Origin of the sequence: Enterococcus sp. S22(2020) (assembly GCF_020295385.1) — a bacterium.
GTDB classification, from domain to species: Bacteria; Bacillota; Bacilli; order Lactobacillales; family Enterococcaceae; genus Enterococcus_L; species Enterococcus_L dunnyi.
In genome coordinates this window covers 115,343-173,013 of sequence record NZ_JACFUD010000006.1, presented here as the reverse complement: position 1 = coordinate 173,013, position 57,671 = coordinate 115,343, and the positions used below count along the sequence as shown (strand labels likewise).

The 57,671-nt window shown below is 37.6% G+C and carries 58 protein-coding genes (2 of these 58 running past the window's edge); 40 read left to right on the top strand and 18 right to left on the bottom strand.

Annotated elements, in window-relative coordinates; genetic code table 11:
• The 3 genes from H3T55_RS16770 to H3T55_RS13475 form a co-directional block, all read left to right on the top strand.
• Window positions 1-31, top strand: the end of a protein-coding gene (locus tag H3T55_RS16770; protein ID WP_412523580.1) for a lactose/cellobiose PTS transporter subunit IIB. It extends 422 nt beyond the left edge of the window; 31 of the gene's 453 nt are visible here — the last part of the coding sequence; its start codon lies off the left edge, out of view; the stop codon is at window positions 29-31.
• Between the two features lie 86 nt (window positions 32-117).
• Entirely contained in the window at window positions 118-1,677 is a 1,560-nt protein-coding gene (locus tag H3T55_RS13480; RefSeq protein WP_225534959.1) for an arabinogalactan endo-beta-1,4-galactanase, read from the top strand.
• 140 nt (window positions 1,678-1,817) lie between these two features.
• Window positions 1,818-3,233, top strand: coding sequence for a glycoside hydrolase family 1 protein (locus tag H3T55_RS13475; RefSeq protein WP_225534834.1), 1,416 nt, complete (start codon window positions 1,818-1,820; stop codon window positions 3,231-3,233).
• A gap of 120 nt (window positions 3,234-3,353) precedes the next feature.
• On the opposite strand, the gene H3T55_RS13470 is transcribed toward H3T55_RS13475, so the two are convergent.
• On the bottom strand, window positions 3,354-4,076 hold the full coding sequence (locus H3T55_RS13470; RefSeq protein WP_225534835.1) for a GntR family transcriptional regulator: 723 nt from the start codon (window positions 4,074-4,076) through the stop codon (window positions 3,354-3,356).
• 242 nt (window positions 4,077-4,318) lie between these two features.
• On the opposite strand from H3T55_RS13470, the gene H3T55_RS13465 reads away from it, so the two are divergent.
• Entirely contained in the window at window positions 4,319-5,836 is a 1,518-nt protein-coding gene (locus tag H3T55_RS13465) for a zinc ABC transporter substrate-binding protein AdcA (protein WP_225534836.1), read from the top strand.
• Between the two features lie 153 nt (window positions 5,837-5,989).
• Here H3T55_RS13465 and celB read toward each other — a convergent pair whose 3' ends face one another.
• The 3 genes from celB to H3T55_RS13450 all read right to left on the bottom strand — a co-directional run bounded on the left by celB (window position 5,990) and on the right by H3T55_RS13450 (window position 8,853).
• Window positions 5,990-7,252, bottom strand: a complete 1,263-nt coding sequence (gene celB, locus H3T55_RS13460; RefSeq protein WP_087642175.1) for a PTS cellobiose transporter subunit IIC — start codon at window positions 7,250-7,252, stop codon at window positions 5,990-5,992.
• 176 nt (window positions 7,253-7,428) lie between these two features.
• A complete protein-coding gene (locus tag H3T55_RS13455) occupies window positions 7,429-8,247 on the bottom strand; it encodes a TPM domain-containing protein (RefSeq protein ID WP_225534837.1) in 819 nt (272 codons plus the stop codon).
• Between the two features lie 6 nt (window positions 8,248-8,253).
• Window positions 8,254-8,853 carry a LemA family protein gene (locus H3T55_RS13450; protein WP_087642177.1) on the bottom strand — a complete coding sequence of 200 codons (600 nt, stop codon included), beginning with the start codon at window positions 8,851-8,853 and terminating at the stop codon, window positions 8,254-8,256.
• A 332-nt stretch (window positions 8,854-9,185) separates the two neighbouring features.
• Between H3T55_RS13450 and H3T55_RS13445 the strand changes: the two genes are divergently transcribed.
• The 8 genes from H3T55_RS13445 (at window position 9,186) to H3T55_RS13410 (ending at window position 16,812) form a co-directional block, all read left to right on the top strand.
• Window positions 9,186-10,073, top strand: coding sequence for an SDR family oxidoreductase (locus H3T55_RS13445; protein ID WP_225534838.1), 888 nt, complete (start codon window positions 9,186-9,188; stop codon window positions 10,071-10,073).
• A 17-nt stretch (window positions 10,074-10,090) separates the two neighbouring features.
• Window positions 10,091-10,522, top strand: coding sequence for a DUF2188 domain-containing protein (locus tag H3T55_RS13440; protein ID WP_225534839.1), 432 nt, complete (start codon window positions 10,091-10,093; stop codon window positions 10,520-10,522).
• Window positions 10,523-10,570: 48 nt separating this feature from the next.
• On the top strand, window positions 10,571-11,014 hold the full coding sequence (locus H3T55_RS13435) for a hypothetical protein (RefSeq protein ID WP_225534840.1): 444 nt from the start codon (window positions 10,571-10,573) through the stop codon (window positions 11,012-11,014).
• 293 nt (window positions 11,015-11,307) lie between these two features.
• A complete protein-coding gene (locus H3T55_RS13430; protein WP_225534841.1) occupies window positions 11,308-13,359 on the top strand; it encodes a BglG family transcription antiterminator in 2,052 nt (683 codons plus the stop codon).
• Window positions 13,356-13,637 carry a PTS sugar transporter subunit IIB gene (locus H3T55_RS13425; protein ID WP_225534842.1) on the top strand — a complete coding sequence of 94 codons (282 nt, stop codon included), beginning with the start codon at window positions 13,356-13,358 and terminating at the stop codon, window positions 13,635-13,637. Before H3T55_RS13430 ends, H3T55_RS13425 begins: the two co-directional genes overlap by 4 nt.
• Before the next feature lie 54 nt (window positions 13,638-13,691).
• The gene (locus H3T55_RS13420; RefSeq protein WP_225534843.1) at window positions 13,692-15,059 is read left to right on the top strand and encodes a PTS ascorbate transporter subunit IIC; all 1,368 of its coding nucleotides are present in this window, start codon (window positions 13,692-13,694) and stop codon (window positions 15,057-15,059) included.
• A complete protein-coding gene (locus tag H3T55_RS13415; RefSeq protein ID WP_225534844.1) occupies window positions 15,059-15,889 on the top strand; it encodes a transketolase in 831 nt (276 codons plus the stop codon). Before H3T55_RS13420 ends, H3T55_RS13415 begins: the two co-directional genes overlap by 1 nt.
• Window positions 15,889-16,812 (top strand): transketolase family protein, encoded by a 924-nt coding sequence (locus H3T55_RS13410; RefSeq protein ID WP_225534845.1) that lies wholly within the window; start codon window positions 15,889-15,891, stop codon window positions 16,810-16,812. Before H3T55_RS13415 ends, H3T55_RS13410 begins: the two co-directional genes overlap by 1 nt.
• A gap of 99 nt (window positions 16,813-16,911) precedes the next feature.
• Here H3T55_RS13410 and H3T55_RS13405 read toward each other — a convergent pair whose 3' ends face one another.
• Complete coding sequence (locus tag H3T55_RS13405; protein ID WP_225534846.1) at window positions 16,912-17,115, bottom strand: helix-turn-helix transcriptional regulator; 204 nt, start codon at window positions 17,113-17,115, stop codon at window positions 16,912-16,914.
• Between the two features lie 3 nt (window positions 17,116-17,118).
• Entirely contained in the window at window positions 17,119-17,520 is a 402-nt protein-coding gene (locus tag H3T55_RS13400; RefSeq protein WP_225534847.1) for a hypothetical protein, read from the bottom strand.
• 155 nt (window positions 17,521-17,675) lie between these two features.
• On the opposite strand from H3T55_RS13400, the gene H3T55_RS13395 reads away from it, so the two are divergent.
• Entirely contained in the window at window positions 17,676-18,203 is a 528-nt protein-coding gene (locus H3T55_RS13395) for a DNA-3-methyladenine glycosylase I (RefSeq protein WP_225534848.1), read from the top strand.
• Window positions 18,204-18,329: 126 nt separating this feature from the next.
• Here the strand turns inward: H3T55_RS13395 and H3T55_RS13390 are convergent, their stop codons facing one another.
• Window positions 18,330-19,061 (bottom strand): MerR family transcriptional regulator, encoded by a 732-nt coding sequence (locus tag H3T55_RS13390; RefSeq protein WP_225534849.1) that lies wholly within the window; start codon window positions 19,059-19,061, stop codon window positions 18,330-18,332.
• A 442-nt stretch (window positions 19,062-19,503) separates the two neighbouring features.
• Between H3T55_RS13390 and H3T55_RS13385 the strand changes: the two genes are divergently transcribed.
• Entirely contained in the window at window positions 19,504-21,729 is a 2,226-nt protein-coding gene (locus H3T55_RS13385; RefSeq protein WP_225534850.1) for an ATP-binding cassette domain-containing protein, read from the top strand.
• A 42-nt stretch (window positions 21,730-21,771) separates the two neighbouring features.
• Here H3T55_RS13385 and H3T55_RS13380 read toward each other — a convergent pair whose 3' ends face one another.
• The 3 genes from H3T55_RS13380 to H3T55_RS13370 all read right to left on the bottom strand — a co-directional run bounded on the left by H3T55_RS13380 (window position 21,772) and on the right by H3T55_RS13370 (window position 25,699).
• Window positions 21,772-23,202 carry a 6-phospho-beta-glucosidase gene (locus tag H3T55_RS13380; protein WP_225534851.1) on the bottom strand — a complete coding sequence of 477 codons (1,431 nt, stop codon included), beginning with the start codon at window positions 23,200-23,202 and terminating at the stop codon, window positions 21,772-21,774.
• A gap of 119 nt (window positions 23,203-23,321) precedes the next feature.
• A complete protein-coding gene (locus H3T55_RS13375; protein ID WP_225534852.1) occupies window positions 23,322-24,653 on the bottom strand; it encodes a PTS sugar transporter subunit IIC in 1,332 nt (443 codons plus the stop codon).
• 275 nt (window positions 24,654-24,928) lie between these two features.
• Window positions 24,929-25,699, bottom strand: coding sequence for a MurR/RpiR family transcriptional regulator (locus tag H3T55_RS13370; RefSeq protein ID WP_225534853.1), 771 nt, complete (start codon window positions 25,697-25,699; stop codon window positions 24,929-24,931).
• Between the two features lie 201 nt (window positions 25,700-25,900).
• On the opposite strand from H3T55_RS13370, the gene H3T55_RS13365 reads away from it, so the two are divergent.
• Window positions 25,901-26,968 carry an acyltransferase family protein gene (locus tag H3T55_RS13365; protein WP_225534854.1) on the top strand — a complete coding sequence of 356 codons (1,068 nt, stop codon included), beginning with the start codon at window positions 25,901-25,903 and terminating at the stop codon, window positions 26,966-26,968.
• A 30-nt stretch (window positions 26,969-26,998) separates the two neighbouring features.
• Here the strand turns inward: H3T55_RS13365 and H3T55_RS13360 are convergent, their stop codons facing one another.
• A complete protein-coding gene (locus tag H3T55_RS13360; protein WP_225534855.1) occupies window positions 26,999-28,498 on the bottom strand; it encodes an amino acid permease in 1,500 nt (499 codons plus the stop codon).
• 102 nt (window positions 28,499-28,600) lie between these two features.
• Between H3T55_RS13360 and H3T55_RS13355 the strand changes: the two genes are divergently transcribed.
• Genes H3T55_RS13355 through H3T55_RS13335 form a run of 5 tightly spaced genes read left to right on the top strand, consistent with a single transcriptional unit; the run spans window position 28,601 to window position 31,883 of the window.
• Complete coding sequence (locus tag H3T55_RS13355) at window positions 28,601-29,029, top strand: GAF domain-containing protein (RefSeq protein WP_225534856.1); 429 nt, start codon at window positions 28,601-28,603, stop codon at window positions 29,027-29,029.
• Window positions 29,030-29,038: 9 nt separating this feature from the next.
• The gene (locus tag H3T55_RS13350; protein WP_225534857.1) at window positions 29,039-30,058 is read left to right on the top strand and encodes a sensor histidine kinase; all 1,020 of its coding nucleotides are present in this window, start codon (window positions 29,039-29,041) and stop codon (window positions 30,056-30,058) included.
• The gene (locus H3T55_RS13345; protein WP_225534858.1) at window positions 30,055-30,702 is read left to right on the top strand and encodes a response regulator transcription factor; all 648 of its coding nucleotides are present in this window, start codon (window positions 30,055-30,057) and stop codon (window positions 30,700-30,702) included. The genes H3T55_RS13350 and H3T55_RS13345 overlap by 4 nt, the downstream gene beginning before the upstream one ends.
• A gap of 9 nt (window positions 30,703-30,711) precedes the next feature.
• Window positions 30,712-31,449 carry a sirohydrochlorin chelatase gene (locus H3T55_RS13340; protein WP_225534860.1) on the top strand — a complete coding sequence of 246 codons (738 nt, stop codon included), beginning with the start codon at window positions 30,712-30,714 and terminating at the stop codon, window positions 31,447-31,449.
• Entirely contained in the window at window positions 31,437-31,883 is a 447-nt protein-coding gene (locus H3T55_RS13335) for a bifunctional precorrin-2 dehydrogenase/sirohydrochlorin ferrochelatase (protein ID WP_087642197.1), read from the top strand. The genes H3T55_RS13340 and H3T55_RS13335 overlap by 13 nt, the downstream gene beginning before the upstream one ends.
• A 46-nt stretch (window positions 31,884-31,929) precedes the next feature.
• Here H3T55_RS13335 and H3T55_RS13330 read toward each other — a convergent pair whose 3' ends face one another.
• The gene (locus tag H3T55_RS13330; RefSeq protein WP_225534861.1) at window positions 31,930-32,349 is read right to left on the bottom strand and encodes a hypothetical protein; all 420 of its coding nucleotides are present in this window, start codon (window positions 32,347-32,349) and stop codon (window positions 31,930-31,932) included.
• Window positions 32,350-32,524: 175 nt separating this feature from the next.
• On the opposite strand from H3T55_RS13330, the gene nirB reads away from it, so the two are divergent.
• From nirB to H3T55_RS13295, 7 genes are all read left to right on the top strand, one after another.
• Window positions 32,525-34,927 carry a nitrite reductase large subunit NirB gene (gene nirB / locus H3T55_RS13325; RefSeq protein ID WP_225534960.1) on the top strand — a complete coding sequence of 801 codons (2,403 nt, stop codon included), beginning with the start codon at window positions 32,525-32,527 and terminating at the stop codon, window positions 34,925-34,927.
• Window position 34,928: 1 nt separating this feature from the next.
• Window positions 34,929-35,234, top strand: coding sequence for a nitrite reductase small subunit NirD (gene nirD, locus H3T55_RS13320; RefSeq protein ID WP_225534862.1), 306 nt, complete (start codon window positions 34,929-34,931; stop codon window positions 35,232-35,234).
• 2 nt (window positions 35,235-35,236) lie between these two features.
• The gene (gene cobA / locus H3T55_RS13315; RefSeq protein ID WP_225534864.1) at window positions 35,237-36,220 is read left to right on the top strand and encodes a uroporphyrinogen-III C-methyltransferase; all 984 of its coding nucleotides are present in this window, start codon (window positions 35,237-35,239) and stop codon (window positions 36,218-36,220) included.
• A gap of 182 nt (window positions 36,221-36,402) precedes the next feature.
• Window positions 36,403-37,188 carry a formate/nitrite transporter family protein gene (locus tag H3T55_RS13310; RefSeq protein WP_225534865.1) on the top strand — a complete coding sequence of 262 codons (786 nt, stop codon included), beginning with the start codon at window positions 36,403-36,405 and terminating at the stop codon, window positions 37,186-37,188.
• Window positions 37,189-37,236: 48 nt separating this feature from the next.
• Window positions 37,237-38,145 carry a hydroxymethylbilane synthase gene (gene hemC, locus H3T55_RS13305; RefSeq protein ID WP_225534866.1) on the top strand — a complete coding sequence of 303 codons (909 nt, stop codon included), beginning with the start codon at window positions 37,237-37,239 and terminating at the stop codon, window positions 38,143-38,145.
• On the top strand, window positions 38,142-38,822 hold the full coding sequence (locus H3T55_RS13300) for a uroporphyrinogen-III synthase (RefSeq protein ID WP_225534867.1): 681 nt from the start codon (window positions 38,142-38,144) through the stop codon (window positions 38,820-38,822). The genes hemC and H3T55_RS13300 overlap by 4 nt, the downstream gene beginning before the upstream one ends.
• A 101-nt stretch (window positions 38,823-38,923) precedes the next feature.
• Window positions 38,924-39,457 carry a dihydrofolate reductase family protein gene (locus tag H3T55_RS13295; RefSeq protein WP_225534868.1) on the top strand — a complete coding sequence of 178 codons (534 nt, stop codon included), beginning with the start codon at window positions 38,924-38,926 and terminating at the stop codon, window positions 39,455-39,457.
• A 71-nt stretch (window positions 39,458-39,528) separates the two neighbouring features.
• On the opposite strand, the gene H3T55_RS13290 is transcribed toward H3T55_RS13295, so the two are convergent.
• Window positions 39,529-40,143, bottom strand: coding sequence for a type II CAAX prenyl endopeptidase Rce1 family protein (locus tag H3T55_RS13290; protein WP_225534869.1), 615 nt, complete (start codon window positions 40,141-40,143; stop codon window positions 39,529-39,531).
• A gap of 332 nt (window positions 40,144-40,475) precedes the next feature.
• Here H3T55_RS13290 and H3T55_RS13285 point away from each other — a divergent pair, with 332 nt between their 5' ends.
• Complete coding sequence (locus tag H3T55_RS13285) at window positions 40,476-40,922, top strand: CopY/TcrY family copper transport repressor (protein WP_225534870.1); 447 nt, start codon at window positions 40,476-40,478, stop codon at window positions 40,920-40,922.
• A gap of 36 nt (window positions 40,923-40,958) precedes the next feature.
• A complete protein-coding gene (locus tag H3T55_RS13280; protein ID WP_225534871.1) occupies window positions 40,959-41,159 on the top strand; it encodes a heavy-metal-associated domain-containing protein in 201 nt (66 codons plus the stop codon).
• A 123-nt stretch (window positions 41,160-41,282) separates the two neighbouring features.
• Here the strand turns inward: H3T55_RS13280 and H3T55_RS13275 are convergent, their stop codons facing one another.
• The 3 genes from H3T55_RS13275 to H3T55_RS13265 form a co-directional block, all read right to left on the bottom strand.
• Window positions 41,283-41,789, bottom strand: a complete 507-nt coding sequence (locus tag H3T55_RS13275) for a GNAT family N-acetyltransferase (protein ID WP_225534872.1) — start codon at window positions 41,787-41,789, stop codon at window positions 41,283-41,285.
• 509 nt (window positions 41,790-42,298) lie between these two features.
• Window positions 42,299-43,681 carry a PH domain-containing protein gene (locus H3T55_RS13270; protein WP_225534873.1) on the bottom strand — a complete coding sequence of 461 codons (1,383 nt, stop codon included), beginning with the start codon at window positions 43,679-43,681 and terminating at the stop codon, window positions 42,299-42,301.
• Window positions 43,682-43,694: 13 nt separating this feature from the next.
• Entirely contained in the window at window positions 43,695-44,069 is a 375-nt protein-coding gene (locus H3T55_RS13265) for a GntR family transcriptional regulator (protein ID WP_225534874.1), read from the bottom strand.
• A gap of 145 nt (window positions 44,070-44,214) precedes the next feature.
• On the opposite strand from H3T55_RS13265, the gene H3T55_RS13260 reads away from it, so the two are divergent.
• From H3T55_RS13260 to H3T55_RS13250, 3 genes are all read left to right on the top strand, one after another.
• Window positions 44,215-45,543, top strand: coding sequence for an aminopeptidase C (locus H3T55_RS13260; RefSeq protein ID WP_225534875.1), 1,329 nt, complete (start codon window positions 44,215-44,217; stop codon window positions 45,541-45,543).
• 631 nt (window positions 45,544-46,174) lie between these two features.
• Window positions 46,175-46,504, top strand: a complete 330-nt coding sequence (locus H3T55_RS13255; RefSeq protein ID WP_087642213.1) for a DMT family transporter — start codon at window positions 46,175-46,177, stop codon at window positions 46,502-46,504.
• Window position 46,505: 1 nt separating this feature from the next.
• The gene (locus tag H3T55_RS13250; RefSeq protein WP_087642214.1) at window positions 46,506-46,820 is read left to right on the top strand and encodes a DMT family transporter; all 315 of its coding nucleotides are present in this window, start codon (window positions 46,506-46,508) and stop codon (window positions 46,818-46,820) included.
• 70 nt (window positions 46,821-46,890) lie between these two features.
• On the opposite strand, the gene H3T55_RS13245 is transcribed toward H3T55_RS13250, so the two are convergent.
• On the bottom strand, window positions 46,891-47,460 hold the full coding sequence (locus H3T55_RS13245) for a recombinase family protein (protein WP_087642215.1): 570 nt from the start codon (window positions 47,458-47,460) through the stop codon (window positions 46,891-46,893).
• 300 nt (window positions 47,461-47,760) lie between these two features.
• Here H3T55_RS13245 and H3T55_RS13240 point away from each other — a divergent pair, with 300 nt between their 5' ends.
• The 7 genes from H3T55_RS13240 to H3T55_RS13210 all read left to right on the top strand — a co-directional run bounded on the left by H3T55_RS13240 (window position 47,761) and on the right by H3T55_RS13210 (window position 54,569).
• A complete protein-coding gene (locus H3T55_RS13240) occupies window positions 47,761-47,901 on the top strand; it encodes a hypothetical protein (protein WP_225550200.1) in 141 nt (46 codons plus the stop codon).
• Between the two features lie 142 nt (window positions 47,902-48,043).
• Window positions 48,044-48,787 (top strand): signal peptidase I, encoded by a 744-nt coding sequence (locus H3T55_RS13235; RefSeq protein WP_087642217.1) that lies wholly within the window; start codon window positions 48,044-48,046, stop codon window positions 48,785-48,787.
• A 96-nt stretch (window positions 48,788-48,883) separates the two neighbouring features.
• A complete protein-coding gene (locus H3T55_RS13230) occupies window positions 48,884-49,930 on the top strand; it encodes a BsaA family SipW-dependent biofilm matrix protein (protein WP_225534876.1) in 1,047 nt (348 codons plus the stop codon).
• Window positions 49,931-49,968: 38 nt separating this feature from the next.
• The gene (locus H3T55_RS13225) at window positions 49,969-50,727 is read left to right on the top strand and encodes a hypothetical protein (RefSeq protein WP_225534877.1); all 759 of its coding nucleotides are present in this window, start codon (window positions 49,969-49,971) and stop codon (window positions 50,725-50,727) included.
• Window positions 50,728-50,756: 29 nt separating this feature from the next.
• Window positions 50,757-51,614, top strand: coding sequence for a BsaA family SipW-dependent biofilm matrix protein (locus H3T55_RS13220; protein WP_225534878.1), 858 nt, complete (start codon window positions 50,757-50,759; stop codon window positions 51,612-51,614).
• A 17-nt stretch (window positions 51,615-51,631) separates the two neighbouring features.
• A complete protein-coding gene (locus H3T55_RS13215) occupies window positions 51,632-52,291 on the top strand; it encodes a hypothetical protein (protein WP_225534879.1) in 660 nt (219 codons plus the stop codon).
• A 31-nt stretch (window positions 52,292-52,322) separates the two neighbouring features.
• A complete protein-coding gene (locus H3T55_RS13210) occupies window positions 52,323-54,569 on the top strand; it encodes a vWA domain-containing protein (protein ID WP_225534880.1) in 2,247 nt (748 codons plus the stop codon).
• Window positions 54,570-54,591: 22 nt separating this feature from the next.
• Here H3T55_RS13210 and H3T55_RS13205 read toward each other — a convergent pair whose 3' ends face one another.
• Entirely contained in the window at window positions 54,592-55,464 is an 873-nt protein-coding gene (locus H3T55_RS13205) for a helix-turn-helix domain-containing protein (protein ID WP_225534881.1), read from the bottom strand.
• A gap of 231 nt (window positions 55,465-55,695) precedes the next feature.
• Between H3T55_RS13205 and H3T55_RS13200 the strand changes: the two genes are divergently transcribed.
• Window positions 55,696-57,671: the 5' portion of a SpaA isopeptide-forming pilin-related protein gene (locus tag H3T55_RS13200; protein ID WP_225534882.1), read on the top strand. 475 nt of this gene lie beyond the right edge of the window; 1,976 of the gene's 2,451 nt are visible here — the first part of the coding sequence; the start codon lies at window positions 55,696-55,698; its stop codon lies beyond the right edge, outside the window.

The following is a 57,671-nucleotide window of genomic DNA, read 5'->3' as shown; positions in this document are numbered from 1 at the left end:
TTTTGTCTTAGGGCAATTTAACAATAATTGAAAATGGAGGTTCAAGAAATGAAGAAGAAAATGGTCTCGTGGCTTTTTTCGGTGTTCCTGTTGGTTCTGACATTTACGTTTGGTTCGATGGTTGTTAGGGCGGAGTTTATTAGTGGTGCAGATATTTCGATCTTAGCTGACATGGAGAAGTCAGGTGGGAAATATTATGAAAATGGCACACAAAAAGATGCGTTGCAAATTTTAAAAAATAATGGTGTCAATTATGTCCGACTACGTTTATGGAATAACCCATATGATAGTGCAGGTAATTCTTATGGCGCCGGAACGAATGATCTCGCAACAACGATTTCCTTAGCGAAAAGAGCAAAGGCACTCAATCTTAAAGTTTTATTGGATTTTCACTACAGCGATTTTTGGGTAGATCCAGGAAAACAAAATGTACCTAAAGCATGGGCTTCTTACTCTTTTGATCAAATGAATACCGCAGTTTATGATTATACCAAAACGGTCTTGACCCAAATGAAATCAGCAGGTGCTTTTCCGGATATGGTTCAAATAGGGAATGAGCTCAATAGCGGCATGCTGTGGCCTTATGGAAAAAGCTGGGGACAAGGTGGTGGCGAGTTCGATCGATTGGCAACATTTTTAAATTCTGGTATTAAAGCGGTCAAAGATACTCAAACGTCTTATACACCGATCATGCTGCATGTTGCTGATGGTGGTGATACGAGTTTGTTCCAGTGGTGGTTTGATGAAATTACTGCTCGAAAGGTCAATTATGATTTGATCGGGATTTCTTATTATCCCTATTGGCATGGGTCGATGGCAAATCTACAACATACGATGGATACGATCAGTCAGCGGTATGCTAAAGATGTCGTTGTCGTAGAAACAGCTTATGGTCACACAACAAATAATGCAGATAATAAAACAAATGCGTTTACTTCAGTAGAAGCTGCAACAGCAGGATATGAAGCAAGTTCAAATGGACAATATCGCTATTTGACAGACTTGATCACAGCAATCAAAGAAGTACCGAATAATAAGGGAACGGGATTCTTTTATTGGGAACCGCTTTGGTATAATGGTGCTGTTTCCTGGGCGACGCAAGCGGGGATGAACTACCTAGGGGTCACAGATGAAACAGGGAATGAATGGGACAATCAGGCAATGTTTGATTTCAATGGCAATGCATTACCTAGTTTGAAAGCTTTTAGTGTAGGAAACTCAGCTGCTTCAGTAAATTATATTGATAATCCAAGCTTTGAATTAAATGGTTATACCAATACACCTGCTAATTGGACGAACTGGTACGGAACAGGCGCTGCAGTTGGAACGATAAAAACAGAAGATACTGATTTTGCAGGCAAGTACAAACTAAGCTTTTGGTCCAGTAATGCCTATGAAGCATCTACCTATCAAAAACGAACTGGGCTGCAAAATGGCACTTATACGCTATCAGCATATGTGATGTCAGGTGGAAGTTTCACAACAAGTCAAATGTATATCAAAAACTATGGTGGGACAGAACTCACAGTGCCGACCGCAGGTAAAAGCACTTGGACTCGAATAGAGATAGGCAATATCAAAGTGATAAACGGTACGGCTGAGATTGGTTTTTATACAAAAGCATCAGCAAATGCTTGGGTGAATATTGATCGCGTTATTTTAACGAAAAATCCTTAGCAAATCAAAGAGTCAGGACGAATGTATGGTTCTGGCTCTTTTTTTGTAGCTGAATACAAATGCATTCTTTTTATTTAAAAGTATAGACATTAAAGCGTTTTCCTATTATAATAATACATGAAAGAATAATTGATTATTAAATGAAAGCAGGTAATTTCATAGTGAAAACATTTAAAGAAGATTTTTGGTGGGGCGCAGCAACATCAGGCCCGCAAAGTGAAGGAAGATTTAATAAAAAACATGCCAACATGTTTGATCATTGGTATGAGATCGAACCACAAGATTTTTATGATCAAGTGGGTCCGGATGTAACCTCAAATTTCTATAATAGTTTTAAAGAAGATATCGCAATGATGAAAAAAATTGGATTGAATAGTGTGAGAACATCGATCCAATGGACCCGTTTGATCGATGATTTTGAGACAGGAACAGTCGATGAAGACGGTGTTCGTTTCTACAATGAAGTGATCGATGCGTTTCTTGAAGCAGGAATTCGTCCAGTGATGAATCTGCATCACTTTGATTTACCTGTGGAGCTTTATCACAAATACGGTGGTTGGGAATCAAAACATGTGGTTGATCTGTATGTAAAATTTGCGGAAAAATGTTTTGAATTATTCGGTGATCGAGTGAAGGACTGGTTCACACATAATGAGCCGATCGTTGTAGTGGAAGGTGAATATTTACATCAATTCCATTATCCTAAAATCGTTGATGGCAAAAAAGCCGTACAAGTTGCCTATAATTTGAATTTAGCTTCTGCAAAAGCAGTTCAAGCTTTCAGAAGGTTAGGCCTACAAAATGAAGGTGGAAGAATCGGGATCATTCTTAATTTGACACCGACTTATCCAAGATCAGAAAATGCTGAAGATTTAGCCGCTGCTAATATTGCAGAGTTATTTAACAATCGGATGTTTTTAGATACAGCTGTTCTCGGAGAATTTCCTAAAGAATTGGTGGAACTACTGCAAAAGGATGGCGTTCTTTGGGAAAGTACACCAGAAGAGTTAGCACTCATCAAAGAAAATACGATCGATGTGCTAGGGGTTAATTTCTATCATCCAAATCGTGTCAAAGCACCAGACGTTGCACCAAATAGTGTGGGTGCCTGGTTGCCAAATCGTTATTTTGACGAATACAATATGCCTGGACGTCGTATGAATATCGACCGCGGCTGGGAAATTTATCCTAAAGCATTATATGATATCGCGATCAATATTCGTGATAACTACAATAATATTCCTTGGTTTGTCTCTGAAAATGGGATGGGGATTTCAGGCGAAGAACGTTTCATGGATGAATCAGGCGTTGTCCAAGATGATTATCGGATCGATTTTATCCGTGAGCATTTAGAGTGGGTGCATCAAGGGATCGAAGAAGGATCAAATTGTTTTGGCTATCACTTATGGACACCGATCGACTGCTGGTCATGGGCAAATGCCTATAAAAATCGTTATGGTTTTATTTCAACAAATATCCATACACAAATCAAAACCATCAAAAAATCAGGTCATTGGTTTAAACAAGTTGCTGAAACAAACAGCTTAAGCGATTAAAGAATAAAAGAGAGCGAAACAAGACTAAAAATCAGTTTTGTTTCGCTCTTTAAATCTGAATAAACGGCGAGAAAAAAGCAGCTCCTTCGGAAATAAGCCACTTTTTGTCTTGTCCTCTTTTTAATTATAATCTACATTTAAAATAGAATACCCGCGCTGATCATACCGATTCCGGCTGCACGAGAACTCGATCGGTCGTCCATTTTTTAGATAAACGACTTGCTGTACTTCAAGAACAGGATCATCTATTTTACAATTCAAATAATTTTGGTCATACTCATCAGATTTACTGGCCTGAATATTTCGATAAGCACCGGCAAAGTTTAAGGATAATTCCTCCTTAACGTACGTGTAGATCGATTTTTTCAATATATCTGTTGTTAAGCCCGGCACTAGATCACAGGGCATATAAGTATGCTCTAGAATGAATGGTTCATTTTCAAGAATACGTAAACGGATGATCTTATAAACAGGTTGTTCCTCTGAAATTGCCAGACGTTCTTGGACTTCCTGAGTTGGAAACTCGACTTCAAATAAGATCACCTGGCTTTTAAGATTCTTGTGGCGCTCATCCATTTGTTTGCTAAGACCGCCATATTCGTTCGCTGGAGAAGTGTCTTTGTCCCAAAATGAGCGATTCAATACTTTCGTTCCAGAACCTCTTTGAGAGTATAGCAGACCTTCCATTACTAAAATGCCGATGGCTTTTTTGACAGTCATACGACTGACATCAAATTCCTTTACTAGATCTGTTTGATTTGGTAAAAGAGTGTCTGCTTTATAGACATTATTTTTGATTCTTTCACGGATCGTATCTGCAATTTCTTCGTATTTTGGCTTCATTATTTCACTACCTCCTACTCTGTATTGTACCTGATTATGAATGTATAGACAATTGTAATAAAATGAAACTAAATCGATTTGTTTGAATGATGTGCAAAAAAAATTATATAAATCCTTGACAATAAAAACATGAATTGCTATAGTATCGAATGTCTAAATCGTAATTATTACGTTTTGATTTGCGCAAATCGAAATAAGACAAAGAAGCGAAAGCATTCATTCTAGAATCAAGGGGAAAATAAATGAAAAAAAATCTAAAAACAATCATTTGGAGCGTCCTTTTTTTAGTAGGGATTTTAACAGCATGCACGACTCCTAGCGTTCAGGATAAAACTGATAGCAAAGATAAGGAGCTTACGATCGTAACCTCTTTTTATCCTATGTATGAATTTACAAGAAATATCGTTGGCGATGCTGGAGACGTTTCGCTGATGATTCCAGCAGGAACAGAGACACATGATTATGAACCTTCCGCCAAAGAAATTGCTAAGCTACAAGATGCCGATGCGTTTATTTATCATAGTGAGTACATGGAAACCTGGGTTCCAAAAACAGAGAAATCTTTAAAAAATGTCAATAGTATCAAAGCTACTGAAGGAATGCTCTTACTTCCAGGGACAGAAGATCATGATCATGGATCACAAGAAAGCCATGACGGACATTCTCACGATTACGATCCTCATATTTGGCTGAGCCCATATCGCGCAATCCAGGCAGTAGAAAAAATCAGAGATGGTTTGATTGAACAGTTTCCAGAACAAACGACTGTTTTTAATAAGAATGCTGCTGCTTACATTTCAGAACTAACAACCCTTCATCAAGACTTTGAAGAAAAGTTATCAGCAGCGAAACAGAAAAATTTTATTACTCAACATACAGCTTTTTCATATTTGGCATTGGATTATGGATTAAAACAATTACCGATTGCAGGGATTTCGCCAGACCAAGAACCACAGCCTTCAAGGCTGGCAGAATTAAAAAAAATAGTCGATGAAACAGGTATCCAATATATTTATTTTGAAGAAAATGCTAATGACCGTGTCGCAAAAACATTGGCGAGTGAAGCAAATGTAGACCTTCTCGTACTCAATCCGCTTGAGGGGTTGACGCAAAAAGATATGGATATGGGCAAAACCTATATCAGTGTAATGAAGGAAAATTTAAGTGCATTAACAAAGTCAACTGACACAACGCCTAAAAAGGAACTGACTGCTTCTGCTACAGAGAAAACTGTCTATAATGGCTATTTTGAAGATGAACAAGTGAAAGACCGTGAACTGTCAGACTATGCTGGGAACTGGCAATCTGTTTATCCTTATTTAGAAGAAGGAACCTTTGATCAAGTTTTTGATTATAAAGCAAAATTGACTCAAAAAATGTCTGCCTCAGAATACAAAGAGTATTATCGCCGTGGCTACCAAACAGATGTAGATCAAATCGACATTACTGAAAATACAATGACGTTTATGGTAGGCAAGAAAGAATATAAAGCGAATTATACTTATGCTGGAAAGCAAATTTTGACCTATGAAGCAGGGAATCGTGGGGTACGCTTTCTATTTGAAACCGCTGACGATACACCTTACAAATATGTCCAATTTTCTGACCATGGAATAGCACCTAACAAAGCGGCACATTTCCATATCTATTTTGGCAATGACAGTCAAGAAAATCTGCTGAAGCAAATGGACAATTGGCCGACCTACTATCCTGAGACGATGACAGGATTTGAAATAGCACAAGAAATGCTAGCTCATTGAGCTTAACTATAAAATAGAAAAGTGAGAGCGAGACAAAACTAAAAATCAGTTTTGTTTCGCTCTCTAAATAGGAATGAACGCCGAGACAAAAAGCAACTGCTTCGATCACATCAGCCAACGCATACAGCTTCACTTTGTGACCATAAGAATAAATTAACTTAGTTTCTCTTTATCTAAAATACGTAAGAATGGATACCAGATGAAGCCAACGATCAGCATGTCTACAAGCTGCAGTAAACCGCCTAAAATAGAGTTTGTAGCTAACATACCGCTAAAGAAGATCGGTACAGTCCAAGGGACAGAAACCCCCGTTGGCGGTGGTACGATACCTGCTGCCATGATCAGATAATTAAAGACTGTGACGATCAAAGGCGCGATGACCCATGGAATTAGAATCGTTGCATTCAATACGATCGGTAAACCAAAAATAGCAGGTTCGTTTACGTTAAAAATACCAGGTGCTAAACTTAAACGGCCGATATCACGATATTGTTTTTTCTTCATGATAAATGCCATGATCAACACAACGGCTAAGGTCATACCAGAACCGCCAAGCCCTACAGTAAAAGTTTCCATAAAAGGTTTGGTAATGATATGAGGCAGATCTTGCCCTGCTTTATATGCTTCTAAGTTATCCAGCATCAATGTATTCCAAATTGGGTCCATCACAGAGTTGACGATGATTTGACCATGTAAACCAAAGAACCATAAAAATTGTACAAAGAACAATGCAATCAGTGTTGCTGGCAAGCTGCTGCCTAGACCAACAAGTGGTTTTTGGATGATTTCATACACGACATCATGAAGATTCGTATTAAATAGACCAGTCACAGCGGCATTTAAGAATAAGAAAACAGAAAGAGTCAAAATAGCTGGAATCAATGCGGCAAAAGATTTTGCAACTGCTGGCGGAACCCCATCAGGCATTTTTATTTGCCAGCCTTTTTTTGTGATCCGGCAATAGATTTCAGCAGCTAAAAATGCTGCAATCATCCCAATAAACATACCTTTAGCGCCTAAACGGTCTAAAGATAAAACACCAGAAACTTCTACACCTTCAGCTGTTGTCATCATAAAAGGCGTCAATAATAGGAAGCTTGCGAAGGAAACAGCACCTCCGAAAATACCTTCAACGTCATAAGATTTTGATAAATAATAGCCAATACCGAATGTGACAAACACGGACATAATACTCATTGTGGCATTTTGTCCATTACCGAATAATGAAGATAATGTGCCTTTCGTTGCATCGCTGAAAAACGGTAAATTATTGATCACAACGATGATCGAACCAAACATTGTTAAAGGGAAAGACAGCATAAACGCATCTCTAAGTACAGACAGGTAACGGTTTTGCCCAAGCTTGTTAGCCAAAGGCATAATTTTTTCAGCAAGAGAATCCATAAAACCATTCACGAAAATCACGATCCTTTATCATAAATTTGTAATCGATTACAAAAATAATATACCATCTTTAATTATAAATGTCTATACTTTTATATTTTTAAATCTGGTTTTATTTTTAGAGTGAAAAAAATAGAGCAAACATTCAAATGTCTGCTCTATCTTTTATTCATTTTATACTCAACAGTCTAAATACTAGCACCGCCGCCGCCGGATGAACCACCACCGCCAGAGAAACCTCCTCGCCCGAAGCCGCCACCGCCTCTTGACGAACCTCCACCAAAGCCGCCGCCATAACCGCCACCGCCCCAATACCAAGGACCGCCGCGTCTACCGCGACCACCACGTCCGCCGGAACCAAAGATTGCTATCAAGATGATGATCACTACGATCCCAAAAGAGAAAAAGTCGGGAATACCAGAATCAGCCGCAGTTACTTGATCCAGCTCGTCTTCTGACAAAGCATTTTCGTCTGCTGGATAATCATAATGCTTATCGATCAAAGTCGTAACAGCATTGAATGTATATTGTAATCCTTTGTTGATCGCAGCTGGATCGTTCGATTTTAAATCATCTTTTGCCTGTTGCAGAATATTTCCCGCAAGGCTATCTGTTATCACATCTTCTAACCCATATCCCACCTCGATGCGGACATTTCGTTCGCCATCATTAACAGCGTAAAGAATCAAAATCCCATTGTTTTCTTTTTGATTACCGATTTTCCATTTTTGGAAAAGATCAGGCGCATAGCTATCGATGCTATCACCATCCGTTGAATCGATAACGGCTAAAACAACTTGGGGAGCCTCAGCTTTGTCCCTGTACACTGCTCCTTTTCGATCAACTAAGTTTTTTGTTGTTTCATCAAGAATACCCGGCTGATCTAAATAGAAATGACTAGGTGCTGCTGGCAGCTCTTCTGCAAAAGCCGGCAATTGAAAGCCGGCAAAAATGGTGACAAGGAAAAGAATAACACTGATGAAAAGGCCTCGTCTATTTGTAGTCATTTAGTTTCACTTCCCGCTGGATGTGCTGGTTGAATCATCAAAATTGACAGAAGGGACACTACTAGCTGTCGGATCTGCTTTAAAGTAATCTTTTTTACCTAAGCCCATCATATTTGCAAAGATATTTTTAGGGAATGAAACGACTTGTTCATTGTATTCCTTGACAACATCATTGTAACGTTTACGCTCAACTGAGATTCTATTCTCAGTTCCTTCAAGTTGTGTCATCAATGTTTGGACATTATCATTTGATTTTAATTCCGGATAACTTTCGTTGATGACATTGATCAATGTACCAACCGATTGATCTAACTCCTGACTGGCTTTGATTTTATCTGAGTCATTGTTTGCTGAGCCGTATGCTTCACGTGCTTTAGCGATATCGCCAAAGACTTTTTGCTCTTGCTGCATGCTGCCCTTAACACTATTGACTAAGTTAGGGACTAGGTCGGCCCGACGCTGCATTACATTTTCTACTTGACTCCACTGTGATTCTACTGATTGTTCTTTTTTAGCTAAGCCGTTATATTGACTGACACCGAATACCCCTAATAAAATGACACCAATCAAAACGATCAAGCCAATTTTCGATTTACTGTTCTTCATAAAAATTCCTCCTCAAATGTAAAAATCATCAATACTTTTTTGTAAAAAGACTATACGATTCATTCATCAAATAGTCATCGGATGGCCAACGAAACGATCCCTATTAAAGTATAGTGTAATGTTATTGTAATATTTATGAAATGTTTTGACATCCATCTTAAGACCTATTTTTATTGTAACATCTCTAACCTTCATTATACGTAGTTCTTTTATATAAACCAAAGAATGTGATTTTTTATTAGAATCATATGATTTGTGAAGCTGGCTTTTTTGTATTAGGGTAAATAGATAGGAAAATATTAATCTACACAAAAAAATTAGGAGGAATCAGTATGACGAAGAAAATTGAAAATCCGCTCACGAAATTCTATGATGGGAAATTTGAGAAGCAAGTTCAAGAAGCACCGGCATTACAGCAAAAAATGACTCCTATTCCTGATTGTGGGGAAGAATCTTATCACGGGTCTGAGAAACTTACAGGCCGTAAAGCATTGATCACAGGCGGGGATTCCGGTATCGGTCGTGCAGCAGCAATTGCTTACGCGAGAGAAGGTGCGGATGTTGCTATCAACTATCTGCCTTTTGAAGAAGATGACGCGCAGCAAGTAAAACAATTGATCGAAGCAGAAGGACGCAAAGCAGTGCTGCTTCCTGGAGATTTAAAAGAAGAAGACTTTACACGAAAATTGATTCATGATGCTGCTAAGGAATTGGATGGTTTAGATATTTTAGTTTTGAATGCCGGGATGCAGCAAGCAGTTGAATCGATCAAGGATCTATCGACACAACAAATCGTCGATACCTATACAACGAATATCATTTCAATGTACTGGGCTGTTCAGGAAGCATTGGATTATCTGCCAAAGGGAGCGAGTATCATCACCACTACCTCTATCCAAAGTGCAGAACCTAGTGCACATTTACTTGATTATGCAGCGACGAAAGGCGCGATCACTTCGTTCAGTAAAGGACTGTCTGCGCAGTTGGCCGCATCTGGCATTCGTGTCAATACTGTGGCGCCAGGTCCGATTTGGACGGCTTTGCAGATTTGCGGAGGACAGCCGCAAGAGAAGATTCCGGAATTTGGTCAAAATGAGTTGCTTCAAAGAGCAGGCCAGCCAGCTGAATTAGCTGCTGTATATGTCTTTTTAGCCTCTGACGAAGCCAGCTATGTCACCGGACAAGTGTATGCCATTACTGGCGGAAGCTTTTTTGCATAAGAAAGGGGAGCTGACTTATGCCCTGGGATCTAAATGATTATCCAGCGTCATTCAAACATTTTGAACCGCTTCTTAAGAAAAAGGCTATCGATATTGTCAATGCGCTTGTGAGTGAAGGGTATCCCGAAGGTGATGCCATTCCGATTGCTATCTCTCAAGCAAAAAAATGGTATGCTGAAGCGTCTGACTTGGAGAAAACAGCATTTAAGCACGCAGCTGATCCACAAAAAAACGATAGACACCCAAACAAAATCAATACAGATCTTTTGGACAATGACGTGTTGGTTTATTATGAAAATGATCGCTGGTATGTTCAAACAAAAAACACTAAAAAAGCAGCAGATTCCTTTGACACGAAAGAGCAGGCGGTAAATAGAGCGAAAGAAATTGCAGAAAATAAAAACGCTCACGTTATAACCTATAAGAATGATGAGACACCAGATAAATAATCAGCTCTTTGCTTGTTGAAAGGCGTAAATAGGAAAGGTGGTTGAGACGTGGAAAAGAAAGCTGAAGCATTGTCAGGAAACTGGTTGATAAAAGGAACGACCTTTCCTTTGTGGCTGTCAGGAAAACGTCGGCAGCCAATGATTTCTTACAAGCTTTTATCCGTCGATCCGCTCGTTTTTTTAGATACAGTCTGCTATAAAAATCAGCAGGGAAAAAGCAAAACGATTATTGGAAAAGATACTTGGAAGCAGAATACATTTGTCTGGCGAGGTGCAGGAATCTTAAAAGTATTGAGCAGCCGCTGGTCGATCTTAGCCTTGACAGAAACGATTTTGGTGATCAAATTCGAACGGTCATTTCTGACACCCGCAGGAATCGATGTGCTGGTAAAAGAATCGGCTCAAATAAACGAGATTAAACAAGTGATCGCTGATTCACCGCAACGCTATGGTCTTGATCTGGATGAGGTTGAGCGGTTAGCTTGGCTTTAACAGCGTAATAATCGAGGCTGAGACAAAAGTGTTTAGCTCCTTATTTCCAAAGGAACTGCTTTTTTCTCGCCGTTTATTCGAGTTTAAAGAGCGAAACAAAACTGATTTTTAGTTTTGTTCCGCTCTCTTTGCAAACAAAATAGCTATGGAATCAATTCTTCGTTGACTTCCATAGCTATTTTGTTATTTTTTTAGTTAAGTCCAATTCTTTTGAAAAATAAAAAATAGATTAGACCCAAGACTTCTTTCGTTTGTAGCGTTTACATTATATAGTGGAAACAGGAGGAACACATATGATTGATTATCGAATGAGTTATCTTATCGCAATGCCGGTCGGAGTGGGTTACTCCATTCAAGAAATCAATGAGAAAACAGGTTTGACAACAGAAGTAGTGATCGATCAGCTAGGCAAGATCAATGAATTTTTACAGGAGAATTCTTATCAACCAATGATTTGGCAAAAGAATCGTGTCTATTTTTCGGATCAGCTGACAGAGCTGTGGTTGGAAATACAATTTGGCAAACACGAATGGGACATTTGTTATTCTGAACAGGAACGACAGGCGCTATTATATCTTTTGACATTTTTAGAAAAAGAAGATTTATCTGTTTTCCATTATCAAGATTTTTTTCAAGTAAGTAAAAATACGATCTTATCAGACATCAAAAAACTGCGTGATACTCTTTCGGAAGACTGTATCACATTGGACTATTCAAGGAAACTTGGGTTTCATTTGGCTGGTCAGGAAAATCAGCTGCGCCTTAAGGCACATGAGATGATCACAAAAATCATTGGAACACAAGCAGGAAAATGGGGCTTGAAAAAAGTTTTACTAACACAATCGAAAACAGTTGAAGCAGATGTTCGTTTTCATTTATTTGAAACGATCAAAAAATATGACTGGTCGATCGTACCTAGTCGAATCGAAGAAACAGTTTATTTTTTAGCCTATATATTATACCGACATTCAAAACAGTCTGTCTTAATAGATGAGGAAAGTAAAAAATGGCTGAGTCAATTGACTGTATTTCAAGGCAGTCAAGATTTTTTAGCTCAGTTTCCGACACTTGAATATTCTAGTGATGAGGCGTTTTACTGTTCACTGATCTTTATGACGATCATTCAAGGTGAGGTTAGAGAAACGGCTTTAGAGTTCTTATTGGAATGCGCTAGTCAGATCATTCATGAAATGGAGCGTTTAGCGGCGATCGAATTTAAAGCGTACCGCAAGTTGTTATTGGATCTTTTTTACCATTTAGTCCCTGCTTTTTTTCGGATCAAGTATCATTTTTCGTTATCTAATGTGTTGATCGAGGAGATCAAGGAACAATATGGTGAAATATTTGCTTTGACTAAGCGCGCGCTGCATCCTTTAGAAGTACTGACCGGAGAAAAAATTCCAGATGAAGAAATTGGCTATTTTACTATTTTGTTTGGTGGAGAAATCGGCAATCAGCGGGAATTGAACCGGGTGATTCGATACAAAGCGCTTGTTTTATGTCCCAGCGGAATCAGTTCATCATTGATCATGCAGTCTGAATTGAAAGAATTGTTTCCGACGATCGATTTTAGTTTAACGACAACTGTTGACCAGCTGGAAAATATCTCTGAGACAGAGTATGATGTGATCTTTTCAAGTGTTCCGCTGACGATTCCTAAGAATGTATATCTCGTCAAACCGATCATGTCGCAATTAGAGAAAAACAATTTGATGCGGTGTGTGCAGGAGGATTTATTGATTCCAGGAATTGTCGTTCCTTCTGTGGATGAAATCATCGAAACACTCTTGCCGTATGTGGAACTGAAAAAAGGCGTTACAAAAGAAAAAATCTATCGAATTTTAAATCGTAAAATGATCAAAAAATTGAAAGTGAAAGAAGATGAGAAGCCAATGTTATCTGAGTTGCTGACCGAAGAGATGATCCAATTGACGGATAAAAAAATGAATTGGGAAGAAGCCATTACTTATGCGGCAGCCCCATTATTAAAACAAGAAAAAATAACCGATCATTATATAGAAGCAATGATCCAAAAGGTCAAAGACTATGGTGCCTTCATTCACATTGGCAAAGGGATTGCTTTGCCGCATGCCAGACCAGAAGATGGTGTCAAACAATTAGGGATGTCGTTGTTAAAAGTGAGTGAACCGATCGAGCTTTTAGACGATCCCAAACATGAAATCACGATTTTTATCTGTTTGGCAGCCATCGATAATGAGATGCATTTAAAAGCTTTAGCTAGTTTGACCAAAATACTTTCAAACAAAGACAATTTAGAAAAATTATTGGCAGCGACAGATCAACAAACGATCATGGCGCTATTAAAGGAAGGAGAATTATTATGAGAATGGCAGCGGTGTGCGGATCAGGATTAGGATCTAGTTTTATGGTGGAAATGAATATCAACAGTGTGTTGAATGAACTGGGAGTAACAGGCGTTGAGGTCGCTCATTATGATATGGGAAGTGCTACACCTGATTTGGCAGATGTTTTCTTTGTAGCGGGAGATCTTGCAGATAGTGCCCAGCATTTGGGCAATGTCGTGGTATTGGACAGCATTATCGATATGGATGAATTGCGGGAAAAGGTTAGAGCTGTTTGTGTTGAAAATGAACTGTTGTAACGATGATCAAAGAACATAGGCGCGTTTTAAGGAAAAGAAAGTGAGGGAAAATCAATGAATGGGGTATTAAATATACTGATCGATATCGCAAGTACACCAGCAATTTTGGTCGCTTTGATTGCAGTACTGGGGTTAGGGTTACAGAAAAAGCCGATTTCTGATGTTGTACGTGGAGGGATCAAAACGTTTGTTGGCTTTTTAGTCGTCACTGCAGGAGCAGGAGTCATTGAAGGCTCATTAGCTCCGTTTGGAGAAATGTTTCAGCATGCATTCAATATGCAAGGCGTTGTACCGAACAACGAAGCGATCGTAGCATTAGCTTTGACGAAATACGGCACTTATACAGCATTGATCATGTTAGTTGGTATGGCCTTCAATATTTTGATCGCCCGCATCACTAAATTTAAATACATTTATTTAACTGGCCATGCAACGCTTTACATGGCGTGTATGATCGCAGTCATCATGAGTGTGACAAAAATGAGCGCTGTGCCATTAGTTTTGGTTGGCGGTTTGGCTTTAGGCTTGGCAAATACGATTTTTCCAGCAATTGCCCAACCATTTACCAAACAGATCACTAAGAATGATTCTGTGGCCTTAGGGCATACAGGAAACTTTGGTTATGCGCTTAGTGGGTTTATTGGAAAATATGTTGGAAACAAAGAAAAATCAACAGAGGATATCAATTTTCCTAAAGGGCTCGCGTTTTTACGAGATTCCACAGTTAGTATTACGTTAACGATGGGGATCGTATATACGATTGTTGCCTTATTTGCAGGAAACACGTTTATCTCAGAAAATCTTAGTGATGGCACGAATTACATTATTTATGCTTTACAGCAAGCAGGAATGTTTGCAGCGGGCGTGTTTGTGATCCTTGCAGGTGTTCGGTTGATCTTAGCGGAAATCGTTCCGGCATTCAAAGGAATCTCAGAAAAACTAGTACCAAATTCGATACCAGCATTGGATTGCCCAATCGTCTTTCCATATGCACCAAATGCTGTGTTGATCGGCTTTTTAACTAGTTTTGTAGGTGGAATCGTGAGTTTGTTCATCATGGTGGCAACAGGTACGACCGTGATCATTCCAGGTGTGGTGCCGCATTTCTTCTGCGGTGCGACGGCAGGTGTTTTTGGCAATGCCACAGGCGGTGTACGCGGAGCAGTGGTAGGCTCATTTATCCATGGAGTGATCATCAGTTTCATGCCGATTCTATTAATGCCAGTCATGGGCGATCTTGGCTTCCAAGGATCGACATTCTCTGATACCGATTACGGAGTGACAGGGATTTTCCTTGGAAAATTAGCGGATATGGGTGGACAAATTGCAGTTGTTGCTGGCGTATTAGCAGTATTAGTGTTATTGATCGGATTAACGGTCTTCGGCAAGAAACAAGGGACTGAAGCGAAGGAGGCAGCATAATGGATATCCAAAAATTTGCGGATCAGATTCGTTATTATACGATGCGGGAGTTGGACCATTTAGGCTTTGGTCATTTTGGCGGCAGCTTGTCTATCGTTGAAACATTGGCTGTCTTGTATGGAAAAGTTATGAACGTTTCAGCAGAAAAACGAGATGATCCAGACCGTGACTATTTTGTTTTGTCAAAAGGACATGCGGGGCCCGCGCTCTATGCTACGTTGTTTTTGAAAGGATATTTTGATGAAGCATTTCTTTTTAGCCTCAATCAAAATGGCACTAATTTACCTTCGCACCCAGACCGAATCAAAACGCCTGGGGTAGATATGACCACTGGATCACTTGGACAAGGGATCTCAGCTGCAACAGGGATCGCAAAAGGCAACCAGCTGTTAGGCAAAGAAAATTATACTTTTGCAGTTGTGGGTGACGGAGAATTAAACGAAGGACAATGCTGGGAAGCTTTTCAATTTGCCGCACATCAAAAATTGGATCATTTGATCGTGTTGATCGACGATAATAAAAAACAGTTGGACGGTTATACCACAGACATTTGTGATCCTTTTGATTTTGTTGAGAAAATGCGGGCGTTTGGCTTTAATAGTTGGCGGGTGAATGGGAGAGATGTGTCTGCTATTGAAGCAGCGATCGATCAAGCAAAAAAGGGAAAAGATGCTCCTACAGCGATCGTTTTAGATACCGTAAAAGGACAAGGCGTTCCTTATTTTGAAGAGCTGATGGATAACCATCATATTCGTCCAGATGAAGCAACTAAAATCGCGATCATAGAATCGATTGAAAGCTTAGCTAAAAAGATCGAGGTGAATCAGTAATGAAAGACTTAGAAATGCGTCAAGTTTATACCCAAACAATACAAGAGCTAGCAGAAAAAGATAAAAAAATTTTAGCTTTAGAAGCTGATTTGGCAAGTTCGATGGGAACCAGCAAATTAAAAGAAAAGCTAGGCGATCGTTATATCAATGTAGGCATCATGGAAGCCCAGGAAATGAGTGCGGCTACTGGATTAGCTGTAACGGGATTTATTCCATTTATCCATACCTTTGCGCCCTTTGCAACGAGACGCTCATTCGATCAAGTATTTCTTTCCCTTGGGTATGCCAAAAATCATGCAGTCATCGTTGGAACAGACCCGGGTGTTACAGCTGAAATGAATGGCGGTACGCACATGCCGTTTGAAGATGTAGCATTAATGCGGGTGATTCCAGGAAACAATATCTATGAAGTATCAGATCCGTATCAATTTAAAGCCATTTTGACCTATGCTCATACGGCAAAAGGATTATTTTATATTCGTACGATACGCAAGCAGGCAAAGTCCCTGTATAATGAAAAAGAAGATTTTTCAAAAGGCTACTGCAGATTGAAAAAAGGAACACATGGAACCATTTTTGCTAGTGGGATCATGGTGGAAGAAGCGCTTCAGGCAGCGGAGGATTTAGAAGAAAAAGGGATTTCCGTTCAAGTGATCGATTTATTTAGAATCAAGCCGATGAATGAAGAAGTCGTAATCGAAGCTGCCAAATTAGGCCCGATCATAACCGCAGAAAATCATAACGTGATCGGTGGACTAGGGAGTGCTGTGGCAGAAATCATTGCTGAAAATCATCCAACAAAAATGAAACGGATCGGTGTAAAAGAGCAATTCGGTCAAGTAGGTAAATTGGATTATTTGAAAGGAGTCTACGGCTTAAAGGCTAATGATATTTCAAAAGCGATGGTTAGTTTGTTAGATTAAGTTTTTGAGTGGTTGATGAAATTAAGAAGTAACGTTAAAAAGTCATGCGAATTTTGCATGACTTTTTAGCATTAGTAATAATATAGTAAAATAAAGATATTATTTTTTTAATTTGAAGAGTGTTTCAACAGTTACGTCAAATACACTTGCTATTTCTAGAGCTAACTCTAAGGAAGGATTATATCTATTGTTTTCTAGATGAAGGATAGTTTCCCGGCGAACACCAACTTTTTCCGCGAGTTCTTTTTGAGTCAGACCTTTTTCTTCTCTATATTGTTTTAAAGTCGTCTCTATTTTGCCCATGGGTTATTTACCTGACATTTCTAAGGATCTGAAAGTTGAACCATGAAGTATTAGAATGACAGCGAGCATAAATGAAATAATAGCAGGTGAAAGTCTAAACCCCATTGGGATAAAGTAAATTACTATCCCGCCAGCGAGTAAAAATATCAGAGTAAAGAAAAATGTTACGTTACTAGATTTATAAAAATTATTTAAGGCACGTTCATCAAGTTTTTCTTTATTAGTAAGAATGGCTGCGACCATTATTATTAATAAGACCAAAATCATCAATCCTATTGCTAGATTTTTTATGATTTCTGGAGTTGTCGGTGGCGTAATGAATAGAATTCCTAAGCTATAGAAAATCATTCCGCTCAAGAGTTCTATGGTATAGATTTTTCCAGTTAGATTCATTTTAGTTTTCATAAGTAGTACACCCTTTCTGGTGATATATTTGTAACTTGGTTATAAATATATCACCACTTGCTTTAATAGTCAATAGAATCTTTTGGGTTAGTACTAAATGCTCTCATTTGTTTTTATGTTATGATAAGAGAAATAGCGATTTGTAGGAGAGAAGAATGAGGAAGAACCAACCACCAAAATTTGATTGGTACCACAACCAATGGGGGAAGCCTACCCACGATGACCGCTTGCTTTTTATTTTATTAACGGTAGGTACCTTTCAAGCAGGATTGAGCTGGAAGGCTGCAGCTGGTAAATTAGATGTTTTTTTAAGAAATTTCCACAATATGGATATTCAAAAAGTGGCCGCAATGATGCCGGATGATGTGGAAAAAGTCATGCAGGATCCTGAAATGATTCGCAACCCAAGAAAAATCAATGCGACGATTCAAAATGCTCAAGCGATTTTAGCAGTACAAAAAGAATATGGCAGCTTTGCTGAGTATATGTGGGATTTTGTTGGCGGTGTTCCCCATTTGAATGTTTATGAAGAAGCATATGAGGTACCTAATATCACCCCGCTATCGAAACATGTAGCTAAAGATATGAAAAAGCGTGGCTTTACCTTTGTGGGGCCAGTTGTGACGTATATGTTCATGAAAGCTAGTGGACTAATTCAAGATGAAGTGTTGAATCAAGAGTAGAAGAAAATCGGACTGAAGGATTCAGTTCCTATTACTCATGGAGCCGCTTTTGATGCCACTGTTTATCAAGAGTTAAATAGAGTCCTGAACAAAACTAGAAAAGAGTTTTGTTCAGGACTCTATTTTTTAATAAAAATCAGAGCTAGGAAAATCTTCAAAAAAATCTGGCTCTAAGAACTGAATCAGTGCATAAATATATTTGGTAGAAATCATTTGACGTTTAAGTAATTCATTGAGCGCTCGTAAGGATTGTTCTGCAAGCTCAATCATTCGCTTAGGTGAATCTGCCTGAAACTGAGTAAGGATTTCCCGAACCTCATCCAGTGACCAAGTAGAGGCACGGATCATACGAATAAATAATAACTGTTGAATTGCGTGCTCATCAAACATTCGATAATTACTCTCTGGATCACGAGGAACGTCAAGGAGTTGCTCTTTTGTCCAGTGACGAATGGAGGTTTCCGTAATTGCCAAACGTTCAGCTGCTTCTCCGATCGTTAACCATCCTCTATTTGGCATTTGGTTTATTTCCTGCCACTCCTCTTCATGAAGCAATGCTAAGGTTTGATCAGAAATCTTTTTGCGCTGATTCAATTTTACTTGTTCTTCATTCAATAGCCAAAAAGCTTCTGTAAATTTCTCTTTTTGAAGAGCAGTCATGATTTTTTTTGTTGCATGATAACCGTATGTGATCGTTGTTGTTCGGATCGCTCGAAAGTAGTGGAGACTTTCTTCTGTATAAAGACGATAACCGCTCTTACTTCTCTTAGGTAAGGGAAGTAGTTGATTCTTTTCGTAATGGCGTAATAAGCTGGTACTGATATTTAATTCTCGTGCAATATCGATTGGGCGAATCATCAACTATTCCTCCGGATAACAAAGTTTTGTGTCTATTATAACTGATAAAAATAACTTTGTAATTCATAACCTTAGAACTTGCACGAATGTGCTACGATAAGGTTAGTCTAGTGGTATCTAGCTGCACAAATCAATCCTTAGGAAAATAGATAAATTGTCAGTGAGGCAAGAAGCACCTCAAAGTCAATTTCCTAATTTTCTATAGGATTAGGCGATTTGTTCCGCTTTTGCTGAGAATCACAACGAAAGAAATTGAGCTGATGATGAACAGTACAAGACTTTCGTAAGAAAGTGTTGATCATTGATGCTATCTAGCTGCACAAATCAATCCTTAGGAAAATAGATAAATTGTCAGTGAGGCAAGAAGCACTTCAAAGTCAATTTCCTAATTTTCTACAGGATTAAACGATTTGTTTCACTTTTACATTTAAGGAGGAATAGTATGACAGAATATGTAGTAATCAATGGGGCAAGAGAAAATAATTTGAAAAATGTTTCTGTTTCGATCCCTAAGCGAAAAATCACTGTTTTTACAGGAGTATCCGGATCAGGAAAGTCCTCAATTGTTTTTGAAACGATCGCAAACGAATCACAAAGACAGTTGAATGAAACATTTAGTGCTTTTATCCAAAATTTTCTGCCGAAATATCAGCAGCCGGATGTAGACAGTATTGAAAATTTAGCGACATCAGTGGTTATCAATCAAAAACGATTGGGAGGAAATTCTCGCTCCACACTTGGAACGATCACAGATATCAATCCATTGTTGCGGGTTTTGTTTTCAAGGTTTGGTCAGCCAAGTATCGGTACCGCTAATTACTTTTCATTTAACGATCAAGCTGGGATGTGCCCAAAATGTCAAGGAATTGGAAAAACAGTTCAGATCAATGAAGAAAAATTTTTAGATCGTTCTAGATCATTGAACGATGGAGCTGTTCAATTTTCTGTTTTTAAAAATACAGAATGGTATATGAAAGGCTATTTAGACTCTGGACTTTTCGACAATGATAAAAAAATTGAAGCGTATACAGAAGAAGAACTGGAGAATTTGCTTTACGCTAAAGATTTCAAGATCCAGGTGGATGGCTACAATTTGAGCTATGAAGGGCTTTTTACTAAGTTCAATCGATTGTATTTACAAAAACAAGGAGAATTGACTGCGCGAACACAAAAACTGATCGAAGAATATACAGTTGAAGCGTGCTGTCCGTTATGTAAAGGCAAACGTTTGTCTCAGGAGTCTCTGGCAGTAAAGGTCGCAGGTTATTCTATTGCTGACCTTATGGCAATGGAAGTAACAAAGCTCATGGAAACATTAAAGATGATCCAATTGCGGGAAGCTCAGCCAATATTGAATAATCTACAAGAAAAAATTGGACATCTTGTTGAAATTGGTTTAGGGTATTTAAGTTTGGACAGAGCAACGACAACGTTATCTGGAGGAGAATCTCAGCGTGTCAAGATGGTCAAACATTTAAATAATAGTTTAGTCGATTTGATCTACATATTCGATGAGCCTAGCATTGGGCTGCATCCGCGTGATGTCCATCGTTTAAATGAGCTTTTGTTTAAATTAAGAGATAAGGGAAATACAGTTATTGTGATCGAACATGATCCTGATGTGATAAAGATCGCCGATCATGTGATCGAAGTAGGACCCCATGCAGGAAAGCATGGTGGAGAAATCATGTTTGAAGGTAGTTATACAGCTTTGCTTGAAGCAGATACCTTGACTGGTAAATACTTAAAAAATCAAACAAAACTTAAACAGGCAGTTCGACCGGCAGAAGAGTTCTATCAAGGTCGTCCATCTAGTCTGCATAATTTGAAAGAGACAGCTTTGCGTGTACCTAAAAAGACCTTGACGATGATCACTGGTGTGGCTGGTTCAGGAAAGAGTACTTTAGTCAAAGATTCGTTTTTAGCTTCATATCCTGAAACGATCATTATTGATCAAGCAGCTGCACAAACCAATTCTCGTTCTAATCCAGCGACCTATATCGGAATTATGGATACAATTAGAAAGGGCTTTGGTAAAGCTAATAACGTATCAGCTTCTTTATTTAGCTACAATTCAAAAGGCGGCTGTGAGAAATGTAAAGGGCAGGGGTATATTGAAATGAATCTGGCTTTTATGGATGCAGTGAAAACAGAATGCGATGTTTGCCAGGGCAAACGCTTTAAACAGGAAGTTCTTGATTATCGTTTTCAGGAGAAATCTATTACAGAGGTGCTGAATTTAACAGTTGAAGAGGCTTTGGATTTCTTTAAGGAGCCAGTTGTCTTGAAAAAGCTTCGTGCGATGGAGCAAGTTGGTTTGGGCTATTTGACATTAGGCCAGCCGACAAGTACTTTATCAGGTGGAGAGTGTCAACGGATGAAATTAGCCAGTGAGTTTTATAAAAAAGGGAGTATTTATGTGTTGGATGAGCCTTCAACGGGTCTTCATTTATCAGATATCGATCATTTAATGGAGATCATGGATCATTTGGTAGATCAAGGAAATACCGTTGTGGTCATTGAACATCATATCGATTTGATCAAGCAAGGAGATTGGATCGTGGATATTGGACCTGATGGCGGGAATCAAGGTGGGCAGATCATGTTTGAAGGTCGACCAGCTGATATTCAATTTAGTGAATCGATCACAGGACGATTCATTAAATAGAAAAAGAGGTGAAGCAGATCCTCTGCTTCACCTCTTTTTACTTTATAATTCTTCACCGTTACTCTTGATCACTTGTTGATACCAGTCAAATGAATTTTTCTTAGAACGTGCTAAGGTTCCTTGGCCTTCATTATCTTTATCCACATAGATAAAGCCATAACGTTTTTTCATCTCACCTGTTCCTGCCGAAACTAAATCGATAAAGCCCCAAGGTGTATAGCCAATCAGTGGAATTCCATCGTATTCAACAGCTTCCTTCATCATTTCGATATGCGCTTTCAAATAATCGATTCGATACTGATCGTTGATCGTGCCGTCGGGTTCGATTTCATCGATGGCACCAAAACCATTTTCCACGATAAACTGCGGCAATTCATAACGTTCATTAAACCAGTTCATTGCATAACGCATACCTAAAGGATCGATTTGCCAGCCCCAGTCAGATGCTTCTACATAAGGATTTTTGACTAGATCTTTTGATTCATCATAGTCAAAGGCAGGTCCTTTCTCCTGATCTTTGATCGCAAAAGACATGTAGTAGCTGAAACCAATATAGTCTACACAGCCTTGTGTCAAATCAGCTAAGTCTTGTTCAGAAATATCTAAATCAAAATCTTTACGGGCAAGATATTTTTCGATAAAACTCGGATAATGTCCGCGGACGTGAACATCTGTAAACCAATAACGTTTTTGCATGGCACTGACTGAAGCCATCATATCTTTTGGATCACAAGAATAAGGATAAATCGGGCACATGGCGATCATACAACCGATTTGAAAATCAGGATTGATCTCATGACCGATCTTGACTGCCTGAGCACTGGCTACTAATTCATAATGAGCCGCTTGGTACATGATTTTCTCACGGTTTTCTCCATCTTGATACTTGATCCCAGAGTTGGTAAAAGGCGCAAAATCTTCCGCATAATTCGCTTGATTGTTGATTTCGTTGAAGGTCATCCAATACGTGACTTTATCTTTATAACGCTCAAAACAAACTCGGGCAAATTTAGCAAAAAAGTCGATCATTTTTCGATTACGCCAACCGCCGTATTCTGTTACTAGATGATAAGGCATTTCAAAGTGAGATAAAGTAATGACAGGTTCGATCCCATATTTTAAACATTCATCAAACAAATCATCGTAGAACTGAAGGCCTGCTTCATTTGGCTCAGCTTCATCTCCGTTAGGAAAAATCCGCGTCCAGGCAATCGACGTTCTGAAACAATTCAATCCAAGATCGGCAAATAATTTTACGTCTTCTTTATAATGATGATAAAAATCGATTGCTTCATGGTTTGGGTAATTTTCCCCAGCTAAAACGCCATCTGTGATTCTCCTAGGAACACCATTTGCTCCGACAGTCATTACATCAGCTACGCTGATTCCTTTACCGTCTTGATCCCAACCACCTTCTAATTGATGAGCAGCGACAGCGCCGCCCCAAAGGAAATTTTCTCTTAATATCGACATCTAATCTACTCCTTGCAGCATTTACTATTTTTATAAAAAAGATCTCTGCACAACTGGGAGGAAACATTTGAACGGATCAGTTGTGCGAGAGAACTAGTCGGTAACTTAGCTTAAAAAGGTTACGCTTGTGCTTCGATTTCTTCCAGTGTTTCTTCTGTGATCGGTTGATTTGTTTCTTGAGCATAGTTGATTGCATCCATTTTTCTAGCGAACGGTAAGTAGATAAAGAATCCAACCGTTAAAACAAATGCTTGTAACAAGGCTGCTTGCCAACCGCCTACTAATAACCCAGAAATGATCGGAGGTGTTGTCCAAGGAACTTGAACGGCTGTAAATAATGGAACTAAACCTGTATACAAAGCAAAATACGTAATGATCGAAGAAACGACGGGTGTCAAAATAAATGGAATCGCCATGATTGGATTCATTACGATCGGTGTGGCAAAAGTGATCGGCTCATTGATATTGAAGACTGCTGGTCCGATAGATAGACGACCCAATTGTTTGAATTGAGCAGATTTTGCAAAAAATACCATATAAACCACTAAACCGATCGTCATCCCAGCACCAGTTACGGTCAAGAATTGATCTAAAAATTGTTGGGTAACGATATGACCGCCATTAGCAACAGTCAATTCTTTACCGGCTTTTAAAATATCTGTATTTTCTAAAGAGTTTGCTTGTAAGATAGGACCCATGATTCCACCGACAATCGTTGAACCGTGAACGCCGAAGAACCAGAATAAAGGAACTAAGAAGCCGAGAACTAACGCGCCGCCTAATGAATCAGTAACTCCTTGAAGCGGAGATTGAAGCACTTCGTAAATAAAATCAAAGAACGTTGTTTTAAAGACTTTATCAAAGAAAATATAGACAAACATCGCACCAGTGATCAAAGCACCTGCTGGAATCAAGGCAGTAAATGAGTTTGCTACGTTTTCTGGTACAGCTTCAGGCAATTTGATGCGGATATCATGACGCAAGAACCAGCTGTAGACCCAACCAACGATCAATCCAACGATGATTGCTGTGATCATCCCTTTTCCGGCTGTCCAGTCTTTATTGATAATATTACCGATCGTTACGCCGCTTTCTGCATCTGTGATTTCAGCAGACATGAATAAGATAAACACAACAAGAGAAATCATCCCAGCTGGCAATCCTTCAAAACCTTCTGTTTTAACATAGGAATAGGCGATCCCTATAACCGCGAAAACAGACATAATAGCAAATGAAGCTCCATAAGCCTGATTGAAATAAACGACAAGGCCACTTTCTGTGATCCAATTGGCAACAGATTCGATCGGTAGGTTTGCTAATAAAAGGAAAATCGAACCGACGATCGTAAATGGCATAGTATAAAGCATCCCATTTCTTAGTGCGGTGATCGCTTTCGTATTTACAAATTTTAAAACAGGGGGTAGGACTTTCTCATTGATCCATTCGTTCATTAAAAATCTCTCCTTTGTTCTGAGTTTAGGTAAATAAAAATAAGTGCATGTAGTGTATTCAAAAAAGCGGCCGTCTTTTTCGAATGATTGAATACGTTTACATACATACTATAAGGGAGTTTTTCTTTTTTTAAAATAGTTTTGCTGTTTTGAGAAACATGTTCCAGCTGAAAAAACAAAAAAGGTCTGAACAAAAACTGTTTTATAGTTTTTGTTCAGACTTTAATTCTTCATAAACGATAACCAACAGCCGCTTAGCGAACATTAGCTCGTTTTTATGGTCTTTTTTGAGAACTTCTTTCTGAATATTCCTTACTTGCTTGATGCGCAAGCAGTTCGATTAAAGCGACAACTGGAATTTGAGTTGTAATATTGATAAAAGGATCGGCAAATGATGAGCGTTCGTCCGGCATATAATAGGAGATGTTGTAATCAGCTAAACGAGCAATCGTTGAGTGTTCATCGTTTGTGATGCTCAAGACTTTTGCGCCAGACCGTTTAAAATCAGTCACTTGCTTGATCACTTCGGAAGTTTCGCCAGAGACTGAAAGAATGATAGCCAAAGTATTTTCAAACCCTCTTTGAGGAATAGGTGTGAAGGGATCATCAATACTATAGGCATTGATCCCCATATTTGCAAAATAACGACTGCCGTAACTCCCTAAAATGCCGCTGGTCCCAATCCCTGTAAATACGACATGACGATTTTCAATGATCATAGTAATTGCTGGTTTTAAGGTTTCGTAATAAGTTTGTTGATTGATCCGTTTTAAAAAAGAATCAACATGAATCGTTGCTGTATAATATTGCTCGAAAGATCGTTGTTTTTTTTGTTCACCCTCTTTTTTGAGTGCATATTTTAATTCTGAAAAACCATCAAAACCCATCTTTGAACAAAAGCGCAAAATGGTTGAAGTTGAAACATGACAATCAGCAGATAATTGCCGGATCGTTAATTTTGGGATCGTTGTCATGTGCTCTAGTATATAATGATAAACTAGCATTTCCAGCTCATTTAGTGATTGAACTTTCTCTAGATCAAACAAAAAAATTCCTCCTACATGCAAATTAGATAGTTTAGCCTAAAAATAGGGAAGTCTTCACTTTGTATTGTACAGGAAAGTGAGTATTTTCGCTTGTTTATCTAACTGTAAAGTTATTAAAAATAGGTTAATACGAATAGATGATTGATTAACAACTGTTTAAGGGTATAATATAGATGAATGTTTTTGTTGGGAGAGTATTGTATGGATTTACTTTTACTATTATCTTTGATCTTTTTCTTTTTTTATATGGAAAAAAATTCGACAACTAAAGATCTGACACTATCTGTTCAGACGACAAGCAATATACAATGTGTATTGGTAATCATTATTATGATGCACCATATTTCTCAGGTGACAGCAGGAGCAGCTGGTTCGCTTCTTTCTACTAGTCTTTCAGTAGCAGGGCGTTTAGCTGTATCAGTCTTTTTCTTTATTTCTGGGTACGGGATTTTCAAGCAGTATTTAATGAAAAAGCAACAGTATTTAAAAAATTTTCTTCAAAAAAGATTAGGACCTTTAATATTGTCCTATATTCTAGCAATGATTATTTATTTTGTTTACCGAAATATTTCTGGTGACTTAAGTGTTAAAGCCGCACTCAAATCATTGTTCAATGGAAGTCCTTTTGTTAGCAATAGTTGGTATGTTATAGCAATCTTTTTTTTCTACTTGCTATTTTATCTGTCTGGGAAAATATCTAAAAATAACACAATGTTTATAGTACTTTTATTTCTAGGGACTGCTTTATTTTTCAGCGTTTCAAGATACATAGGCTATGGCGAATGGTGGTATAATGCAGTTTTTGCATTTCCAGTCGGTACATGGTGGGCTTTTCAAGAAGCAAAGAATGTTTCATTATTAGGTAAAAGGTACAAATTATATGTTGCTGGAATAGCATTAGCTTTTAGTGTTTTCTTTTACCTAGATGAAATTGTTCCTTCGATATATTTTAGAGAGGTGGCTTGTATAACATTTGCTATTTTAGTGATATCACTTAGCTATAAGTACTGGATAAATGTCCCTTTTTTCGCTAATATGAAAAAAATGTCTTTTGAACTTTATCTTTACCATGGACTTATGATATCAGCATTAAAAAATCAGACTTGGCTAGTTGAAAAACGATTTTTGTATGGTTTATTAGTGATAGTTCTTACTGTACTTATGTCTTATTTAGTCAGAATCATGACAAATATTATAGTGAATTTTTTTGTGAAAAACAATGTAAATTCTAGTAATCATTATAATGAAATTGAGAAGAGCCGAACCTAACATATTTATCAGGTTTGGCTCTTTTTTGATTTATTTTACTGTATACTGTTTCAACTGGAAATTGTTATAGAGCAGGTAAGCGATCAAAGTAAATAGTAAAGGGCCGATCAATAAAGAAACACTTTTCATCACTTCCCCTTGAGAAATCGGCTGATATAATTGAAAGCCAATTGCTAAAACAATGCTGAAAACGACACTGTAGCTGATGATTTGACTTGACTTTTTTGACTGAATAAAGCCGAATGAACCAGCTGTTGAAAGCTGTTTCTTTTTAAAAGCGGGATAGGCAAGAGCGACCAGTAAATAAGGGATCGCTCTAGAAATATTCGTCATCAATGTTAGTTGATTATACAAAAATACGACATACTGGCTTCCGAAGCTGATCCCTAAAATAAATAAACTGACTAGTACACCTTGAACCAATAAAGCATTTGTTGGCATATTATATTTATTTTTTCGTTTAAGCCATGGATGCCAATAGTGATTCGGTGTGCCTTCTACCAGTGTTCGAATCGGCAGATAAGAAATTGTCGATAGTAAACTGATATATGATAGTAATAACGTTAAGGCTGTGAAACGGGTAAACAGTTGGGCCAATAATCGACAAGAAGTATCATTGAAAGAAAATGATTGACCTAAGGAATAACCTAGATTTTTCATCATTTCATACATCAGATTGCCCAAGTGTATCGTGTTATTTGCTTTTAAATGAGTTAAATTATTACCGCCACTCCATAATAAGATACCTAGGAAATAGCTAAGAACTACTAAAATACTGCTGAAAATCAACAATTTTGGAAAGTGTTTTTTTTGTTCACCAGTTTTATCTACTAGGCTGGCGATTGTGTCTAAACCACCAAAAGCAGTGATTGCAAAAATTAAGAAGGACCATTGTTCGATCATCGGTTGTTTGATATCAGAAGAAGGGGTTCCACCAGCAAAACTCGCTGAGAGATTAGGTAAAATATCTGAACTATTTGTAAGCCACAGCCATAAATTGCCACTCAGACTGAGACCGATCAAAATGGTCATCATGATCCCGCTCATGTACAAAGCGGAAGCAATTCCTTTGAATCCCCGACTGACAAAATAAAAGGTCACACAAACAGCAAACAAAGACAATAGCCCAATCAAAACAGAAGTTGATAAGAATGGTAAGGGGCTGTTCTTTTTTGTTAGATCTTCACCAAACGCTAGGATAGATAAAGGAATCCATAGCTTCATAAATAAACTGATCATCCAGATAAAATAGCTGCAATACCACAAGAAAGAGGCAATAAAAGCCACCTTTTCTGAAAGATGGCCTGCCAGCCATTGATACAAGCCGCCAATATGATTTTTATATACACCTGTAAATTCTGATATAATGATGGCGTAGGGAATAAAATAAAAGAGTGCTGCACCGATAAAATACGGTATAGCTTTGATTCCCATCAAGAAAAACGCGGTAGTCATGCTGGAGAAAGAAAACACGGTCATCGTAATGATCATGATCAAGCGTTTAGAACTAAATACAGTAGTTGTTTTCATAAAAAAATCCTTTTTTTATATAATTGATATAGGCTTAAGGATAAGAGAATGTGAGAAGGAATACAAGCTTTTTATTAAAAATTAGGGAATAGGAGTAGGAAGATGGGAGATCAGATTCAAAGAAAAATCGATCAAATCAAAGCAGAGCTTCACGTTGATTTTACGGCATTAGCGTTGTCTACCATCAGTGATCAAACCAATATACGAGTGATTCGCTGGCAGTATGTTTCAGGTAATATCAATCAGCATTATCGTCGTATTCGTCTTCAAGTGGGGAAAGGAATCGGAGGAATTGTTTGGCGGACTGGCCGTAGCTATCAGGCGACACATTTACAAAGTCAGCCGGAGCAATTGATCGAATTGCCAATCACACGAATGGAAAAACTGGAGACCGTAGTAGCTTATCCTGTGATGGATATAGGTGAGGTCAAAGGTGTTTTACTTGTTGGATATCGTGAGGTAAAAGAAGTATCAAATGAATTTATAACTGCTGCACAAGATAAAGCAAATGAACTAAAGGTTTATTTATAGGAGTTAAGAATGAGAAAAAACACATTAGAACAGACTTTTGTTGCTGCAAATGATGCATTATTCTTATTTGAAAATGATCGATGTATCAAATACAATAAAGCAGCGAACGAACTGAATAAAGCTTTTCAAATTCATTTACCAAAGATTTTAGAAATTGCCAAAGGTGAAGGTTGTATGCTGCATTCAACAATGGATAAATGTTTGGACTGCGAAGTCAGAGCGGATTGGGATCAAGGTGCTTTTCCACTTATTTTAATGACGGTGACTGGTCGTCAGGAACAATTTAGCGGCAGTTATACTGAGGTAAATGAGACCACTTCTTTATTGAGTCTGCGTCGTATTGCAGTAGAAGAACGAATGCAGCAGATGATCCAAAACAAGCGTTTGATCGAATATGTGAATCAAGCACATGAAAATGAACGCCGAGCTTTGTCTCAGGAGCTTCATGATGGATTAGCACAAAGCATTTATAGTTTGATGCTTGAAACACGGCAGCTGAAATGGATGGATCAATTAGATGGACTTACGGAGAAGCTGCAAAAAATCGATGATGATTTTGTTTCATTGCTTAGTGAAGTGAAACAATTGGCAGTCGATCTGCGTCCAGCGGCTTTGGACGATTTAGGTTTGATTCCGGCAATCGAAGTCTTACTTCATCGATACAAGGAGACGACAGGCCTTCATATTCATTTTATTCCGGTAGTACCCAGCAAACGATTTGCAGAGAGCTTGGAAACGATTACGTATCGTGTACTGCAGGAAAGCGTGATGAATAGCGTGAAATACGCAGATGTGGATGAATTATGGGTAACCTTGAGTGAGCGGAATGCTCATTTGGTGTTGACTGTACGGGATCATGGAAAAGGATTTGATGTTCATTTGGTCAATGAAAATAGTCAGGGATTAGGGCTTTTACACATGCAGGAAAGAGCTGAATCGATTGGTGGACATCTAGACATTCATTCTGAAAAAGGTGAAGGAACGACGATCGTTTTGCGTTTACCGATTGAACGGGAGGAAGTAAAATGAACATTATTATAGCAGACGATCATGCAGTTGTCCGAAGCGGATTACGTTTATTGCTGGAAGGACATGAAAATATAACTGTCGTAGGCGATGCAGCTGATGGAACGGAAGCTTTTATGTTGCTGGAAAAATTTCCAGTGGATATAGTATTGATGGATCTGCGAATGCCACCAGGGGAAAATGGGTTACAAACAACCCGCAGAATCAAAGAACATTTTCCAAAAGTCAAGACGATTATTTTAAGTATGCATGATGAAGAAGAATATGTTCGTAAAGCTTTGGAGTATGGCGCCAAGGGGTATATCCTAAAAAGTTCACCGGATACTGTATTACTAAGAGCAATCGAACAAGTTGCAGTTGGCAAGACTACTATCGATCCTTTTTTTGGACAATACAGCAAAGAAAAGTGGTGCAATGAGCGGAAAACTATTGAAAAAGATAATAAATATGAGCGTCTTTCAAAACGTGAACGGGAAGTATTACCATTGGTGGCACTGGGGTACAGCAATAAAGAAATTGCTGAGCGGCTTTTCATTTCGGTAAAAACGGTTGAGGTCCATAAATCCCATGTGATGAAAAAGCTGGAATTTGAAACCTTTACTGAACTTTTGCAATATAGTATGAAACATCAACTAATCGATTTATGAGGTGAAAAAATGATAGGGATTCTTTATGTCTTTCACGGCAGTCAAAAAAATGAAAAAAATCAGGCAGCAATGACATTTATTCAACAGTTGCAAGAAAAATTACCAACCAACCTTGTACAAAAAACAGCATTTCTAGAGAATCATCCCGATACTATTGCAGTTATCGCAGAACGATTGATTGAATCTGGTGTTGAAAAAATAATCGTTGTGCCAGTATTACTATTTGCTGCCAAGCATGCATTGGTTGATATTCCAGCAGAATTAGCGCATGTTAAAAAAGCATATCCAACAGTTCAATTTATTCAAACTGAAACATTTGGCAGTAAAAAAGGCAGCCGAGCTGTTTTACTCGAGCGCTTTAAGGCAGTTTGTGAAGAACAGCCGAATGATGAAATGATCGGCTTTTTGGTGGCTCATGGCACAAAAAAAACAGAAGAACCTCAGCAAATATTAGTAGAAATTGCTTCAGAAATTGAACAGCAGGTCGGCTATCCAATAACAGCAGTCAGCTTAAAAGGGCAAGAAAATTATTTAGAGATCATTGGTGAGCAGCTGGATAAAGAGCGCAAACCAGTCATCGTTCCTTTCTTTTTATTTGACGGGCACTTGATCACGATCATGAAGAATAAACTAGCAGAAGTGTTTCCAACAACTAGCTTTATTATTACACCAACGTTAGAGTTTGATTTTCGAATTTTGAGTGATTTAGAAGAAATCGTTCGTGAGGCACTAGCATGTATCCAGTAATGCTTGACTTGACAGAAAAGAAAATCGTGATTATTGGTGGCGGTAAAATTGCTTTAAGAAAAGCAAAAGCAGTTTTAGAGGCGAACGGTACAGCTACGATCATCGCACCAAACATCTTACCGGAATTTTTTAAGCTTAGTGATGTTCAATTGATTGAGGCTCTCTATGAACGTAAGTATATCGAAACAGCACACTTGATTTTTGCTTGCACAGATTCTTTCACGATCAATCAGCAAATTGTAAAGGATGCCGTTGACTGGCAGTGGGTCAATGACTGTAGTCACAAAGAAAATAGCAATTTTTACAACATGAGTACAATCGAACAAGAAGATTATTTGATAGCTTTATCTTCTTATGGAAAGGATCCAGCTAAACTAAAAGAGAAGCGAAAAAAATTGGAAAATCTATTGAATCTAAACCATTCAACAAATTAAGTAAAAAAAGACCATGACCTATTTGACGATAGGACATGGTTATTTTTTATAAATAGGATTTAATAATTTTTTCAAAGTCTTTATTAATAAGGTTGTTAAAAGCAATGTTGATAAAAACTTTCTGATCATTATTCAAAAGCAAAACAGGATAATAACTAGTTATAGGGTTTTTATGCGGGGTTAATTCTTTATAAGTAATCTCTTTGATGTCAGCCCTTTTTATAACTATTTGTTTTTTTACATTCAATAAAATCGCATGTTCATGAATGGCGATGTGATCGGCTCTTTTGAATATAAGGAAAAAGAGCCCAATCAAAATAAAAATAGATCCAATAATATATCCAAATAATTTGGCATATATAAAATTGGCTCCGACAGCAATTACGATTCCTAAAACAGTGAAAACCAGTCCGTTTTTCAAACTATCTGTTTTGGATTTGTATAATAATTTTCCAAGCTCGTTCATTTTTTCTTTCACTCCTTTCCCTTAGTATATCATAATGCTTTTCTATAGATGATCGCATACTTGTAGTTAATTAGGTAATTCCCTAATAGGCAGTATTCATACTTATTGTTATGCTGAAAACAGCAAATTATCGACTAGATTGCTCAATCAATCACAAAAGGGGATCATGAATAAAATGAAAGAAAAGCTTGTCTTAATTGGAAATGGAATGGCCGGAGTTCGTACGATTGAAGAAATTCTTGATCGTGATGCAAAACGTTATCAAATCACGATCATTGGTGAAGAAAAGTATCCGAATTATAACCGTATTATGTTGTCGAATGTACTGCAAAAGAAAATGACAGTTCCTGAAATCGTTACAAATCCGTTGGAGTGGTATGAAGAAAATCAGATCGAACTGATCAATCATGATCCAGTTGTAAAGATGGACACCGCAGCAAAACAAGTTATTACACAATCAGGTAAAGAAATTTCTTATGATAAATGTATTGTAGCAACAGGCTCTAGAGCATTTATTTTACCAGTAGAAGGAGCAAACCTGCCGGGTGTGGTTGGTTTTAGAACGATCGATGATACAGAAAATATGCTGGAAGCAGCTCAAAAATACCAAAAGGCAGTCGTGATCGGTGGCGGTTTACTTGGTTTAGAGGCGGCTAAGGGTCTTTTGGATCAAGGGATGGACGTCACAGTTGTTCACTTAGAAAAATGGTTGATGGAAACGCAACTGGACGAAAAAGCTGGCAAAATGCTGCAAGCTGATTTGGAAAAACAAGGACTAAAATTTTTGATGGAAAAAATGACTCAAAAAATTCTAGGAGAAGATCGTGTCACAGGCTTGGCTTTTAGTGATGGCACATCGATCGAAACAGACATAGTTGTAATGTCGATTGGGATTCGGTCAGAGACAACGGTTGCTAAAGCAGCGAATATTGAAGTCAACAGAGGAATTGTCGTAGATGATTTTATGCATACCAGTATTGAAGATGTTTATGCAGTGGGGGAATGTGCTGAGCATAACGGTAACGTCTACGGCTTAGTTGCGCCATTATTTGAGCAAGGCAAAATTTTAGCAGATGTTTTGACCGGACGTGAAGCAAAACCTTATAAAGGAAGTACGACATTTACTTCGCTAAAAGTATCTGGCTGCGATTTATATTCTGCTGGCAATATCAAGCAGCAAGAAGGTGTAAATAGTATTGAAGCTTTTGATGGTATCAACTACACTTATAAGAAAATTTTTGTCAAAGAGGATCGAGTGGTCGGTGTTGTTTTATACGGAGATACGAGTGAAGGAAATCGCTACTACAATATTTTAAAGAAGAACGAAAGTATCGAAGACTATACACCTGTTTCATTACTGCATATGGTGGGCGAAGAAGCGAGTGCCGATGTTAGTGAATGGCCGGATGATGAGGTGATCTGCGGCTGTAACGGGATCGATAAAGGAACGATCATGACGGCTATAAGAGAAAAAGAATTAACATCTGTTGTAGAGGTCACGAAGCACACTAAAGCTGGCGGCTCTTGCGGAAAATGTAAATCAGTCATCAGTGACGTGTTGGCACATGCGTTAGGCGGAGAAGTGGTTTCAGCTCCAACAGGAATTTGTGGCTGTACAGACTTAACAAGAGATCAGATCGTTACACAAATTTATGCGAAAAAATTAACGTCTTCAGAAGAAGTATATCGTGAATTAAACTTTATTAACCCAGAAGGATGTCCCAAATGTCGTCCGGCAATCAATTTTTATTTGAATGTTGCTTGGCCAAAAGAACATGACGATGAAAAAGAATCTCGCTATGTCAACGAACGCTTATATGCCAATATTCAAAATGACGGAACGTTTTCGGTGATCCCAAGAATGCGTGGCGGAAAAACGAATCCCCAACAATTATTGCTGATTGCAAAAGTTGCTGAAAAATATGATGTCCCAATGGTAAAGGTGACAGGAAGCCAACGAATCGGTTTGTATGGTATCAAAAAAGAAGATCTGCCAAAAATTTGGGAAGAATTGGATATGAAAGCGGCGGGTGCTTATGCTAAAGCTGTTCGCTCTGTGAAAACATGTGTTGGAGCAAACTTTTGTCGCTTTGGCACTCAGGATTCTATGGGACTGGGAATTAAATTAGAACAACGGTATGAATTTATTGATACACCACATAAATTTAAAATGGGGGTTTCTGCGTGTCCAAGAAGTTGTGTGGAAAGTGGCGTGAAAGACTTCGGAGTCATCGGAGTTGAAAATGGGTACCAAATCTATATTGGCGGAAACGGCGGGACAGAAGTGAAAGAAGCGCAACTACTAACAACGGCTGAGACAGAAAAAGAAGTCATCGATATTTGTGGAGCAATGCTTCAATATTACCGGGAAACAGGAATTTATGCAGAGCGTACAGCGCCGTGGATCGAACGGATGGGCTTTGAAGTTGTGAAAGAAGTATTGCTAAATCCTAAAAAACGACAAGAATTATTAGCCACATTAGATCAAGCGGTTGAGGGGCGTCGCGGTAATCCGTGGGATGAAGTTATTGAAGATAAACAAATACGGGAAGAATTGTACACAGTAGGGAGAGTCTAAAATGAAAAAAGTTTTTGTTGCCCGCTTAGATGAATTAGCATCAAGAATGGGAAAAGAAGTCATTGTTGGAGAACAGAAAATTGCCGTTTATCGTTTAAGCGATGATCGTGTGAAAGCGATCGAAAATATTTGTCCTCATAAGCAAGGACCTTTAGCTGAAGGAACGGTCTCTGGTGAATATGTCTTTTGCCCACTACATGATTACAAGATCGATCTGAATGATGGGCAAGTCCAAGAACCAGACGAAGGCTGTGTTCGTGCCTATGAAACGCTTATTGAAGAAAATCTTGTCTACGTTATGGTGTAGTTATGAAAAAAGTTTATTTTGTCGGAGCAGGTTCGGGAGATCCGGAACTATTGACATTAAAAGGGAAACGAGTGTTGGAAGAAGCTGATGTGATCATCTATGACCGTTTAGTTCATCCTGTGCTATTGTACTTAGCTAAAGATTCGGCCCGTTTTATTTATAGCGGTAAATACCCTAAGAATCACGTGTTAAAGCAAAAAAATATTAATGACCTATTGTTGGAAGAAGGAAGAAAACAGCAGTGTGTAGTGCGTTTAAAGGGCGGCGATCCTGGTATTTTTGGCCGCGTCGGCGAGGAGATCACAACGTTAAAAAGTGAAAACATCAGCTATGAAATTGTTCCAGGTGTTACTGCTTCATCAGCTGCAAGCAGTTATAGCGGCATCCCTTTAACTCACCGAGAATGCAGCAGTAAAGTAACTTTAGCAACCGCTCATCGTCAAGCTGGTGAAACGGTTGATTTTAAAGGTTTGACAGAAAATGGAACGATGTGTTTATACATGGGCATAGAACGAGCGAAAAGCACGCAGAAAAAACTTCTAGAGCAAGGTGTCTCGAATAATTTACCAGTAGCTATCATTGAATGGGCGAGCCTTGGTCGTCAGCGTACTGTAACAACGACGCTTCAAAAGTTGATTCAAACCATTGAGGACAATCACATTCAAAATCCGTCATTGATCATTCTAGGAGAAGTAGTAGCTTACCGCAAAGATACAGACTGGTTTGAGGAAATGCCATTATTTGGACATAAAATTTTATTGATCGATACGCAAAAAATCAAGTTTGAAACAATTCTCTCGTATACGCAAGAAGGTGCAGACGTTTACGCCATTCAAGTTGGTGAAACTCGAGATCGTAGATATGATGAGGTCCACCAACAATATTTGAAGGATCATTCGTTCAATGAAGTTGTTTATTTGGATCAGGGAATAGAAACGAGATATAACAAACAATGGGATGCTTTGAAAAAAGAAATAACTTTTTGATATTTTAAATGTTTTATTTTGAAGACCTAAGTTGGTCAGTTATGTTATCTAGCTACATGAGCCGGTCTCTCGAAAAAAGATAAAAGCTGACTGAGGACCAAAATGCCTCGGTCATGTTTTACTATTTTATAGTCAAGACTAAGATGGCTCATTTCGCTTTTAAATTAAGGAGATGAAATTTTATGGGGTCACTTCAACCGCCAGAAATAGTTGATGTTACAATTGAAAAAGGAGTCCAAAAAACTCGAGCAAGTGTGTTGACATTGGCTGCTTTGGGTTTTTTAGCTGGGATGTTTATTGCTGTTGCAGGAGTCGCGATGATTCGTGCAATGGGAACGATGCCGAAGGAGTGGGGTAGTCTAGTTAATGTGATTGGTGCTGCTGTTTTTCCATTTGGTTTGATTTGTTTGCTATTAGCTGGAGGTGAACTAGTGACAGGTAATATGATGGTTGTTACTATGGCTTTGTTTGCTAAAAAAATCAGTGGAAAAGATTGGCTGCGAAATATTGTGATCGTCACGATTTTTAACTTACTTGGTTCTCTATTTGTTGCCTATTTTTTTGGTTATCTAAGTGGCGCACTACTAGGAGACTTTTCAGAGCGTGCGATTCAGGTTTCTTTGGGACGAACAAAAGATACGTTCATACAAGGGTTTCTTTCAGGAATCGCCTGTAACTTTTTGGTCAGTACCGCTGTTTATCTAAATTTTGCAGCGAAAGATTTTATTGGGAAAATTGTAGGAATCTTCTTGCCGATCATGGGTTTTGTGATTTGTGGATATCAACACGTAGTAGCAAATATGTTTTTGATCCCTATGGGAATACTTTTGGGCGGAAATACATGGGGTGCTTTCGGAAAAAATATGGTTAGTGTTTATTTAGGAAATATCATTGGCGGTGGATTTTTTGTAGCTGGTTTATACTTTTTGGCCTATAAAGTAGGTACGCGTCGGTTGTCAAACAAGTAAAATCTAGTATGATTATAGGATAAGAAAACATAAAGGAAGTAAAAAGAGATGAAAACTGTCCGTGTCGGTACTAGGAATAGTCCACTGGCTATGAAACAAACGATGATTGTTTTAGAATTATTAAAAGCAGTGCAAAAAGATATTACTTTTGAAATTGTACCTATGACTACTAAAGGAGATCAGTTACTTTCTGTTAGTCTATCTAAAATCGGCGGTAAGGGATTATTTGTCAATGAAGTAGAGCAAGCTTTGCTATTAGGCAAGATCGATTTTGCTGTGCATAGTTTAAAAGATATGCCGGCAAATATGGTCGATGGATTAACGTTGGCAGCATTACCCAAAAGGAGTGATCCAAGTGATTGTCTGATTTTTCGTGAAGTTGATACAGTAGCTCAGCTACCTTCTGGGGCAAAAATCGGTACAAGTAGCTTACGACGTGAATTTCAAATGAAGGAACTCAGAGAAGACATACAAGTAGAATCGATTCGTGGCAATGTAGGTACTCGTTTGAAGCGGATGGAAGAAGAAAAACTTGATGCCATTGTTTTAGCAACTGCTGGATTAAAACGACTAAACTGGTTTGAAGAACCTAGCTATCCATATATTCATTTGACATGTGAGCAGTGTATACCAGCGGTTGGTCAGGGAGCATTAGCGGTAGAATGTCGTAGTGATGATCTAGAGATGATCGCATTTTTAAGTCAGGTCGATGATTCTTTAACAAGAAAATTGGTTATGGAAGAACGTGCTTTCTTAGCTGAATTGAATGGAAATTGTGATATCCCTATCGGTGCATATGCAGCCAAGTTGAGTAAGGGCTATCGATTTTCAGGATTTTTAGGAGATAAAGAACTACAAAGGTCTTTTAGTGAGACAGTTACTGTACAAGATATAAGGGGTGTAGGTCAAATGATGGCTAAGCGGTTATTAGGAAAGATCGATCAGGAGAAAAAATGAAAAAGATACTTTTGACACGAATGATTGAAGATAATAGAGATGATCGAGTTTATTTTCAAGAGCAAGGATTTGAGACTGTCGAAATACCCTTGATTGCTTTAAAGCAGCATAGTCATCCTACATTTGGTGACGAGTTAAAAAAATGCGAATGGATTTTCTTAACGAGTCAACATGCAGCTAAATTTTTTTTAGAACAAGTGAGAGAAGAGGGAATGATGCAACAGCTGCACTCAAAAAAATTTGCTGTTATTGGGACTAAAACAGCAAATATATTGCTGAACAATCACTTAGAAATTTTTCTTGTAGCACCAGAACCGACTAAAAAGAGCCTATTTCATTTTTGGCTAGAGCATCAGACAGAATCTACGTCGATTTTTTATCCTAAAAGTAATTTAGCAGACTCAGCTTGGGAAGATATTTTGTTGAATCAAGGGCATACACTTTATGCACCCGTTATTTATATCAACTTTTTTCCAGATGAAAGTAAAAAAAAATTACGGAGATACTTGAATGAAGAGGAGTTCGCAGCTGTTTATTTTGCTAGCCCATCGTTGTGGGTTCGTTTCTTTACTCTATATTCAGAGTTAAGACTAGAAAAGATGCCCGTACTCTATTGTCTGGGAGAAACGACCAAAAAAGCAATCAAAAAGATGTGCTATGATGCAATCGTAAAATAGGAATCTATTTCAAATCCAATGAAGTAGACAAACTGATTGACTAGAAAAACAAATCTAGTACAATGAGTAGACTAGCATGAATACTTTAAAGGAGGAGCATAATGAGTAGAGAAATTATTTTATATATTGCGGCAAGTTTAGATGGATATATCGCTGAGACGGATGGTAGCATTGATTTTTTGGGTGGCGGAGCGGAATTGCTTGAAGATGAAACAAGCTACCAAGAACTGATGGCAAAAATCGATACAGTAGTAATGGGGCGGACGACCTATGACCAAGTGGTAAATGAATTAGCCCCTGATCAGTATCCATACGAGGAGCAAACTTCTTACATTATCACAAGTCGTACGAAAGATGATTCAGAAAACCTTATCTTTACAAATCAAGAACCAGTTGATCTGGTCAAAACATTAGCAAAAGAACAAGGAAAAGCAATCTGGATCGTTGGAGGCGGCAGTATTATTGCACCTTTGGTTGAAGCAAATTTGATTGATACCTACATTATTACAACAATACCCGTAATATTAGGTAAAGGAATTCCTTTGTTCAACGAATTTAACGGTCCAATCAATCTCACAGTCGAAAATGTTTATGTAAAAAACAATATGGTTTATACAACTTATTCGAAACAATAAAAATAAGATCGGTCTGTCATGGAGAGTTTGACAGGCCGACCTTATTTTTTTAACAAATGATTTTTTACTTACTAACCTATAGATAAAGCAATCAAATCGATCAATAAATGGGTGATCCAAGAAGCCCAGATGCTTTTTCCAGCTTTTAGATAGATCAAGTTTAAAATCAAACGGGCAACACTTTGTAATAATAATACATGCATAATTGTTGAAAACAATGAGCCGTCCCAATAAGAAGGAATGTGCAGAAGACCAAAAATAAGGGCACTCAACAAAGTACTGCTTCTTAAAGATAAACCTGAACTCAAAGAACCTTCCAAGACACCGATACCAAGTAATTCCTCACCCATCAGCATAAAAGGGATCATAAAAATGATTGAGCCTAGATTGCCTGATTCAGGATTAGCTGCCCAATTGAATCCGATTGCTTGTGCAATCACTCCTACCGAAAGGGCGACAATAAAATAGCTGATAACACCAACGGGGATCAACCATAATCTATGAGGCATTTTAAAGGCTTGTTTGCTGCTTTTTCCAAATGCTAAAATCCATGCCAAAATACCTCCAACAAAAAGCCCACTCCAAGCCCATGGAATAGTTGTTAGACTTAAAAAGCCAAGTAATAAAAGGAAAGCAGCGCCGATAAGTCTAGGGGTAGAGCTGTGCATCGTTTCGTTTGTTTTCATAAAAATACCTCTTTCTAAAAAGTAATGGTTGTGCAAAGAAATGATTGTTAAGGATACTATGCTAACTCTAATGTTTAGTTAAGTATAATGGCTTTCGCCTAATAAAAAAAACAAGTTGCTTTCACAAATCAGGGAATGATATGAGTATACATTGATCAAAGTGATTCATCGAAGAAGGTCCTATATTTAATACCATGATTTATTTTCAAATCAGATAAATCAGAAGAAAAAAGAATCATCTGTTGACAAAGATGTAAGAAACAGCTATTATTAGAATATAAAAAGACTACGGATGTAGTTGTTTTTTGGAATACGAGTAAAGGAGACTTCCTATGTCTGATAAGAAAAAGACTTCAGCGATCACCGATGCAGAGTGGGAGATCATGCGCGTTGTTTGGACTAAAGAAGAAACAACTAGTAAAGAAGTCACTGAGATTTTGAATGAAAAGACTGAGTGGAAAAGCACGACTGTGAAGACGTTGCTTAGTCGACTAGTAGAAAAAGAAATGCTCGGAACAAAGCGCAATGGGAATAAATTTACCTATTTTCCGTTAGTCGAAGAGCGTAGAAGTATCGAAGTTCTCTCAGAAGATCTATTGAGAAAGATCTGCAGTAAAAAAGTGGGAAAGGTATTAGAATCGATCATCGATAATAGTACTTTAAGTTTCTCAGATATCGACCAGCTGGAAAGTCTTTTGCAAGAGAAAAGAAAGACAGCTGTTGAAGTTGTTCCTTGTAACTGTATTCCTGGTCAATGTCAGTGTCATCATGTTCATTAATCAAATAAAACTAAAATAATTAAGGAGTGTTTATACATGGAAAAAACAGTAACGATCAATGGAATGAAGTGTGACGGCTGTGTAAATATCGTCAAAGAAAATTTTGAATCGATTGCAGGTGTTCAACAAGCCGCAGTTGATCTTGAAAAAAAATCTGCTTCTATCACAAGTGATCGAGAAATTTCAAATGCAGAGCTGCAGCAAGCTCTGTCAGAAACAAAATTTACGGTTGCTTAATGGAAAAACGGCGAGAAAAAAAGCAGCTCCTTCTTTTTTCCAAAGGAGCTGCTTTTTTTCTCGCCGTTTTCGGAATTAGAGCCTTAGACAAAACTGTTTTTTAGTTTTGTCTGAGACTCCTTTTTACATAAAAGGAAAGAACTTTGTAGTAGGCGTGCTTTCTTTAGCATAGACCATCAAATAATTTAGCAAGAGCACACCATTACGATAATTGTTATTTTGTTTCACTACCTTGAAGCCAAGTGATTCAAAGAATGATTTCGCTGTGATCGAAGAGTGGACAGTAATTTCCTTCGCTCCTGCTTTAAATGCATAGTCGATCAAATCATTTGCTAATAATTTTCCTGCGCCATAACCGATCCATTCTTTGCTTACATATAAATAATCAAGTTTGCCTGATTTTGATATATTTCCAAAGCCGACGATTTTCATACCAACTAGTACAACACGTGTGTAAGTAGAAGTTAAGACAGCATCCCATTTTTCATAGTCAGGTGTGGGCTGCACCCATTGTTCGATTTGTTGTTCTGTATAATCTTTTTTATTGATCGCTTGAACGGTTGAATTAAATAACGCCACCAATTCTTCTAAGTCAGAACGTTGATAGTCTCTTAAACTGAATACAGTCATTTGCTCATCACTCCTATTCGTTAAGACCAGTTTAATCATACAAAAGGAATATGTCAAAATATAATTAGAAAAAAGTGCAATTTTTTACTTATTTTTGGTTATTGAACGATCACTTATAATAATGTTTCGTGAGAGTAGAAATAAAGTGAAAAGGCATGCAGCATATAGAAAATAAGGATATAATCTTTTTTTAGAAAATGCAAAGAGCATTCCTAAACGAACAAAATGCAAAGAGTAAGTGAACGTTAAATCAGTGAAATCGTATCTTTAGCTAGAAATACTAGTAGAGAAGAGTTGAATGGGTTATTCGGTAGTTAAGCTCCAATCAAAGTCAAAAGTCATCCAGTAATGTCTTTTTCAGAAAATAACGAGAGAATGAGGTCAAAGCTCCTTAGGTTTGAGCGATTGGCGTAAAAATCCGAGAATCTAACTATTGTCACTGTCTATTAAAAAATAGAGTCCAGAACAAAATTGTCTTCCGATTTTGCTCTGGACGTGCTGCTTATTTCCTATTTGTCACGAATAGATTGAATATCTTTATAATATTTTTTAGTCAATTGACTATCTTTATTTGTATAGTAATAACGCTTATCCTTCGTTTCTATTTCTAGGATCGGTTGTTCTTTTCGATAGACGAGAAGATACGCAGGGTGATCATCTACTTGAAATTCTCCAGTTAGGTAATTTTCAGTAGCCGTTCCATAGACGCGAATCGTATTTTTTGGCAGTTCATTGACTAACTGTACTGACTTGATCTCCTCCCACTCGATTTCTCTATTCTTAGAAAATGGCGCAGATAAATGGATGCCGTTATGAGAAGTTGATAGTTCAAATGGATTAGCTGAAAAATCACTGATCAGCATCGGGATGCTAACGGCAATGAGTGCACCGAAAACAAAAAGTCCGACGAGGCTCATGATGATTTTTCCAGCTGGGCGCCCTAGATTTGTTGTAATATTCATCCCGACCCGGTCAGGAACAAGAATTCTTTTATCATTAGGATTGATATAAATCGCATATTTCCAGTATTGGTCTTCATCACTATAGCGATATTCTTCTGCTAAAGAAATCAATTGATCCTGTTTCTTACGAGAAGAAAATAGATAATAGAAGGTGAATACAATAAATAGTAAGATTGCTAAAACAAATCCAAAAGTCAAAAGCATCATTTGTTCATAAGGTAAAATGACGGACAAACCAGCTATAAATGGTAATGGACTCAAAACCAAAGCTGAAACAGCCATCAAGACAGACCAGTGGTGCCGCATTAGATCGTTGACCTGTTGATTGATCGCTTCATCGCTTGTCAAAGGTTTAACAGGTAAACGACTGATAAAATAATAGAAAAGCAAGAAAAAGCCAAATAAGAATAGACTGATAAAGAAAAGCAGCCAAGAACCATTATCTTTACCGACAGCTATCAATGAATAAATAGCTCCAGCAACAGTGAGTACAAAGCTTGGTAAAAACCACCAAACACTGATCAATTTGCGGTTCTTATTGGCAACAAGCTTAGTATCTACCAAGATCGGCTGAGTAGGTAAAAACCATTTATTTTGAACTTTGACGGCAGTCATTTTACGAATATAGATCACTTCCAAGTAGAAAAAAGTCCCGATAAAGCCAAATAGAACAGTTAAAAAATAGATCATGGTCAATGAATCATAAGGAATGAAGATCACAGGTAAAGCAATAAATAAAAAAGCGATAGCCCATTGCAGTAACCGTTTTTTATACAACTTACTAACAGCTAAAACTTGCGGATCTTGAAGTTTTTCTTTTGGTAACGTTGTTTCTAAAACGATGCTTTTGTGTGGATTGGCAGGGATCCTTCCTGAAAAGGCCATTAAAAAACCAACACCTACAAGAATGACATATAATAAAAAATTCATTTTTAACACACCTTTATTGGTCAAATTTTTGATAAATCTGTTTCACATTTTTTTGGATAGTTTCTTCGGTTACTTGGTGGATAACAGCTTCAGCTAATAATAAATCTAATCGTTCAGAAAAGTATTCTTGAAATTGTGATGTTGGTGATTGCCGATCAGCGACTATCGTCCCATTGCGTCGATCAGTTAAAATATAGCCATCTGCCTTTAATGATGTATAAGCTTTTGACACAGTCATCATATTGACACCTATTTCATCTGCCATTTGGCGAACAGATGGTAATTGTTCTCCGGCCTGCAACTGATTTTTAGCGATTCCGATGATCAATTGATTACAAATCTGTTGATAAATAGGCGTTTGACTTTGCGTATCTATTTCCAATAACATGATTTCACCTCTTTTGTATCGTTTGTATTATATATATTAATACAGATGATATTAAAAAGCAATGACTTTCTACAAAAACTTGTGAGAATGAATCATCAGGCATATAATAAAAAAGAACGATGAAAAAGTGGAAGGATGAATGAATATGTCAATAATCGAACCAACAATGACACAAAAATTTCGCGCTGCTTTTGCAGAAAACAATAAGCAAAATGCGTTGCAAAGAAGTGTCGTAAAAAATGGAATCAGCGCTTCAGCTCAGAATCAAGCAGCAGAGGTGAATAACGTTCCTGTCTTTTCTGTAGATCTTGCGACTGGGAAAGTAGCAAACCAAAAACAAAGTGGACGTTGCTGGATGTTTGCAGCACTTAATACGTTTAGACACAAAATGATCAACAGCTTTAACTTGAAAGATTTTGAACTTTCTCAAAACTATACTTTTTTCTGGGATAAATATGAGAAATCCAACTATTTTTATGAAAATATCATTGCGACTGCTGATCAAGAATTAGACAGCCGCAAAGTAGCTTTCCTTTTAGCAACACCACAACAAGATGGCGGACAGTGGGATATGATCGTCTCTATTTTTCAAAAATATGGTGTTGTACCAAAAACTGCGATGCCGGAAAGCAGCAACAGTTCTAATTCTCGTGATTTAAATAATTATCTAAATAAAAAGTTAAGAAAAGATGCAGTCACTCTTCGTGAGCTGATCCACAATGGTAAAACAATAGAAGAAGTGCAGGTAGCAAAAGAAAGAATGCTGGGAGAAATTTATAATTTCTTGGCGATCTCACTGGGAACACCGCCAGAAACCTTTGATTTTGAATACCGCGATGAGGAAAAAAATTATTATTTGGATCAAGGATTGACTCCGCAGTCCTTCTATGAAAAATATGTTGGTGTTGATCTGGATGACTATGTCAGCGTGATCAATGCACCGACAGCGGATAAGCCTTACAACAAGACCTATACTGTTGAAATGCTTGGTAACGTGGTCGGCAGTAAAGCGGTGAAATATATCAATGTGGATATGACAACCTTTAAAAAACTAGCAGCGGCTCAATTAGAACAAGGAGAGTCTGTTTGGTTTGGGTGTGATGTGGGCCAATCTTCTACTAGAGATAGCGGAATCATGTCGTTAGATGCTTATGAGATGAATGATCTTTTTGATATCGATTTTACAATGACGAAGGCAGAGCGTTTGGATTTTGGTGAAAGTCTAATGACACATGCAATGGTCTTGACAGGTGTTGATTTAATCGATGGTGTGTCTACAAAATGGAAAGTTGAAAATAGCTGGGGAGAAAAAGTTGGTGATAAAGGCTTCTTCGTGATGAGTGATGCTTGGATGGATGAATATACGTACCAAATCGTAGTGCGTAAAGAGTTGCTGTCTAAAGAATTACAAGAGGTTTGGAAACAAGAGCCTATCATGTTAGCACCTTGGGATCCAATGGGTGCATTAGCATAATAATGCACACTTTTAGGTAACAAAAAAATCCCGATAAATCGATTTCAGGATTTTTTTGTTACCAAAGGTCTATGTATATTTTCAAAAAGCTTTTTGTGTGTTATAATTTGTAGAGATAAAGAAAGACGTTGATATTACTACCGCCTAAAGTAAGTAATATCAACGTTAACCGATTCACTTAGAATCTTTTTTTGATAACGTAAGTGTATCATATGTTGTTTGGATTTACAAAATCCTGAACGTTATATTTTAAGAAATTCTTAGATTGAAATGAACTTTTTGACAGAACGAAAAGATTTTCATAATAATAGTAAAATAGGTATTATCAAGAGCTTTTTTGAGATTTTTAGTTTGAGAATTTCAGCCTGTGAAAATAGTTTCACAGAAATAGACTGATTCTATTCATTAGAAATTAATAGAAAAACTACTCTCTCTATTGCTATCTGGATTATTGTGGCGTAGAATGAGAATCAGTTTGAACGAATTAAATAAAAGACTTTTGACAGGTTGCGCCGGCAACTTGTCACTCAAAGTGTGAATCAACAATTCTTAGGCCGTAGATGGAATTGTTGGTTGACGCTTTTTTTAGTTGATCGGACAGACTGTTTATTTAAAGTCAGGAGGATTTGTAATGAATAAAGATTGGATAAAGTTGATCGTGGGTGCTTTTTTTGAAGTGCTGTGGGTGATTGGAATGAAGCATAGTTCTAACTGGTGGCAATTGTTGCTGACAGGTATATTCATCTTTATCAGCTTCTATGCGTTGATAAAGGCGGGTGAAACACTGCCGGTCGGAACAGCTTATGCTGTGTTTGTCGGTTTAGGGACAGCTGGAACGGTTATTTCAGGCATCCTATTTTTCGGTGAAGAATTCAAAATCAGCAAGATCTTACTGATCATTGTTTTATTAGCTGGTGTCATGGGATTGAAATTTGTGACAGGTGAAAAAGGAGAGGAATAAAATGAGTTGGTTCTTTTTAGTCATTGCTGGAATTTTTGAAATGTTAGGTGTTGCTTCGATCAATCGGTTTAATCAAAAAAAAGATAGTAGATCACTGCTTTTATTGGTTTTAGCTTTTGCCAGCAGTTTTATTTTTCTATATTTGGCAATGAAACAGTTACCGATGGGCGTCTCTTATGCAATATGGACGGGGATCGGTGCGGCAGGTGGAGCAATTTTAGGTATGATCCTTTATGGGGAATCAAAAGATTGGCGAAGAATTTTATTCATTGGAGTCATTTTATCGTCAGTCATTGGATTAAAATTGATTGCTTAGTCTAAAAAATAGAAAAATCAGCTTAGACTGCTTGGATCATCGGCCGAGTGAGTCTAAGCTGACTTTTTGTTTAATGAACTTTTCTATGTAGATTTTGCTTCTTTATATGATGGTAGACAGTTGGAATAGAGATGTCACACTTTTCTGCAATTTCAGGAACGGATAACTCAGATTCGGTATAAAGCTTCAGAGCCTGTTGGACTTCTTTCGTACGTGGCGGTCGTCCCAGTTGTTTTCCATTTTCTCTCGCAGCATCTAAACCTGCAATCACCCTTTCTCTGATCAATTCTGCCTCCATCTCAGCAAAGGCCCCCATGATCGTGAAAAAGAAGCGTCCCATCGGTGTAGAGGTATCGATATTATTTTGGATGCTTACAAAGTGAATGTTTTTCCGGTCAAACTCTTCTAATAAACTTAACAGTTGCTTTGTCCCTCTGGATAAACGATCTAGCTTGAAAATGACTAACGTATCTCCCGATTTTAATTGAGCAAGAGCCTTATTCAATTCACTTCTAGATGTTTTTCGTCCGCTTTCTCTTTCTTTGTAGATCACGTCCACGCCATACTTTTCAAGCGCTTTTCTTTGGGAATCAAATTTCTGCTGCTGTGTACTGACGCGCATATAGCCGATAACTGTCATTTCTAAACACCCCTGTTTGATTATAATGAAATATACTATAAATCTGTTTTTTTGAAATCGAAGGTCGAGGAATTATTCTATATAAAACGATAAAAGATAAAATTTTTTGCTCTATGCATGTAATTAGAACGCTGATTTTATATGTATAATAGTTCAATCTGACTTAATAATGTATGTGAATCACCTACTTTTTTCCGCTATTTTCGATTATATAAAAAATGAAAAATAAAATGTAAAAAAAGTTTTAAAATGATATTGACTTTCGATTTTCTCTATAATAAACTAATGTTTTTTATAGAAATGAAATACCAGTTTTTACTTTCAGAGGAAACACACAAGAAATACGGTTTGATGGGCTTTATGCTGATCGCTGTATTTCTTTTTTGCGTTTTAGTTGATTTTCTCAATATCATTAGTTTTTTGGAAGCTTTGATCAGATAAGAATGTTGAGGGATAGATAATCTCAAGTAGATTAAATGATGATATCAGCGATAAGTTGGTTTTCTTAAGCTAACAGTGTGTGGTTCTAATAAACATGAATGAATAAAACAAGGTGATTGTGGACGAAATGAGGGTTTGATAAATGGTAGAAGAGCAACAGAAAAAAAGGAAGAAAAAAAAAGGCAATGCGCAAATAAAATCATCAAAACAATCTATAAATAAAATAAATTCAGAAAATAAAAAATCAAACCCAAAAAAGAAAGCGAGAAAGTCACCTCCTAGTTCTAAAAAGAGTAAAAATAAGGGACATTCAGAAAGAAGAAAACCGATTCCAAAGCAAAAGAGAAATCCCTTGTATACATTTATTTTTAATGTTTTCTTTTATAGTTTTATTTCATTCATGGTTATTGGATCGATATTGTTTGCAACAAGCAAGAGTTCAGACAGAAGTGTTCTTGGTTATCGTTTTTTTGGTGTTTTAACTGATTCAATGGTGCCAAGAGATCCTAAAACTCAAAAAGGCGGCTTTCATTCTGGAGACATTATTGTCGTGAAGAATATTGAAGGTGACTCAGCAAAGGTGGGAGACATCATTACCTTTAAGCCTAGCATCAACAGCACTGCTTTTTTGACACATAGAGTAAAAAAGAAAATGGATCATTTAGGTGATACCAAAGGGACCTACTATATCACACAAGGGGATGCAAATAAAGCGGAGGACGTCCCTATAAGTGAAAAACAAGTAGTTGGTAAAAAAGTTTTTGCGATACCTAAAGTAGGCGGTATTTTGAACTTTGTCAGTGAAAATCTACTGGTGTCGATCATTTTCTTAGTTTCAGTCTTTGGTTTTATCACGATCATTCGCTATTACATTTTAAACAAATAACGGTAATTTCTTTTTGATCAAGAAGAAAAGAGTATCTCGACTTCAACTTGATCAAAAGGTGAATTATATAAAAAAATTGGGGAAGGAAGTAAAAAGATGCAAAAAAACAAGAAGAAAAAAATATTGGCCTTAGCAAGCGGATTTGCGCTTGTTGCTGTAATGGCAGCGACATTTGCCTGGTTCACGAGTGAGGACCAAAAAACCAACCACTTTGAAGGTCAGATCGCAACGGGAAAAGATATCGAAGTAGTGGAAACATTTGAACCACCGACCGAATGGGAACCAGGTTCAGAAGTAAACAAAGATGTGGCGATTGCCAATATCGGTAAATATGACACATTGATCCGTGTATCTTTAAGTGAGTCATTACAATTATTGAAAGATCATAACGCAAAACAAACAACAGGTGCAGAGCTTGAAAATCAAACAAGCAAAACTGTTTATGTATTACCAGGAACAGACGCACCAGCAGGATTTACAGATTCTGTCTTTGATGGAGCTGCGCCAACATTAACTGTTGCTGCGGGTGAATTCAGTGGAACTTATACATTAAAAGTAAAAGAAAAAGCTGAAACTGTCGGCACAAAAACAACTTATACGTACCGTTATGCGTTTGAAAAAGGCGGCGTACTTTACCACGCTAGCGGAGTTGACGGATTTGAACGTAATGCGTCTAATCAAATCAAAGTGAAATCAGGCACACCATCATTAAGCTATGTTTCATTAGAATATAATGCTGCAGACGAAAGAACTTGGACAGATGCACCGATCTACACACCAACATTCACTGCAGACGGTACTTTAATTTGGAATGCACCAGCTGCTACAGGTTCTGGAAATATTCAAGTATCATTCAACAATATTACAACAGATCCTACAGTTGCTGACAAATGGTATTTCAATGCTGCTGATGGTTACTTCTACTACACAAGTGTTGTTGCACCAGGCGTAAATACATCACAATTGATGGACGCTGTTAAATTGCTTGGAACTGCTGGTAATGAATACAGCAAACTAATCTACGATTTAACTGTTAAAGGTCAAGGAATCTCAGCATACAAAGATGCTGTAGATCAATGGTTGCCAGCAGGCGTCAATGACCCATTAGCAACTGCACTAAAAGCTTTAGTACCAGCTAAATAATAAAAAGAAACAACTATCTATTTTAAGGAGGAAGAAGGATGAAGAATCAGCACAGGGGGAAAGGAAAGCTTTTGATCGGTCTTATATTGATGTTTAGCCTATTGATTGCTTTTAAACCTGTTGAAGCTAGAGGTGAGTCCGCTCTTCCTTCTGGGATGGTAGTTGGCGATGACCAAGGAATTAAAGTCAATAGTGATGGGAAATACTTGATCGATATTCGTGATGTCGCACCTGGTAAAAAATGGTCTACCAAAATCACGATCATCAATGTGGAGAAAGATATCCCGTATCAATTAACCATGACTAGCAGTAAACCGACATTGATCGAAGGAAATCTTGATTTATCCAAAGCTATTCAAATGAGTTTATTTCTTGATGGAAAAGAAGTGTATCAAGGACCTTTGTCAGGTGTTAGTAAAGCAAGAAATTTACAAGATAAAGCAAATCCCTTAAATTTAGGCATCTATAAGGGAGGAGATACTCATTTATTAGAAGCTAAATTTGAGCTGGATGGTAAGTCCTACACAAATCGGGATTTTTTCAAAAAGAACGTAGTCGAAAATATTTGGAACTTTAAAGCAGTTAAAACAGAATTACCCGATACAAAAGGACCAGACAAGCCTAAAAATATCATTGACACAGTAAAAGATCGACTGTCATTTCCAAAAACAGGTGAACAATGGCGTGAAGCTTTGTTATTCATGTGTATTGGCCTATTTTTGATCTTGATCGTCCTATTGATCTTGAAGCATAAAAAAAATGAGCAAGGAAAGAAAAATAAAAAATGGATTTCTTAGAACGATCAAAAGACAGGAGGAAATAGCGTGTGAAAAAGAAGTTAGCGAAAAAGAAAAAAAATACTCGCAGAAAAAAGTTTAAACTCCATGCCAAACTAATCATTGCAGTCTGCGCGTTTCTTTTTTCTGGTTTGATGGTTCTAGGAAGTACATATGCCTGGTTCGTTTCAGAAGACGAAGAAAACAACCATTTTGTGGGAGCGAGGTTATCAGCTGAAATCGTTGAAGATTTCGTCCCGGATTTCGAATGGCAGTCAGGAATGACAGTAAAAAAAGTCGTTCGTGTCAAAAACACTGGAAACATGCCTGCCTTTGTTCGGATCAGTTTATATGAATATTTACTGATGTTCAAAATAGATGTGGCAGATCAGACAGGGAATGGGAATTTAGCTCTTTCGCCCAATGCCGTACAGCCGATTGTAGAAATAGAGCATCCAAAAAACTGGGCAAATGCAGCAGCAGGAGGCGGGACATTTCTTTATGATGGGTATTATTATATTGCTAAAAGTGCAGTGATCCCAGCTAATGCAGCAGACCGATACAAGTTCAAAGATGCAGCTCGCAACGCAACAGATTTGAAATGGTTCAAAGTGAACTTTCCAACGAATATCTACGAAAGTTTGCCAGCAAGTGGGACACAAAATTACTGGCTATATCAAGATGGTTATTTTTATTACTCAGAATTATTAGAGCCAAATGACTTAACAACACCGATTATTGAGAGTGTTTCGCTGGATCAAAGTGCACCAAACAAATTTAAGGGAGCTCTTTATAAGTTAGAACCAGTAATGGACGCTCACGATGCCACGCAAATTTTGTTGAGTAATTGGGAGATCGCACCGTCAAGCCCAGCAGCCAATTTATATAAAGATCGGCTAAGTGACTAAAAAGAGGAGGAGCCATTTTGAAAACAAAAAAATCAAAAAAGAAAATTAAAATAGCGAAATCCCTCTTTTTACTTACGAGCGCAGCGATCATTTTGGTGATGGTGTCATTGGGATTGCATCGAACGTATGCAGCTTTAACAGATAGTGATCAAAAAGAAAATGATTTTAGAGTAGGAAATGTTCAGACAGAGATCAAAGAAGAATTTGATCCGCCAAGTATATTTGAGCCAGATAAAGAATATTCAAAAAAAGTCCAGATAACAAATACTGGTGAACAGGATATCTTTATTCGAGTGTTAGCTTTACCAAGTATCACCAAACAACAATCGAATGGTTCAACGCTCTTATTGCCAGCTACGACAGAAGGAAGCAACCCGGTTTTGACGATCGATTACAATCTGACAGATTGGATCAACGGACAGGATGGTTATTTCTATTATAAAAAGAAACTAGCGAAAAATGAACAGACAGCAGTTCTTTTTACGAAAGTCAAAATGAATCAGGCGGCAATTACAGAGGAATATGAAAATGTTTCATTGACCATTGAAATCAAAGCAGAAGGCATCGGAACAACGAAATATTCTTATCGAGATGCTTGGTGGAACACTGAGACACCGACCACCGGCCCGCTTTTAGATGTTGATAATGCATTGAAAGGACAAACAAGCGGTCAATAAGAGTAAAAATCTAGAGAAAGAAGGTGCACTCATGAAAAAGGGAAGAAGAAAGAAATTACGTTTTTTTCGTTGGATGATGATTGTTGCAAGTTTGATTGGATTAATTTATTTTGCACAGTCGGCACTCTTATATACGAATGCGCCTATCAAAGCTGCCTTGAAGACTGATCTTCAACCTGGGGAAGTGAAATTGAGTAAGACCGCTAAACCGGTAGAGGGTATGGTCAATCAGTGGGATATCACCGTTCGGATCGAAGGACGTAACCAATTTCCACCGCCGCCAACGGATATTGTTTTAATCATTGATACTTCAGGAAGTATGGAAGAAAATGATCGAATGATCAAAGCTAAGAGCGCCGCAGAAAAATTTGTAAACATGGTGCTCCACAAAGATTATGTCAATCGAATCGCTTTAGTTACTTATAATTCCACTGTGACGAATTATACATTCAATCAGGCTGGATGGAGTGATCAATTTGTTGATTACGCCCATAAAAGTCTACTGATCGATAAAATCAAAGAATTAGAACCCGTTGTCAACGGAGGAACCTTTACACAAGCTGGAATCAAATCTGCAACAGAAGTCATGGCAAAAGCTACTGGAGAAAAGAGAAACATCGTACTTATTTCTGATGGAGTACCAACCTATAGCTATCCGCCTACTGCACCTTATAACCAATTAAGCGGGATGGAGCTTTTTGATTATCCTAGTGGTGCTGCAGGATATAACTATTATGAAAGTGTCAAAACGATTCCAGAAGCCAATTTTGACTACAGTAAACCTTACGGAAATGGTGCTAAATATCGTATTGGTGCATTTGCACCAGAATATGAGCAAATGCCCACAGGCTCTAAAAATCGTTTGATGGCCAATCATGCACATAGCGCGATTGCTCAAGCAACCATTACTAAAAATGAAAAGATGTCAAATGGTGACTTTTTAGTAACAGATTTCTATACGATCGGTGTGGATTTAGATTCTGCTTCTCAAGATGATGAAATCAAAACGGGGAATCAGACCTTGAAAGAAATTGCCTCATCAGAGGATAAATGTTTTGCTGCAACTGCAGATAATTTAGATGACATTTTAAGTGGCATTGCCGGTGAAATCGTTGGTGCCATCAAATCAGCCCATGTCGTAGATCCGATGGGAACAGGTTTTGTTATGAATGGCAGTGAATCTGTCACTCAAGGAAATTCTGAAGTGAAGGATGTTTTAGGTGTAAAAACGATCAATTGGGATGTAGGAACACTCAAAACGCCTGTTTCAAATGATCCAGATGAAGATGTGATGTATGCGGAAATGACCTATCGAGTAGATGCGACAAATGATGTCTTAAAACCTAATGTGATCGATACAAATGGATTAGCTAAAACAAATGGCAAAACAACGATCGTTTATAAAAGATACGATGATACGGTCATACCGTTAGAATTTGACGTTCCTAGTGTCAAACCAATTATTGTAAGTCTGCAAAAGAAACTCCTGGATGAAGACGGTAAGGAAGTGACAGAGAAGTCTGATTCGTTTGATTTTAAATATGGGAATGATCAATATACAGGGAACGATACATTTACACTTTTCCCGACCGAAGTGAAAAAGATCGTCCATCCATGGAAAGCTGGTCAAGAATACACGATTGAAGAACTACTAAAGTCGACACAAGACTATGAGACGCAAATAGAGATCAACGGACAAGTAACAGCAGGGACCAAAGATGTCTTCAAATTCGATTCGGTAAATGGGCAATACACCGATCAACAAATCATTGTCACAAATACAAGAATCGCTCAAATAAGAAAAGTGTATCTAAATATTCGACAAGCTGTAATCAGCCCAAATGAAGAGCTGGTGATCCCTTCAAAAGGATATTTTACATCTGATATTGAAAACACTGATCAAACGAGCAATATAATTTCTAAAAGCACAACAAAAGATACGCCAGCCGAAGTATCTGAATCCTTGTTTATGAAATATGAACTTATGTTGAAAAAAGGAGAAACAAAAGTATCTATTAGCGATATCATTCCAGAATACTATCAATTTGCAGGATATATTGTTTCTTCAACGAATCAGAATCTGAATACAACACATATTTCAAGTAATACGAGTGGATTAATAAAAACGAATAAGGCAGAACTAGATTATCAAACGAACGAAGAATACTGGCTGACGATGTTTATTACACCAAAATTGGGAACAACTAACGATGGTGAAAAAGAAACGTCACCTAGACCCTATAGTTGGGCATACAAAGTAAATCAATTTGGTCAGTAATAATATAAAAAACAAATATAAATCAATTAATTTGATTTGATTGCAAAATACTTTGATAGTCCTCAACGATTTTACAATAATCTAAGGTCTCTAGGATATCTAAGTATTTTGTGATTTCAGGTGTCAATTGTTTAGATGTATCAGCTGAATGGGCAATCGCATGATTTAAGCGGGCGATAAGCATTTCAAATAGCCGATAATCCGATTGAGCATTAGCGATGGCAAGTTTAGAAAAATCCATGGCATGTTGATAGTCTTTATAATTTAAACATAACGAGGAGAGATTTAAATAAATTCTCAGTTTTGTATCTTGTAAAGTTTCAATTTGATTCAAGGGATCGATTTTATCGGTCACTAATGTTCCTAAAGCGATCGCCTCTGAGGGCGAAAAACAATAAAGAGAATTGTTCAAAAGTTTTAGCTCATACAGGTACCATTTATCTACACCGATCAAATAGTTTTTGATCGGACTCATAAGTTGCTGTAAAGAAGGATTTTGCGGTGTTTCTTCGTTTGTAAAATTTATTTGAAGCATCGCCTGTGTAATCAAAAAAAGATGATAATACTTTTCATTTTTTGTTGTTTGATAGCGTTGATCAGCAAGCTGTTTCAACGTCTCAAGGTAAGCTTTATCTTTTTTAAAAACAGCATGACTTAATTCGTAGTATAACTGGTTTTCAGCGGGAAAATACTCTGGGTCAAGTAAGTTAAGAAACTCTTCAACAGACAGAAATAGTTTCTCCAAGATCAATAAGAATTTATCGAATGAGGGCATGCTGACATTTGATTCAATTAAGTAGTAAGTTTGTCTAGTCATTATTCCTGAATAAACATTTTTTTGGCTGAGACCTTTTTCAATTCTGATTTTTTTTATTAATGATCCATAATTATTCAAAAAAAAATCTCCTTTCTGGGTATAAAATACTTTACCGACTGAAAAAATTTACTTCCTGTGTGTTATTATAACAAAAAAATAAATAACTAATTAAAAAAGTTAATATTTAGATTAATTTTTTTAGATTAGGAAGGAGCTGAATAAATATGGTTCTGTTACTTGTATGGTTTATTACATTTTAATTGTCTGTAGAGTTCAAATTAATTAATAGTTAGGGGCGTTTATTAAAGTATGAAACAAAAGCTTAGTTATGTACTTATTCCATTTATCATGGTTTTCATTGCGTTGGGGTTGCTTAATGGACCAACAGCAGAAGCAACAAGTACGAATGCAACATGGTCAACAGCCACAAATTCAACAACAGTTGGTCTTCCCAACTTGGGTGATGTCCAAAATAATGTTTTACAGACTCAACAGCCGACAGCTAGATTTTTAGGCGTAACTTGTTATGCAGGTGTTCAAGTAATCAAATATGATTCAAAAACGAATGCAAGATTAGCTGGAGCAGAATTTACGATCTATGATTCATGGGGGCGTGCTGTTCAAGTCATCCAGTCAAATGCAAACGGGATTGCTCAAACAACTACCTTACCTTTAGGGAACTATTCGATCCGAGAAACAAAAGCACCGAGCGGCTATCAGCTTGAATCTAGTCGTATGTATTTTTCTCTAATGAGAAGTGGTCAACTACTTTGCTTGACGAAATGTAATGTTCCGCTACCGGAGCAAAAAGGCGGACTGCAAGTAGTCAAAACGAATGAGTCAAATCAAGTATTGGCTGGTGCTGTTTTCGATGTATATAATTCCAACAATCAGCTTGTCGGAAGAATTACCACTGGCGCAAATGGAGTAGCTGCGTTAAGCAATTTACCTTTTGGCACATATAAACTAGTTGAAGTTCAAGCACCAAACGGTTATGAAGTAGATTCAACGCCGAAATACGTGACGATTTCTTCAACAAATAAAACTGTAACGATTTATGTCACTAATAAAAAAGCTACAGGTAAGATCTTGATCGTTAAACAAAGTGTGGAAGGCAGATTACTATCAGGTGCTACTTTCCAAGTATACAATGCAAACAATCAGTTAGTTGGAACAGTCACTACAAGTGATAGTGGGTTCGCTACGTTGAATGATCTACCTTATGGCACTTACAAATTAGTTGAAACAAAAGCGCCAGACGGCTATGAACTAGATCCAACACCGCATTATGTCACTATCTCAAAAGATACACCAAATGGGGTTGCAAGTATTGCTATTGTCAATAAGAAAAAAGTCACGACAGGCAACCTTGAAGTCATCAAAAAAGATGAAGAAGGAAAATTACTTGCAGGAGCAGAATTCAATGTATTCAACGCAAGTAACCAATTAGTCGGAACAGTTACAACAGATGCAAATGGTGTAGCAACATTAAATGATCTACCTTTTGGCACCTATAAGTTGATTGAAATAAAAGCACCGACAGGCTATGAGTTAGATGCGACACCGCATTATGTGACGGTATCTGAAAATGATCCAAACGGAAAAGTCAGCATTACAGTGGTGAATAAAAAAGAACAAACAACAGGTAACCTTGAAGTCATCAAAAAAGATGAAGAAGGGAAGCTCTTAGCAGGAGCAGAATTCGAAGTATACGATAGTAATGATCAGTTAGTAGGGAAAGTTACAACAGATGCCAACGGAGTCGCTACTTTAGCAGATTTACCATATGGTACGTACAAATTGATCGAAACAAAAGCACCAGACGGTTATGAAATGGATGCGACACCAAAATATGTCACACTTTCTAAAACAGATCCAAACGGCAAAGCAACGATCGAAGTCTTGAATAAAAAAGAAGTCGTACCTGAGACTGGTTCATTGAAAATCATCAAATATGTTCAAGGATCAGATCCAATCGAATATTTAGCAGATGCAGTCTTTGAAGTCTATGATACAGATACACAATTATTAGGCACATATACAACAGATCAAAATGGAGAAATTCTCCTAAATGATTTGGCGCCTGGTAAATATTATGTAATAGAAGTACAAGCACCTCCTGGTTTTGAAGAAGATACAACCTTCTATGAAATCACAGTAGAAGCTGGAAAAGTTGCTGAAATCAGACATGCCAATGTGAAAAAGGAAAACTTAGGTAGTCTAAAAGTCACCAAATATGCATTGGATGAAGATGGGTTTGAGACAGAAAATGTTTTACCTAACGC

Bases quoted from the DNA above. Each gene is read 5' to 3' on its own strand.
- H3T55_RS13400 (WP_225534847.1), bottom strand. From the start codon at position 17,520: ATGAAAACTAAAATGAATCTAACTGGAAAAATCTATACCATAGAACTC.
- H3T55_RS13445 (WP_225534838.1), top strand. From the start codon at position 9,186: ATGACGAAGAAAATTGAAAATCCGCTCACGAAATTCTATGATGGGAAA.
- H3T55_RS13440 (WP_225534839.1), top strand. From the start codon at position 10,091: ATGCCCTGGGATCTAAATGATTATCCAGCGTCATTCAAACATTTTGAA.
- H3T55_RS13280 (WP_225534871.1), top strand. From the start codon at position 40,959: ATGGAAAAAACAGTAACGATCAATGGAATGAAGTGTGACGGCTGTGTA.
- cobA (WP_225534864.1), top strand. From the start codon at position 35,237: ATGAAAAAAGTTTATTTTGTCGGAGCAGGTTCGGGAGATCCGGAACTA.
- H3T55_RS13245 (WP_087642215.1), bottom strand. From the start codon at position 47,460: ATGACAGTTATCGGCTATATGCGCGTCAGTACACAGCAGCAGAAATTT.
- H3T55_RS13395 (WP_225534848.1), top strand. From the start codon at position 17,676: ATGAGGAAGAACCAACCACCAAAATTTGATTGGTACCACAACCAATGG.
- H3T55_RS13210 (WP_225534880.1), top strand. From the start codon at position 52,323: ATGAAAAAGGGAAGAAGAAAGAAATTACGTTTTTTTCGTTGGATGATG.
- H3T55_RS13365 (WP_225534854.1), top strand. From the start codon at position 25,901: ATGGATTTACTTTTACTATTATCTTTGATCTTTTTCTTTTTTTATATG.
- H3T55_RS13300 (WP_225534867.1), top strand. From the start codon at position 38,142: ATGAAAAAGATACTTTTGACACGAATGATTGAAGATAATAGAGATGAT.
- H3T55_RS13470 (WP_225534835.1), bottom strand. From the start codon at position 4,076: ATGAAGCCAAAATACGAAGAAATTGCAGATACGATCCGTGAAAGAATC.
- H3T55_RS13390 (WP_225534849.1), bottom strand. From the start codon at position 19,061: ATGATTCGCCCAATCGATATTGCACGAGAATTAAATATCAGTACCAGC.
- H3T55_RS13260 (WP_225534875.1), top strand. From the start codon at position 44,215: ATGTCAATAATCGAACCAACAATGACACAAAAATTTCGCGCTGCTTTT.
- H3T55_RS13330 (WP_225534861.1), bottom strand. From the start codon at position 32,349: ATGAACGAGCTTGGAAAATTATTATACAAATCCAAAACAGATAGTTTG.
- H3T55_RS13350 (WP_225534857.1), top strand. From the start codon at position 29,039: ATGAGAAAAAACACATTAGAACAGACTTTTGTTGCTGCAAATGATGCA.
- H3T55_RS13475 (WP_225534834.1), top strand. From the start codon at position 1,818: ATGAAAGCAGGTAATTTCATAGTGAAAACATTTAAAGAAGATTTTTGG.
- H3T55_RS13360 (WP_225534855.1), bottom strand. From the start codon at position 28,498: ATGAAAACAACTACTGTATTTAGTTCTAAACGCTTGATCATGATCATT.
- H3T55_RS13380 (WP_225534851.1), bottom strand. From the start codon at position 23,202: ATGTCGATATTAAGAGAAAATTTCCTTTGGGGCGGCGCTGTCGCTGCT.
- H3T55_RS13335 (WP_087642197.1), top strand. From the start codon at position 31,437: ATGTATCCAGTAATGCTTGACTTGACAGAAAAGAAAATCGTGATTATT.
- H3T55_RS13410 (WP_225534845.1), top strand. From the start codon at position 15,889: ATGAAAGACTTAGAAATGCGTCAAGTTTATACCCAAACAATACAAGAG.
- H3T55_RS13255 (WP_087642213.1), top strand. From the start codon at position 46,175: ATGAATAAAGATTGGATAAAGTTGATCGTGGGTGCTTTTTTTGAAGTG.
- H3T55_RS13230 (WP_225534876.1), top strand. From the start codon at position 48,884: ATGCAAAAAAACAAGAAGAAAAAAATATTGGCCTTAGCAAGCGGATTT.
- H3T55_RS13265 (WP_225534874.1), bottom strand. From the start codon at position 44,069: ATGTTATTGGAAATAGATACGCAAAGTCAAACGCCTATTTATCAACAG.
- H3T55_RS13225 (WP_225534877.1), top strand. From the start codon at position 49,969: ATGAAGAATCAGCACAGGGGGAAAGGAAAGCTTTTGATCGGTCTTATA.
- nirB (WP_225534960.1), top strand. From the start codon at position 32,525: ATGAAAGAAAAGCTTGTCTTAATTGGAAATGGAATGGCCGGAGTTCGT.
- H3T55_RS13375 (WP_225534852.1), bottom strand. From the start codon at position 24,653: ATGAACGAATGGATCAATGAGAAAGTCCTACCCCCTGTTTTAAAATTT.
- H3T55_RS13450 (WP_087642177.1), bottom strand. From the start codon at position 8,853: ATGAAGAACAGTAAATCGAAAATTGGCTTGATCGTTTTGATTGGTGTC.
- H3T55_RS13250 (WP_087642214.1), top strand. From the start codon at position 46,506: ATGAGTTGGTTCTTTTTAGTCATTGCTGGAATTTTTGAAATGTTAGGT.
- H3T55_RS13455 (WP_225534837.1), bottom strand. From the start codon at position 8,247: ATGACTACAAATAGACGAGGCCTTTTCATCAGTGTTATTCTTTTCCTT.
- H3T55_RS13285 (WP_225534870.1), top strand. From the start codon at position 40,476: ATGTCTGATAAGAAAAAGACTTCAGCGATCACCGATGCAGAGTGGGAG.
- H3T55_RS13430 (WP_225534841.1), top strand. From the start codon at position 11,308: ATGATTGATTATCGAATGAGTTATCTTATCGCAATGCCGGTCGGAGTG.
- H3T55_RS13355 (WP_225534856.1), top strand. From the start codon at position 28,601: ATGGGAGATCAGATTCAAAGAAAAATCGATCAAATCAAAGCAGAGCTT.
- H3T55_RS13405 (WP_225534846.1), bottom strand. From the start codon at position 17,115: ATGGGCAAAATAGAGACGACTTTAAAACAATATAGAGAAGAAAAAGGT.
- H3T55_RS13275 (WP_225534872.1), bottom strand. From the start codon at position 41,789: ATGACTGTATTCAGTTTAAGAGACTATCAACGTTCTGACTTAGAAGAA.
- H3T55_RS13240 (WP_225550200.1), top strand. From the start codon at position 47,761: ATGAAATACCAGTTTTTACTTTCAGAGGAAACACACAAGAAATACGGT.
- H3T55_RS13295 (WP_225534868.1), top strand. From the start codon at position 38,924: ATGAGTAGAGAAATTATTTTATATATTGCGGCAAGTTTAGATGGATAT.
- H3T55_RS13235 (WP_087642217.1), top strand. From the start codon at position 48,044: ATGGTAGAAGAGCAACAGAAAAAAAGGAAGAAAAAAAAAGGCAATGCG.
- nirD (WP_225534862.1), top strand. From the start codon at position 34,929: ATGAAAAAAGTTTTTGTTGCCCGCTTAGATGAATTAGCATCAAGAATG.
- hemC (WP_225534866.1), top strand. From the start codon at position 37,237: ATGAAAACTGTCCGTGTCGGTACTAGGAATAGTCCACTGGCTATGAAA.
- H3T55_RS13425 (WP_225534842.1), top strand. From the start codon at position 13,356: ATGAGAATGGCAGCGGTGTGCGGATCAGGATTAGGATCTAGTTTTATG.
- H3T55_RS13480 (WP_225534959.1), top strand. From the start codon at position 118: ATGGTTGTTAGGGCGGAGTTTATTAGTGGTGCAGATATTTCGATCTTA.
- H3T55_RS13385 (WP_225534850.1), top strand. From the start codon at position 19,504: ATGACAGAATATGTAGTAATCAATGGGGCAAGAGAAAATAATTTGAAA.
- H3T55_RS13270 (WP_225534873.1), bottom strand. From the start codon at position 43,681: ATGAATTTTTTATTATATGTCATTCTTGTAGGTGTTGGTTTTTTAATG.
- H3T55_RS13310 (WP_225534865.1), top strand. From the start codon at position 36,403: ATGGGGTCACTTCAACCGCCAGAAATAGTTGATGTTACAATTGAAAAA.
- H3T55_RS13420 (WP_225534843.1), top strand. From the start codon at position 13,692: ATGAATGGGGTATTAAATATACTGATCGATATCGCAAGTACACCAGCA.
- H3T55_RS13465 (WP_225534836.1), top strand. From the start codon at position 4,319: ATGAAAAAAAATCTAAAAACAATCATTTGGAGCGTCCTTTTTTTAGTA.
- H3T55_RS13290 (WP_225534869.1), bottom strand. From the start codon at position 40,143: ATGAAAACAAACGAAACGATGCACAGCTCTACCCCTAGACTTATCGGC.
- H3T55_RS13340 (WP_225534860.1), top strand. From the start codon at position 30,712: ATGATAGGGATTCTTTATGTCTTTCACGGCAGTCAAAAAAATGAAAAA.
- H3T55_RS13415 (WP_225534844.1), top strand. From the start codon at position 15,059: ATGGATATCCAAAAATTTGCGGATCAGATTCGTTATTATACGATGCGG.
- H3T55_RS13345 (WP_225534858.1), top strand. From the start codon at position 30,055: ATGAACATTATTATAGCAGACGATCATGCAGTTGTCCGAAGCGGATTA.